At 45.5% G+C, this 57,671-nt stretch carries 41 protein-coding genes and 1 tRNA gene; 19 read left to right on the top strand and 23 right to left on the bottom strand.

Annotated elements, in window-relative coordinates; translation table 11 throughout:
* Positions 1-111: 111 nt before the first annotated feature.
* The 5 genes from infB to BLT07_RS07230 all read right to left on the bottom strand — a co-directional run bounded on the left by infB (position 112) and on the right by BLT07_RS07230 (position 8,777).
* The gene (infB, locus tag BLT07_RS07250) at positions 112-2,853 is read right to left on the bottom strand and encodes a translation initiation factor IF-2 (protein ID WP_091867229.1); all 2,742 of its coding nucleotides are present in this window, start codon (positions 2,851-2,853) and stop codon (positions 112-114) included.
* Positions 2,854-2,894: 41 nt separating this feature from the next.
* The gene (gene nusA / locus BLT07_RS07245; protein WP_091867227.1) at positions 2,895-4,127 is read right to left on the bottom strand and encodes a transcription termination factor NusA; all 1,233 of its coding nucleotides are present in this window, start codon (positions 4,125-4,127) and stop codon (positions 2,895-2,897) included.
* A 13-nt stretch (positions 4,128-4,140) separates the two neighbouring features.
* The gene (rimP, locus tag BLT07_RS07240; RefSeq protein ID WP_091867225.1) at positions 4,141-4,602 is read right to left on the bottom strand and encodes a ribosome assembly cofactor RimP; all 462 of its coding nucleotides are present in this window, start codon (positions 4,600-4,602) and stop codon (positions 4,141-4,143) included.
* 332 nt (positions 4,603-4,934) lie between these two features.
* Positions 4,935-8,423 (bottom strand): VCBS repeat-containing protein, encoded by a 3,489-nt coding sequence (locus tag BLT07_RS07235; RefSeq protein ID WP_139205114.1) that lies wholly within the window; start codon positions 8,421-8,423, stop codon positions 4,935-4,937.
* 30 nt (positions 8,424-8,453) lie between these two features.
* Positions 8,454-8,777 (bottom strand): sulfocyanin-like copper-binding protein, encoded by a 324-nt coding sequence (locus BLT07_RS07230; RefSeq protein ID WP_091867221.1) that lies wholly within the window; start codon positions 8,775-8,777, stop codon positions 8,454-8,456.
* 169 nt (positions 8,778-8,946) lie between these two features.
* On the opposite strand from BLT07_RS07230, the gene BLT07_RS07225 reads away from it, so the two are divergent.
* The 3 genes from BLT07_RS07225 to BLT07_RS20925 all read left to right on the top strand — a co-directional run bounded on the left by BLT07_RS07225 (position 8,947) and on the right by BLT07_RS20925 (position 13,978).
* Positions 8,947-12,069, top strand: coding sequence for a SusC/RagA family TonB-linked outer membrane protein (locus BLT07_RS07225; RefSeq protein ID WP_091867219.1), 3,123 nt, complete (start codon positions 8,947-8,949; stop codon positions 12,067-12,069).
* A gap of 11 nt (positions 12,070-12,080) precedes the next feature.
* On the top strand, positions 12,081-13,628 hold the full coding sequence (locus tag BLT07_RS07220; protein ID WP_091867217.1) for a RagB/SusD family nutrient uptake outer membrane protein: 1,548 nt from the start codon (positions 12,081-12,083) through the stop codon (positions 13,626-13,628).
* A gap of 188 nt (positions 13,629-13,816) precedes the next feature.
* Positions 13,817-13,978 carry a hypothetical protein gene (locus BLT07_RS20925; protein ID WP_175455274.1) on the top strand — a complete coding sequence of 54 codons (162 nt, stop codon included), beginning with the start codon at positions 13,817-13,819 and terminating at the stop codon, positions 13,976-13,978.
* 36 nt (positions 13,979-14,014) lie between these two features.
* On the opposite strand, the gene BLT07_RS07215 is transcribed toward BLT07_RS20925, so the two are convergent.
* A complete protein-coding gene (locus BLT07_RS07215) occupies positions 14,015-14,887 on the bottom strand; it encodes an AraC family transcriptional regulator (protein WP_091867215.1) in 873 nt (290 codons plus the stop codon).
* A gap of 298 nt (positions 14,888-15,185) precedes the next feature.
* On the opposite strand from BLT07_RS07215, the gene BLT07_RS07210 reads away from it, so the two are divergent.
* The 5 genes from BLT07_RS07210 to BLT07_RS07190 all read left to right on the top strand — a co-directional run bounded on the left by BLT07_RS07210 (position 15,186) and on the right by BLT07_RS07190 (position 21,158).
* Entirely contained in the window at positions 15,186-16,226 is a 1,041-nt protein-coding gene (locus BLT07_RS07210) for a glycoside hydrolase family 26 protein (RefSeq protein WP_175455273.1), read from the top strand.
* A 119-nt stretch (positions 16,227-16,345) separates the two neighbouring features.
* A complete protein-coding gene (locus BLT07_RS07205; RefSeq protein WP_091867211.1) occupies positions 16,346-17,740 on the top strand; it encodes an MFS transporter in 1,395 nt (464 codons plus the stop codon).
* 119 nt (positions 17,741-17,859) lie between these two features.
* Positions 17,860-19,050 (top strand): glycoside hydrolase family 130 protein, encoded by a 1,191-nt coding sequence (locus BLT07_RS07200; protein WP_091867209.1) that lies wholly within the window; start codon positions 17,860-17,862, stop codon positions 19,048-19,050.
* 6 nt (positions 19,051-19,056) lie between these two features.
* Entirely contained in the window at positions 19,057-20,238 is a 1,182-nt protein-coding gene (locus BLT07_RS07195; RefSeq protein WP_091867207.1) for an AGE family epimerase/isomerase, read from the top strand.
* Positions 20,239-20,288: 50 nt separating this feature from the next.
* On the top strand, positions 20,289-21,158 hold the full coding sequence (locus BLT07_RS07190) for an SMP-30/gluconolactonase/LRE family protein (protein ID WP_091867205.1): 870 nt from the start codon (positions 20,289-20,291) through the stop codon (positions 21,156-21,158).
* Positions 21,159-21,267: 109 nt separating this feature from the next.
* Here the strand turns inward: BLT07_RS07190 and BLT07_RS07185 are convergent, their stop codons facing one another.
* The 12 genes from BLT07_RS07185 to BLT07_RS07130 all read right to left on the bottom strand — a co-directional run bounded on the left by BLT07_RS07185 (position 21,268) and on the right by BLT07_RS07130 (position 39,055).
* The gene (locus BLT07_RS07185) at positions 21,268-23,013 is read right to left on the bottom strand and encodes an efflux RND transporter periplasmic adaptor subunit (protein ID WP_091867203.1); all 1,746 of its coding nucleotides are present in this window, start codon (positions 23,011-23,013) and stop codon (positions 21,268-21,270) included.
* A 36-nt stretch (positions 23,014-23,049) separates the two neighbouring features.
* Positions 23,050-23,526, bottom strand: a complete 477-nt coding sequence (locus BLT07_RS07180) for a DUF305 domain-containing protein (protein WP_091867202.1) — start codon at positions 23,524-23,526, stop codon at positions 23,050-23,052.
* A 17-nt stretch (positions 23,527-23,543) separates the two neighbouring features.
* Positions 23,544-26,048, bottom strand: coding sequence for a heavy metal translocating P-type ATPase (locus BLT07_RS07175; RefSeq protein WP_091867200.1), 2,505 nt, complete (start codon positions 26,046-26,048; stop codon positions 23,544-23,546).
* 6 nt (positions 26,049-26,054) lie between these two features.
* The gene (locus BLT07_RS07170) at positions 26,055-27,278 is read right to left on the bottom strand and encodes a permease (RefSeq protein WP_091867198.1); all 1,224 of its coding nucleotides are present in this window, start codon (positions 27,276-27,278) and stop codon (positions 26,055-26,057) included.
* 66 nt (positions 27,279-27,344) lie between these two features.
* Complete coding sequence (locus BLT07_RS07165) at positions 27,345-27,935, bottom strand: DUF3347 domain-containing protein (RefSeq protein ID WP_091867196.1); 591 nt, start codon at positions 27,933-27,935, stop codon at positions 27,345-27,347.
* Between the two features lie 38 nt (positions 27,936-27,973).
* Positions 27,974-30,502: a multicopper oxidase domain-containing protein gene (locus tag BLT07_RS07160; protein ID WP_091867194.1), complete on the bottom strand. Its 2,529-nt coding sequence runs from the start codon at positions 30,500-30,502 to the stop codon at positions 27,974-27,976.
* 65 nt (positions 30,503-30,567) lie between these two features.
* Complete coding sequence (locus tag BLT07_RS07155) at positions 30,568-30,861, bottom strand: four-helix bundle copper-binding protein (RefSeq protein WP_317040746.1); 294 nt, start codon at positions 30,859-30,861, stop codon at positions 30,568-30,570.
* Positions 30,862-30,968: 107 nt separating this feature from the next.
* A complete protein-coding gene (locus BLT07_RS07150; protein ID WP_091867192.1) occupies positions 30,969-31,535 on the bottom strand; it encodes a helix-turn-helix domain-containing protein in 567 nt (188 codons plus the stop codon).
* A 2-nt stretch (positions 31,536-31,537) separates the two neighbouring features.
* Entirely contained in the window at positions 31,538-32,938 is a 1,401-nt protein-coding gene (locus BLT07_RS07145; protein WP_245726466.1) for a TolC family protein, read from the bottom strand.
* The gene (locus BLT07_RS07140) at positions 32,935-36,756 is read right to left on the bottom strand and encodes an efflux RND transporter permease subunit (protein WP_091867190.1); all 3,822 of its coding nucleotides are present in this window, start codon (positions 36,754-36,756) and stop codon (positions 32,935-32,937) included. Before BLT07_RS07140 ends, BLT07_RS07145 begins: the two co-directional genes overlap by 4 nt.
* Positions 36,757-36,988: 232 nt before the next feature.
* Positions 36,989-37,408, bottom strand: a complete 420-nt coding sequence (locus tag BLT07_RS07135) for an HYC_CC_PP family protein (RefSeq protein WP_091867188.1) — start codon at positions 37,406-37,408, stop codon at positions 36,989-36,991.
* 132 nt (positions 37,409-37,540) lie between these two features.
* Positions 37,541-39,055, bottom strand: a complete 1,515-nt coding sequence (locus tag BLT07_RS07130; RefSeq protein WP_091867186.1) for a vanadium-dependent haloperoxidase — start codon at positions 39,053-39,055, stop codon at positions 37,541-37,543.
* Positions 39,056-39,104: 49 nt separating this feature from the next.
* Between BLT07_RS07130 and BLT07_RS20710 the strand changes: the two genes are divergently transcribed.
* A complete protein-coding gene (locus BLT07_RS20710; protein WP_139205113.1) occupies positions 39,105-39,368 on the top strand; it encodes a hypothetical protein in 264 nt (87 codons plus the stop codon).
* A 100-nt stretch (positions 39,369-39,468) separates the two neighbouring features.
* Here BLT07_RS20710 and BLT07_RS07125 read toward each other — a convergent pair.
* Positions 39,469-39,540 (bottom strand) — tRNA-Gln (locus BLT07_RS07125).
* 596 nt (positions 39,541-40,136) lie between these two features.
* On the opposite strand from BLT07_RS07125, the gene BLT07_RS07120 reads away from it, so the two are divergent.
* Entirely contained in the window at positions 40,137-43,523 is a 3,387-nt protein-coding gene (locus BLT07_RS07120) for a glycosyltransferase family 117 protein (RefSeq protein ID WP_091867184.1), read from the top strand.
* A 44-nt stretch (positions 43,524-43,567) separates the two neighbouring features.
* Here the strand turns inward: BLT07_RS07120 and BLT07_RS07115 are convergent, their stop codons facing one another.
* The 3 genes from BLT07_RS07115 to BLT07_RS07105 all read right to left on the bottom strand — a co-directional run bounded on the left by BLT07_RS07115 (position 43,568) and on the right by BLT07_RS07105 (position 46,001).
* Positions 43,568-43,864 (bottom strand): thioredoxin family protein, encoded by a 297-nt coding sequence (locus tag BLT07_RS07115; protein ID WP_091867182.1) that lies wholly within the window; start codon positions 43,862-43,864, stop codon positions 43,568-43,570.
* Between the two features lie 142 nt (positions 43,865-44,006).
* Positions 44,007-45,230, bottom strand: a complete 1,224-nt coding sequence (locus BLT07_RS07110; RefSeq protein ID WP_091867180.1) for a metallophosphoesterase — start codon at positions 45,228-45,230, stop codon at positions 44,007-44,009.
* Positions 45,231-45,278: 48 nt separating this feature from the next.
* Positions 45,279-46,001 (bottom strand): copper homeostasis protein CutC, encoded by a 723-nt coding sequence (locus BLT07_RS07105; protein ID WP_091867178.1) that lies wholly within the window; start codon positions 45,999-46,001, stop codon positions 45,279-45,281.
* Positions 46,002-46,142: 141 nt separating this feature from the next.
* On the opposite strand from BLT07_RS07105, the gene BLT07_RS07100 reads away from it, so the two are divergent.
* The 9 genes from BLT07_RS07100 to BLT07_RS07065 all read left to right on the top strand — a co-directional run bounded on the left by BLT07_RS07100 (position 46,143) and on the right by BLT07_RS07065 (position 55,302).
* Entirely contained in the window at positions 46,143-47,138 is a 996-nt protein-coding gene (locus tag BLT07_RS07100; protein WP_091867176.1) for an isoaspartyl peptidase/L-asparaginase family protein, read from the top strand.
* A 51-nt stretch (positions 47,139-47,189) separates the two neighbouring features.
* The gene (polA, locus tag BLT07_RS07095; protein ID WP_091867175.1) at positions 47,190-50,027 is read left to right on the top strand and encodes a DNA polymerase I; all 2,838 of its coding nucleotides are present in this window, start codon (positions 47,190-47,192) and stop codon (positions 50,025-50,027) included.
* Between the two features lie 94 nt (positions 50,028-50,121).
* The gene (locus BLT07_RS07090) at positions 50,122-50,475 is read left to right on the top strand and encodes a T9SS type A sorting domain-containing protein (RefSeq protein ID WP_091867173.1); all 354 of its coding nucleotides are present in this window, start codon (positions 50,122-50,124) and stop codon (positions 50,473-50,475) included.
* Between the two features lie 296 nt (positions 50,476-50,771).
* Positions 50,772-50,903 (top strand): hypothetical protein, encoded by a 132-nt coding sequence (locus tag BLT07_RS21555; protein ID WP_262503238.1) that lies wholly within the window; start codon positions 50,772-50,774, stop codon positions 50,901-50,903.
* A gap of 148 nt (positions 50,904-51,051) precedes the next feature.
* Positions 51,052-51,507, top strand: coding sequence for a 50S ribosomal protein L13 (rplM, locus tag BLT07_RS07085; protein ID WP_091867171.1), 456 nt, complete (start codon positions 51,052-51,054; stop codon positions 51,505-51,507).
* Complete coding sequence (gene rpsI, locus BLT07_RS07080; RefSeq protein ID WP_091867169.1) at positions 51,507-51,893, top strand: 30S ribosomal protein S9; 387 nt, start codon at positions 51,507-51,509, stop codon at positions 51,891-51,893. The genes rplM and rpsI overlap by 1 nt, the downstream gene beginning before the upstream one ends.
* Positions 51,894-52,170: 277 nt before the next feature.
* Positions 52,171-53,448, top strand: a complete 1,278-nt coding sequence (rpsB, locus tag BLT07_RS07075; protein ID WP_091867167.1) for a 30S ribosomal protein S2 — start codon at positions 52,171-52,173, stop codon at positions 53,446-53,448.
* A 73-nt stretch (positions 53,449-53,521) separates the two neighbouring features.
* Positions 53,522-54,346, top strand: a complete 825-nt coding sequence (gene tsf / locus BLT07_RS07070) for a translation elongation factor Ts (RefSeq protein ID WP_091867165.1) — start codon at positions 53,522-53,524, stop codon at positions 54,344-54,346.
* A gap of 134 nt (positions 54,347-54,480) precedes the next feature.
* Positions 54,481-55,302 carry a GIN domain-containing protein gene (locus BLT07_RS07065; RefSeq protein WP_091867163.1) on the top strand — a complete coding sequence of 274 codons (822 nt, stop codon included), beginning with the start codon at positions 54,481-54,483 and terminating at the stop codon, positions 55,300-55,302.
* A gap of 71 nt (positions 55,303-55,373) precedes the next feature.
* Here BLT07_RS07065 and BLT07_RS07060 read toward each other — a convergent pair whose 3' ends face one another.
* Complete coding sequence (locus BLT07_RS07060) at positions 55,374-57,638, bottom strand: acyl-CoA dehydrogenase family protein (protein ID WP_091867161.1); 2,265 nt, start codon at positions 57,636-57,638, stop codon at positions 55,374-55,376.
* Positions 57,639-57,671: the final 33 nt, after the last annotated feature.

The raw sequence follows: 57,671 nt of genomic DNA, 5'->3' as shown, positions 1-57,671 counted from the left end.
CACATAAAAAGTGTGAAAAATCTTGGAGATGGGATATCATAAAATGAAAAAAATCGACCCGTTGAGGTCGATTTTTTTTATCGGATTTCAAAGTTGTAATCTGGAATTTTCCTACTTGGATTTCAATTTCTTTTTGACAGCCACTTCCTGGAACGCTTCTACAATATCGCCTTCCATGATATCATTGTAGTTTTTGATCTGTAGACCACAGTCATAGCCCTTGGCGACTTCCTTAGCGTCATCTTTAAATCGTTTCAGCGATGAAAGTTCACCGGTGTAGACTACCACACCGTCGCGAATAAGCCGTATGTTGGAATTGCGGAAAATCTTCCCGTTGGTTACCATACAGCCCGCAATGGTACCCACCTTGGAAATTTTAAAGGTTTCCCGAATTTCGGCGGTACCGGTAATCTCCTCCTTGATTTCTGGTGAAAGCATACCTTCCATGGCATCTTTCAGGTCATTGATCGCATCATAAATGATGGAATACATGCGGATATCGATTTCTTCTTTTTCGGCCACATCCCTGGCATTGCCCATGGGCCTTACATTAAAGCCGATAATGATGGCGTCGGACGCAGAGGCCAACAATACGTCGGATTCGGTAATCGCGCCGACCCCTTTATGTATGATGTTCACTTGTATCTCTTCGGTAGACAGTTTCTGGAAGGAATCCGTCAAGGCTTCCACCGAACCATCAACATCACCTTTCAAAATGATGTTCAGCTCTTTAAAGTCGCCGAGCGCAATACGTCTTCCGATTTCATCTAGCGTAATATGACGCTGTGTACGTACGGATTGTTCGCGGCGCAGTTGGGATCTTTTCGTAGCGATTTGTTTCGCATCCCTTTCGTCTTCAAGCACGTTGAATTTATCACCTGCCTGTGGGGCGCCGTCAAGTCCTAAAATGGAAATCGGTGTTGCCGGCCCTGCTGTTGGAATGCTATTTCCGCGTTCGTCTTGCATGGCCTTCACTTTACCACTGTGGGTGCCTGCCAAGACGTAATCCCCTATTTTAAGGGTGCCGCCTTGAACCAAAATTGTGGAAACATAACCTCGTCCTTTGTCCAAGAACGCCTCTACGACGGTTCCGTTGGCGATTTTGTCGGGGTTGGCCTTAAGCTCTAAAAGTTCGGCTTCCAATAAAACTTTCTCCAATAGTTCTTCAACACCTTCCCCGGTTTTGGCAGAAATATCTTGGGATTGGATTTTACCGCCCCAGTCTTCGACCAATAGGTTCATTTGTGAAAGCCCTTCCTTGATCTTATCCGGGTTGGCCGCGGACCTATCGATTTTGTTAATGGCAAAAACTATGGGCACGTTTGCTGCCTGGGCATGGCTGATCGCTTCCTTGGTCTGGGGCATGATATCATCGTCTGCTGCGATTACGATAACGGCGATATCGGTTACCTGCGCACCCCGGGCCCGCATGGCCGTAAATGCTTCGTGGCCCGGAGTATCGAGAAACGTAATTTTTTGACCGTCTTTTAAGGTGACGCCATAGGCACCGATGTGCTGGGTAATTCCCCCGCTTTCACCGGCGATTACATTGGCCTCGCGAACATAATCGAGCAACGAGGTCTTACCGTGATCGACATGCCCCATAACGGTAACAATCGGCGCTCGGGGTTTAAGATCTTTTTCGGCATCGGCCGCGATCTTGATAGTTTCCTCGAGGTCGGCGGCTACGAATTCGACTTCATAACCAAATTCATCGGCTACGATGGAAAGGGTTTCTGCATCTAAGCGCTGGTTCATGGTAACCATGATGCCCAGCGACATACAGGCCGATATGATTTCAGTGGTAGAAACGTCCATCATCGTGGCAATCTCACTTGCCGTAACGAATTCGGTCACCTTTAAGGTCTTGTCTTCAAGTTCTTGCTGCTCGAAATCTTTTTCGGTCTGCTGACGGTGCTGGTCACGTTTGTCTCTTCTGTATTTGGCGCCTTTACCTTTTTTCGATTTTCCCTGAAGTTTTTCGAGGGTCTCGCGAATCTGTTTTTGTACGTCCTCTTCGGTGGGCTCCACCTTTGCAGCGGTCGATCTACGGCCTCCCTTTTTGAAGTTCCTGTCAATACCAGGTGTAGTAGTGGTGTTGCCGGCCTTACTTACAATACGTTTTCTACGTTTCTTGCGGCCACTGCTGTCGGAAGATGGGGTGTCGTCTTTCTTTTTCTTGGCTTTTTTGAATTGTGAAAGATCGATTTTAGCGGTTATCGTAGGACCCGATAGCTTTTTGTAGTTCGTTTTGAGAACATCGTCCCCTGGCTTTTCAGCTACGTTTTCCGCTTCGACTTCCGGCTTTTTTTCTTCCTTCTTCTCCTCGGAAGGCTTCTCTTCGGGTTTTTCCTCAGTTTTTTTGGCTTCCTGAACTTGGGGAGTTTCCTCTTTCACAACTGTTTTTGGTTGTGTTTCGGGTTCCGGTTCCGGTTCTGCCGGTTTTTGTTCCTTTACAGGCTCTGCCTTTTTCTTTTTACCGGCATCAAGATCAATTTTTCCTACGGTCTTCGTACCGGCCAGCTCGACCTTGCCCACCATTCTGCTTTCCGCAGAGGTCTCGGCCCGACGTTCCCTAGCTAATCTTCGGTCTTCTTGTTCTTGCTCCAATTGCAAACGAAGCGCTTCTTTTTCCTTACGCTTTTCTTCGCCGACTTCTTTAGAGGCTACCTTCTTGCTCTTATCGGTCTGAAACTCGTCTTGAAGCACCTGATATACCTCATCGGAAATCTTGGTGGTAGGCCGCGAATCGATTTCATGCCCTTTTGAAGCCAGAAAATCTACCGCCCTGTCCAAAGAAATATTGAATTCCTTTAGGACTTTGTTGAGCCTAATTTTTGCAATGTCTGCCATAAATACTATTCTCCTAAATTCTAATAATCGCTAATATATAGCTAATCTTCCAATTCTTCCTTGAGTATACGTACAACCTCTACAACGGTCTCCTCTTCAAGGTCGGTACGTTTGACCAAATCGGCTACATCTTGTTCGATGATACTGCGAGCTGTGTCGAGACCGATTTTCTTGAATTCTTCGATGATCCACGCATCGATTTCGTCCCTAAATTCTGTCAATTCCACATCTTCTTCGACGCCTTCACGGAATACATCGATTTCATAGCCCGTTAGCTGGCCTGCCAAGCGAATGTTATGTCCGCCGCGTCCAATCGCCTTTGAAACTTCCTCGGGCCTTAAATAGACTTGCGCAGTCATGTTTTCATCGTTCAGCTTTACGCTGGTGACCCTTGCCGGGCTCAATGCCCTGGTAACCATTAGTTGTGGATTGGCCGTCCAGTTGATAACATCGATATTTTCGTTGCCCAGTTCGCGCACGATACCGTGAATTCGAGAGCCCTTCATTCCCACGCAGGCACCTACGGGATCGATACGGTCATCATAGGAATCGACGGCAACTTTGGCCTTTTCACCGGGAATACGGACCACCTTTTTGACGGTAATCAGTCCGTCATAGACTTCCGGGATTTCCTGGAAAAATAATTGTTCCAAGAATTTCGGGGATGCCCTTGACATAATAATCGTCGGCTTGGTTCCCTTTAGTTCAACCGTTTCTATGATGCCGCGTACATTGTCTCCTTTTCTGAAAAAATCTGAAGGAATCTGTCTGTCTTTGGGAAGGATGATCTCATTACCCTCGTCATCCAACAAAATAATGGCTTTATGTCTAATATGATGCACCTCGGCGGTGTATATTTCACCTTCAAGATCTTTGAAATGCTTGTATATGGTGGTATTGTCGTGTTCGTGAATTTTTGAGATCAGGTTCTGGCGTAGGGCCAAAATCGCCCTTCTTCCCAAGTTGATCAATTTTACTTCTTCCGATACATCTTCGCCCACTTCGAAATCGGGTTCGATCTTTCGGGCTTCTGTCAAAGATATTTCTTCATTGGGCTCCTCAACTTCCCCGTCGAGTACTACGATCCGGTTTCTCCAGATTTCCAAATCGCCCTTATCGGGATTGATAATTATATCAAAATTATCGTCAGACCCGAATTTCTTTTTGAGGGCGCTACGGAATACATCCTCTAAAATCGCCATCAACGTTACCCTATCTATAAACTTATCGTCCTTGAATTCTGAAAAAGACTCAATGAGTGCAATATTTTCCATTACGCTATTACCGTTAAATTGTTACTATAACTTTTGCCTCCTCAATATCGGAAAAAATGATTTTCGCTTCTTTTTGAACCGTTACTTTTCCTTTTCCGATGGGTTTCGGTTCCCTAGTTTTCCATTCCAGTACAATACCGGTATCGGTGGTTGCGGTCAAATTTCCCTCAAACGTATCCGATGCCGTTTTGACCTTCAGTTTTCGTCCAATGTTCTTGGAATACTGTCGTGCCATTATCAAGGGCGATGCCGCTCCGGCAGAGGTGACTTCCAGGGAAAAATCATATTCCTCGCGATCGAGATTATGCTCGATGGCCCTGCTTATCTTCACACAATCTTCAACGGTAATCCCTGAATCACCATCCAGTATCACTTTAATCGAATTGTCGGCGGATACCGAAAAATCGATTAAAAATAAGGAGGTATCGTCGTTTAAGGCTTCCTCTAAAAGTGTTTTTACCTTATCCTTGAACATAGTATACTATTTTCAACAAACACGGAACGCATCGGGCTTGCCCAAACTTTCCTTGGTTGGATGTTCCGTCCGTTTCAGCGGGAAAGTTCTGTAAATAAAAAAGAGGACTAATTGTCCCCTCATGAATACTTTAGATATTCTTTCAGTGGTGCAAATATACAATTTTTTTGGTTTCCACAATACCCTACTCATATATTTGCTTATACCCTTTTTTGGGCACACCCCCTAAATTGATACCCAATTCGCCACCTTATATCATCCGCTTGTGTATCATTCTTTATGATGGTGGTTTTTGCAATTGCCGGACCGATCTTGAAAAAATTCCGGCATCCTTACTTTTTGTTCAAACCTTGCCTACTGGCGTTCTGCGAGTCAAAGATGATAATTTCCATCGCAGTATCCGGGACCTGCAATTTTCGGGAATTTTGGGTCAAATAGCCCGAACCGAAATAAAACTCTTGTCTATACGAAGTGCCATCGGTGAGCGTAACTTCGGCATACGTATCGTTCTGTTTTAATAAGATGGTTTTTTTTGGACTCTTCTTTGTGAAACATTGCATGACCCCGTCATTGTTCGCCACCAAAAAATCTACTCCTTCGTTGGTTACAAGTTGGGCCGTGCCCCGGGCGTCGCCAAGGGTGTAAAATCCGCTTACGTCAACCGTGGTATTTTGAAAATTTCCTTTGCCATTGCCCAATAGCACTATGCCTTTCGAACTGTTCATAGAGCCGCCCAAGGTTTCGGTATCGGTTCTGTTGCCGGTAAGCAGTACATCTAAATGTCCATCATCATCAAGATCTTCGATCGAAATACCGTAAACCGGGGCCATCTGTGCCACAAGCGGTAATGCTTTGTGGACAAATTTGCCATCACCCTTGTTTTCTAAATAAGTTGTTTTGAGCGAGGTGACCTCTTTGCGTATCGCCCCCTGCAGTTCTTTTTTGGTAAAGACCTCATCAAAGGTGGCTTTACCGTAGTCTTTATAAAAACGAAATCGCCCCTTCATGGAAGATATCTGTGAGATCAATGCATCCCGGCTGGGAACCGGATAGTTGACGCCGTTGACATAACAACCCAGAATGGGATCTATCTTTCCGTTATTGTCAAAGTCTTTGGCCACGATGGTCAAAGGCTCTTCTTCAGAGGCTGTCAGGTCTGTGTTTTCTCCAAAGTTCCCGACGATGTAATCGATGTCTCCGTCCCCGTCAAAGTCGGCACCGTTAATACTGTTCCAGAACCCGCTCAGGCCGGGCATTCCACTTTCGGAGGTTACATTCTTTAATAGGCCGTTCTGGTTTTCAAAAAATGTTATTTCCATCCATTCACCGACCACGATAAGATCAGGGGCGTTGTCGTTGTTGAAATCGGTCCATAAGGCGGAGGTCACCATACCGATATCCGCAATTTCAGGGGCTACTGCGGCCGTGACATCTTTAAAACTGCCGTTTATATTTTGTAGGATGTAGCTTTGATCGACTACGGGATAGCTGTTCGGTTTAAGCCGTGACCCGACGAAAAGGTCCAGGTCGCCGTCACCGTCATAATCGGAGGCGTTTACCGTTGCCGTACTGGAATTTATCTGCGGAAGCCCACCGGAAACCTCAAAAGATCCGTCCGGTTGTTGCATGTACAATTGATCTTGATAGTTTCCGGATTCATAGGGGAGCTCATTGCCACCGCTGGCCACGTAAAGATCGGGCCTTCCGTCGGCGTTGAAATCGGCAAGGATGCTGCCCTGCTGTTCGTACTTCCAGGATTGCGGCAGGGCAGGGCCTTTCTTAAAAGTTCCATCCTTTGCCCGGTTCCAGATATAGGATGTGTCTTTAAGCGCGGTGGACATAAAAAGGTCTTCCCGGCCGTCCCCATCAACATCGCCTACCGCAAGTCCCGGTCCTTCTCGGGATAGCATTTTGAGCAGTAGGGGCTGGTCCATAAAATCGACATAGGCATTTTCTTTGTGTACCATCCGGGAAACTGTTCCGTCGGCTTTTTGCAAAAGGGTGGGTTTTTTAGGGATGCGCTCGTCCGCTATGGTTTTGGCATCGTCATAAGAAAGCTCGATTCGCGTATTGGTGCTAATGTTCCGCTGTATTTGTGTCTTTCCATCGGGCCAAGTCACCCGTAGGCTGTCCACGGAATTTCTTTTTCCCAGGCCGAAATGGAGTACGGGATCTACCGAGGAAACATAACCGCGCACCGGATATTCATGGGTTTTTTGGATAGTGTTCCCATAAAATAAGGTGACTTCTGCCCCTATACCACCGGGATTTAGTTCGGGCCCTTTCAGTTTTACGGCCAGATAACGGGTGTTCTGTTGCTTATTTTCCATCGTCAAGTTCTTATAGACGAATGCTTCGCTATTGATATTATTCGATACCAGGTCCAGATCGCCGTCCAAATCCAAATCTGCATAAATGGCCCCGTTGGAAATACTATTTGGCCCTTGGCTCCAAGTTTTGGTAACATTTTTAAAGGATAGGTCACCTTCGTTTTTGTAGAAATAATTCGCCAAGCTTATGGTAGGCAATTTCTTTACGTTATCATAAATCCTTGCCTTTCGTACGGAATCGTTGCCAAAGGGATTGTTCATCCCCACGGCATAATTGGAAAAATCGAGATCGGTAATATCCTTTCCATAACCGTTGGTCAGGAAAAGGTCTTTGAGACCATCATTGTCAAGATCGGCGATTAGGGGTGCCCAGCTCCAGTCCGTTTTATGGATTCCCGCCAGGCGTCCCATTTCCGAAAAGGAAGCATCCTTGTTCCTCAATTGAAGCGTATTTCGCACATATTGGGGCATATATCCCTTGTCGTAACGCAAGGTCTGGCCATTGTAGTTCATGACCGGGGTCATGGTTTTATTATGCAGGTTTGATTCGGGCAGCATGTCCATCTGCACGATATCCTCGAGACCATCATTGTTGTAATCCGCAATGTCCATTCCCATGCCATTGCTGGAGGTCTGGGTGATATATTTTTCTATCCCATCGGTAAACGTGCCGTCACCGTTATTGATCCACAATAGGTCGTTCGTGATAAAATCGTTGGAACAGTAGACATCAGGCCAGCCATCATTGTTAACATCTAGAATGCCGATGCCCAGGCCGTAGCCTTCAATGGTGATACCCGCTTCTTCTGAGACATTGGTAAAGGTATTATTACCATTGTTTTTGTAGAGTCTGTCCGTACTTATTCCTTGATTGTTCTTTTTGATCGGTCGCAGGTTGTTGTGATTAAAACTTTCCATGCCATTGGTCAGCACGTACGCATCAAGATCACCGTCTTTATCATAATCAAAAAAAGCCACCTGCGTACTATAACCGGAATCGTTGAGGCCGTAGGCTTTCGCCTCTTCCTTGAACGTAGTATTACCCTGGTTGATATAGAGTTTGTTTTCCGCCTTTGCAGCCTCTTTGCTGGCAATGCAGACATAGATATCCATTAGGCCGTCTGTGTTGATATCGACAAAACTGATGCCGGTGGCCCAGCCCTCTTTGGATATCCCGGCACTTTCGGTGATATCTTCAAAAGTCATCCCGCCCTTGTTCAAATACAAACGTGAAGGGACTTCATTTCCGCCAAAAAAAAGATCGGGAAGTCCATCGTTGTTGATGTCCCCCGTGCCTACCCCGGCCCCATTATAAATGTAGAGGTAATTTAAAGGATTGAAATCTATAGTTTCTTTGATATCGTTGCTGAAGGTGATCCCGGTCTCCGAAGAGGGAAGCAGCTCAAATTTTGAGGTGGGTCGATCGGGTCGGCAGCCCACGACCGCAATCAGCATCATAAACAGTACAGACGGTAAACGAAGATTTTTCAAGAATGTCTATTTAAGTCAAAAAATGGGTGCTCACGAACTCCCCGTTACTATTAGTTTGATCCGCATGGAAGCCGCATGCCCGGGAAAAGTACAAACAATCCAGTAAATACCCGCGTCGGTCGGCACCTCAAAATATAATTTTTGGGAGGACCTTGGCTCTAAAATGCCGGTATGTGCGATGACCAGGTCGGTTTCGGGAACGTAATTATAATCGGCGCCATCGAGTCCCATATGTAATGCCATGTCGGCTACTTTGTCTACAGAGGGCACGGCCAAATCAAAATCCATAACCAAAGTAAGCACTTTTTTGGTTACCGGAAGTATCCCTGAAAAAATCGTATCGGTAACTGACAATATCCCGTTAACATAATCTTAATCTTAGCTTTATTTTTGGAATGTCTTAAATAGCACAAGTTATTCTGGATATTCCATAATTATAATGAGGTTAAACTATCATATTTCCAATCGCAAAAAATTAGCACTTCAAACTCAAACACGAATAACTAACACGTAAACTCAAATTATGAAAAACCGATTATTTCAAAATTCCCTTTTTTTAGGGCTTTTTATGTTTTGCGGCTTTATACAGGCGCAAAGTGTGTCTGGAACGGTGTCCGATGAAACGGGACCGCTGCCAGGTGCTAGCGTAGTGGTTAAAGGATCGACTACCGGTACGCAGACCGATTTTGACGGAAATTTTACTTTGGACAATATCGGAGAAGATGCCGTTCTGTCCATTTCGTATGTAGGCTATTTGTCACAGGAGATTCCCGTTAACGGCCAAGCGACCCTTGCAGTTACCTTACAGGAAGATGCACAGGCCTTGGAAGAGGTCGTGGTAGTCGCTTATGGCACCTCTACGAAAAAAGACCTGACCGGTGCGGTGGGTATCATAAAATCCGATGCTATCACTAGTTTTCCAAATACCAGTGTCGATCAGGCCATTCAGGGCAAGACGGCCGGGGTCAACGTAACCCAGGATTCAGGAGCGCCTGGTGCTTCGGTATCCGTGAACATTCGCGGGGTTGGCTCGTTTGGGAACACCACTCCGTTATATGTAATCGACGGATTTCCAACGCAAGATATTTCCTTTTTGAATCCGAACGACATTGCATCGATTTCTGTTTTAAAGGATGCCTCTGCGGGTGCTCTTTATGGCGTAAGGGCGAGTAACGGGGTAGTCATCATCGAGACCAAGGGCGGTACTCGCGACAAACTGGTCGTTTCCGTCGATTCTTGGACCGGCGTTCGATTGGCTCCGAATAACATCGACGTTCTCGATGCCCAACAGTTTGCTACTCTGGCCCAGGACCTAGGTACGGCCCAAGAAAAAGCGGTCTTGCCTGAATGGAGCAACCCCGGCGCGTTGCGGAATATCGATTGGCAAGATTATGCTTTTAATACCGCTTTTAGAACCGGGCACAATATCAGTGTCAGGGGCGGGGGCGAAAAACTCAGGGCCGCCTTTACTGCCGGTGTCCTTGATGAAGATGGGGTAGTGCTTGCCTCCTCGTTCAAAAGATATAACGTGGGCCTGAATCTTGATGCCGACCTTTCGGACAAGCTTAGGTTGAAGACCGATATAAAATATGCCTACAGTGAAAACTTCCAGAATTTGGGAGCGGGATACTATAACCTTTTAAAGGTATTCGCGAACGTACCGTATTTGGACAACCGTACGGGAACGAACCTGCCCTATGACGGAAACGGTAATTATGGGGCCTTTACGGATTCGGAACTGGTCTCTACAAGTTCCAACGTGCTGGCTGGTGCCTTGCGGCCCGATAACGACAATGGCAGAAATGTAGTGCTCGGTAATTTTAGTCTGGAGTACAACTTTCTGCCCCATTTAACTGCCAAGGGAAACTTCGGCTTTAACTCACAAAATTATGCGGGATGGGGCTTTACTCCCACATACAACAATGGTGGCCTGGATAACAATCCGAATGCTTCCTATAACATTTCACAGAACACCTCGAACGAATATATTGCGGAAGGAATTCTTCAATATACGAATGAATTCGGAAAACATAAGGTAGACCTATTGGCGGGCCTATCGGCGCAACGATCGAAATATAAGAATATTTATGTCAACAGTCAGGGATTTTTGAATAACGAAATCCGCGATCTTGCGCAAGCGGCAGAAATTACCGATCGTAGAGGCACTTGGGGCACCAGTACCCTGGCAAGTACCTTTGCGCGGTTGGAGTATAATTACAATAGCAAGTATTACCTGACCGCGACCGTACGTAGGGACGGTAACGGCGACCACTTTGGCGCCAATAACCTTTACGGAGTATTCCCTTCCTTCGCGTTGAGTTGGAACCTTGATGAGGAAGCTTTTATGCAAGACAGCTTCTTCGACGTTTTAAAATTGCGCGGCAGCTGGGGCCAAACGGGCAGCTTTTTGGGTATCGGTGCCTTTCAGTACCTGGCCAATTATAATAATGGTCAAACTAGTGATGATGCAGGCTATGTATTCGGAGGGTCACCCGTTCAAGGCTTGCAACCGGTATCTCTGGCAAACCCTGACCTTAAATGGGAAACGCAGATCCAGACCGATATCGGTATTGAGGCCGAATTTTTGGACAACCGCCTCTATCTTACCGCGGACTGGTTCAATAAGGAATCTTCGGACTTTCTCTTCCAACAAGCCATACCCTCTCAAACAGGATTCACGACCAAATCGGTAAACGGCGGAAACGTGACCAACAAAGGTTTCGAGATTTTGGTAGGATACCGGAAATTCGACGGGGATTTTACGTGGGACGTATCCGCTAATTTTACCACCATTAAAAATAATATCACCGAATTGGTCGGCGCAAATGACTACGTTATCTTCGACACCGAATTCGCGCCAGGTTTTGTGGATAACTGGCAAGGGGTCACAAGATCGTATACAGGCAACAACGTCGGTACCTTTTTCGGCTATCGTGCCGACGGTATTTTCCAGACCCAAGGGGAAATCGATGCTTTGAACGCAGCGGCCCCTGAAGACATCGGGGCTTATCAATCGGCTGCCACCGCCCCTGGAGACCGTAAATTCAAAGACCTTAACAATGACGGGTTTATCACCGGAGAAGACCGAGAAGTCATCGGTAGTCCGTTCCCCGACTTTTATGGGGGCTTAAATCTCAACGCGGGGTACAAGGGTTTTGACCTCCAGGTCGATATCTATGGTACCTACGGAAACGAAATTTTGAATTTTTCCCGTGTAGAACTGGAAACCTTTGGAGGCTATGGGCTTGACAATGCCTATTCGAACATCAGCACCAATTATTACAATAACCGCTGGACGCCGAGCAACCCCTCTAATACCTATTCACGAGCCGTAATCTCTGATCCCAATAAAAACAATAGAGTCTCGGATCATTATGTAGAAGACGGCTCTTTTCTTCGCCTACGTAACTTACGATTGGGATATAGCCTGCCGAACAAATTGATAGAAAACTTAGGTATGGCTTCCGCAAAAATATATGTGAGCGGGCAAAATTTAATTACTTTAACAGGCTACAGCGGATGGGATCCCGAAATCGGTCAAGTTCGCGACAACAACGGTAATTCTGGAGTGCAATCCCGAGGCATCGACACAGGAGCTTATCCTATTACCCGTTCTTTTACCTTAGGTGTTAATCTACAATTTTAAAAAAAATCACTATGAAAATACATATAAAAAACAGAAGATGGACCAAGGTGATTACCTCCTTTGTCGTGATAGGTATGTTCGGTTGTTCGGACAGCTTTTTACAAGATGAAAAATTTGACGGACTTACCGATGAGGTCGTTTTTAGCTCGCAAGAAACCATAGTCGCCGCAGTAACGGGGGTATACGACACCTTTCAGGCAAGCCCCGCCGAATATATGACCAAAGCGGTCTTTTATCCGGCCAACTTTTTGACCCAGGATTATTTGAACATCGGGGCCGATACTTTTTTCCAGACCTTTGAGATCCCACCGACCTTTGGCGCTTTTAATAATTTTTGGATCATTAATTACAGGGGTATCGGTAGGGCCAACTCCGTTCTTAAAGACCTTGAACCCGCCATCGAAAACGGTACGGTAGATACGGAACTAGGAAATCGTTTAAAAGGGGAATGTCTTGCCTTGCGTGGGGTATTGTACTCCCTACTGGCCTCCAACTTTGGTGGTGTGCCCTTGGTACTTGAACCTGCCGGTGGAAGCGCAGACGCCTTTGCCCCACGAAACACCCAAGACGAAGTTTTTCAACAAGTAGCCTTGGATATGGAGGAAGCCGCAAAATCACTTCCCTGGGAATATGACGATGCGAACAAGGGTCGATTGACCCGGGGAACCGCCTATGCTTATATGGGCGGAGCCTACATGTGGCTTGGGGAATATGAAAAAGCGATAACCGCTTTTGAAGCCTTGGAAGGTCATTATGAACTGGAAGCAAATTTTTCCGACATCCATGCGGAGGTCAACAAAAACGGAAAGGAATCCATTTTTGAAGTCCAGCTCTATGACAACGCGGGCGATCTTAGCTGGGGACGTAGCGATAACGTAACCTTTATCCAATCGTTTTCCATGCCCAATGAAGTGGGCAATGGCGGAGGTTATTCTGCGGCCGCTAAACCACTTTACGACTCCTTTGAAACGGGTGATATAAGAAAGACCTGGTCGGTTATAGGGCCTGGGGAAGAACATCCAGATCCATTGATAAACATCTCAGACTATCCCAATGTACAGGAAAGCTATGGGGGCATCAATACCAACGGTACGGTTGAAGATCCTTGGCTTGGCGCAGATGGTCTACCGGGCCGACAGGGCTACTACAATGTTAAAATGTGGCGAAACCCGAAAGTGGACGGCTGGAACGGTCCGAACATCTTCGGGGGGCAGAATTTGATTGTCCTAAGATACGGTGAGACCCGTTTAAGCTTGGCAGAAGCGTATCACAGAACGGGTAACGATGCCAAAGCCATGGAGCTTATCATGGAAATCCGAAACCGGGCGGGTCTGACCACAACGCCTACCGGTGATATGATAGATGTCCTTATTTCCGAATACCGTCATGAACTGGCCGGGGAGTTTTCGCTATGGTGGTTGCTTCGCCGAACCGGTGAGCATGTCCGGTACCTCCAAGAAGAGTTTGGCGTCACGGTCCCAAACGGCAGAGACCTTATGCCCATACCCCAAGAGCAGGTTGATGTCAATCCGAACCTCACCCAGAATCCAGGGTATTAAAACAGTTGAGTTAGTTTAGTTTTAAAAGAGCCTTTGTTTGATCAAAGGCTCTTTTTACCTTATAAACTAAAATACCCCGCAGCAATGAAACGAAGAAACGTTCTAAAATCAAGTTCAATTCTAATAGCCCCGTTCATGATGGATTTCGAATAGCCCAATGCCCCGAAACAAACATTGGCCCTTTCACAATGGGCACTGCATCGCCAACAATTGGGAACAGTAAAAAAGAGTACGGGCAATGGCAAAAAGGGTTGGCGACCGGGCCGGAAAAGGTGTTGCAAGACCCCTTGAATCCGTTAGATTTTCCAAAAGTCGCCAAAGAACGCTTTGGTCAGCCCGGAAGGTATTAAAGCCACTAAAAATTTGCTGTATAAAGTGATGTAAAATCAAAGTACTCGCTTTATTCCTGAAAAATCCTGACGATATTGCGATGGGGTGCTTCCCTTATTTTTTTTAAAAATACGGTTAAAATGGGCGATATTGTTGAACCCGCATTTATAGGCGATTTCCGATATTCCCAAATCTTTTTCAACCAACATTTGCGAAGCATATCCGATCCTGACCGCGTTTAAATAATCAACAAAAGTTTTGCCCGTTCGTTTTTTGATGAACCGGTTAAACGACACGCCGCTCATGTTCAACAAATCGGATATTTCCGCCAGCGGGATTTTAGAGGCATAATTTTCTTGAATATAATCGTAAAGTGATTTTAGTTTCCCGCTATTTTCAAAATCTTCCAGCTGCACCGTAGAGGTTGATAGCAAACGCTGGTTTCGCGATATGGCCAAATCGTAAAAAATGGACTGGAGTTCAAGGAAATAATCCATGCCGGTCAACTTTGATACCTTCTTTATCCTGGGGGCCATGTTTTGAGTGACCGTATCGGAAAACAGGATGCCATGCGCCGCCCGGTCGAACATATCTTTGACAGGCTTCATAATACTCCTTCCCAAAAATGCATTATCGAAAAGATCGTTGTGGAACTGTATGGTCACTTCCCGAATATTTTTTGATTTGCAGTGATGTTGTTCCCACCCATGAACAAGTCCGGGACCTACGAGCACAAGTTCCAAGGCTCCGATATTTTCCAAGCTGTCGCCAACTATCCGACGTAAATTTTTACCATTGGCGATGAAATTTAGTTCCATTTCTGGATGAAAATGAATCGGGAAAGTAAAAACTTCCTTGGTCCGATCGAAGACCAGAAAACAGTCTTGGGAGGTTAGCGGGGTTATTTCACGATATACATTGGCTTCCATCGGCAGAAAATGACAAATTAGTATGCAAATTGATAAAATAGGATTAATGCGAACAACAGGCAATAATTATCTTTGGAATCCATGAAACTCCAAAAAATTACGGATTCGGTAACTTCATGGCTCGCTTTTTAATAGGCTTGCATTGTTATGCAATTATTTCCAAGGTAATAAAAATCCACTTATGTCAAGGTACTTCCACAAAGTTGCTCCTATTTTTCCATATAAATTTTATTCCCGTCTGTCGATGCTATTTTTGATTTTAGTGTCCGTACAATCTTGTAAATCGACCACTGCCCTTATGAAAAAAGAGGCCTCCTTAACCGATACGCAGGCCACCCGTGAAACCAAGTATCTTTTTAATAAGATCAAGGAAATCGCCAAACAAGGTTACGGTTTCGGACATCAAGATGCAACGGCCTATGGTATGGGATGGAAGAACAAGGCTAAGGAATATCGCAGCGACGTTAACGATGTTGCCGGGGACTATCCGGCGGTTTACGGTTTTGACATCGGCCATGTGGAACTGGGGAATATCCAAAATCTGGATACGGTCAATTTCGGGCAGATGAAAAAACTCATTCAAAAGGCAGATAACGCCGGGGGTATTATAAGCCTAAGTTGGCATGCCCATAACCTGATTTCCGGTGGTAGTACCTGGGATACCACGGCCTTTGTAAAACATATCATCAAAGGCGGTTCTTTGCATACCCCATACCGCGCCTGGTTGTTAAGGGTGGCGGATTTTTTAAATGATTTAAAGGATAAAAGGGGAAACGCCATTCCAGTTGTCTTTCGCCCTTACCACGAAATGAACGGAGCCTGGTTCTGGTGGGGCGCAGGAAATTGCACACCAGAAGAATACAAGACCCTTTGGCGCGAAACCGTGGATATTTTATCCAGGGAATTCGGGGTCCATAACGTAATTTACGCCTATTCGCCCAACGGCCTGAACCACCCTGAGGATTTTCTACGCTATTATCCGGGCGACGATTATGTAGATATGCTCGGCCTCGACATTTATCAACACGGCACAACCGAGGAGTTCGTGGAACAGCTGAGACGGGACATCCCCCTACTTAAAAAAATAGCCACCGAAAAAGATATGCCCTATGCCCTGACGGAAGTTGGCCTTAATACGATTCCAGTGCCCGATTGGTGGACCCAGGTTTTTGATAAGGAAATGGCCAATTCTGGTATCGCTTGGGCATTGTTTTGGCGAAATGCCTGGCCCGATCACTATTTTGCACCTTTTACCGGCCAAGGAAGCAGCGAAGATTTTGTACGTTTTAAAAAGCTGCCACATGTTCTTTTTTTGAAGGAAGTGAAGAGAATTAAATAACGGGTATAAATTTCAAGCACCAAATTCCAAATCCTAAAAAAAATTAATTCGTATCCATTAGCGAAATACGTGTCTGACCGACCTGAGCGCATCAGACCCTAAGAGATTTAAACCTGACCATGGAAAAACTAAAGTTAAATGAAAAAATGGGCTACGGCTTTGGCGATTTTGCCTCGTCGATGTTCTGGAAAATGTTTTCGGTTTATCTGCTTTTTTTCTATACAGATGTCTTTGGGATTACCGCCGCCGCCGTGGGCACCATGTTCTTGGTGACGCGGATATTCGACGCCGCCAACGACCCCGTTATGGGCATCATTGCAGATAGAACCAGCACCAAATGGGGCAAATTCCGGCCCTATCTTCTGTGGATGGCCATCCCATTTGGTATCATTGGAGTGCTGCTATTTACTACTCCTGATTTTGATACCCCTGCCAAATTGGTCTATGCCTACGTCACCTATTGCATTATGATGATGATCTATACGGCAGTCAACGTACCGTATGCTTCCCTTTTGGGAGTGATCACTTCGAACCTAAAAGACCGTACCGCGCTGGCGAGCTACCGTTTTATCTTTGCTTTTGCGGGCAGCATTCTGGTGCTGGCGACCGCAGAGCCCTTGGTCGATTATTTTACCAATTTCAAAGGGGGCGCGCCCAATCCGGAACAGGGCTGGCAATACACGATGATTATCTATGCCTTTATCGCCGCCCTGTTCTTTTATGGCACTTTTTATTTTACAAAGGAAAGGATTCCATTGCCAAAGGAGCAAAAGACCTCTTTGAAGGCGGATCTCAAAAACCTGGCCGGCAACGGTCCTTGGTTCATTCTCTTGGGAGCGGGCGTTTTTTCGTTGATTTTTAATTCCCTTCGGGACGGGTCCACTATTTATTATTTTAAATATTATTTTGAAAACCAGGACGCCTTTCTATTGCCTATCCTTGAGATTTCAATCACTTTCAGTACGCTATACCTTGTATTGGGGCAAGCGGCCAATATCGTGGGGGTGGTCATGGCTAAAACGGTATCCGATAGGTTCGGGAAGAAAAAGACCTTTTTTTGGGCCATGATTATTGCCGCTATATTGAGCTGTATATTTTTCTGGTTCAAGGAGGATAACCTTGCGTTAATCTTTGTCTTTCAATTTTTGATCAGTATCTGTGCCGGTATTATATTTCCCCTGTTATGGTCGATGTATGCCGATATCGCCGATTATTCGGAATGGCAGACGGGTCGAAGGGCAACGGGACTTATTTTTTCTTCCTCATCAATGTCCCAAAAAATGGGGTGGACCTTAGGAGGTGCCGTTACCGGATGGATGCTCGCCAACTATGGTTTCGAGGCCAACGTTGTACAGTCCGAAGAAGCAAAAACAGGCATACGGATGATGCTCAGTTTTATGCCCGCTATTGGGGCTTTTTTATCCGCTGTGTTTATCTTTTTTTACAAGTTGGACGATCCGCTGATGCTGAAGGTCAACCAGGAATTAACGGAAAGAAGGGTCAACGAAGATTAGAAATGTCATCCTAGGTACTTCGACTGCGCTCAGCATGCACTAAAGTCGAAGGGCCAACACTACTAAAAATGTCACCCTGAGCACCGTCGAAGGGCCAAAAAAATAAATTGCAATTTCAAATGAATAAAAAAATGACCCTGCCCAGAACCACAAACACGTTTATCCATTTGTTTCAAGAACATAGAAACCTGCTAGAAAGAACGAACGCTCCCTTACCGAGTTCCAACGGTATATTCCAACGCTACGAACATCCTATACTTACGGCTGCGCACACACCCTTATATTGGCGGTACGACCTTAATCCGGAAACTAATCCGCATGGGCTGGAGCGAATAGGTATCAATGCGGCCTTTAATGCGGGAGCTATTAAATGGGAAGGCAATTACGTTTTGGCCGTACGTGTGGAAGGTAGTGATAGAAAGTCCTTTTTCGCTTTGGCCGAAAGTCCCAATGGCGTGGATAATTTTAAATTTCGGGAACGGCCGATGCTCCTTCCGCAAAACAAGGAAAAGGACATCAATGCTTATGATATGCGCTTGATACGGCATGAAGACGGTTATGTCTACGGTATCTTCTGCTCCGAAAAAAAAGATCCTGATGCCCCGAACGGAGATACGTCCGCCGCCATCGCCAACGCGGGTATCATCCGATCCAAAGACCTTGAAAATTGGGAACGGCTTCCCGACCTGATCTCCAACTCACAGCAGCAGCGCAATGTCACCTTGCATCCGGAATTTTTCAATGGTAAATATGCCGTTTATACCCGGCCCCAAGACGGATTCATAGAGACCGGTGTCGGAGGTGGTATCGGACTCGGTTTTATCGATAGTATGGCCCACCCCGAGGTTATGGACGAGGTCATCATCAATCCCAAAAAATACCATACCGTTTATGAGCTTAAAAATGGCCAAGGCCCATCCCCCTTACAAACAAAGGAAGGCTGGTTACACCTTGCGCATGGCGTGAGAAATACGGCAGCGGGACTGCGGTATGTACTGTATATGTTCATGACCGATCTGAACGACATCCAAAAAGTCATTCATCAGCCTGGCGGCTATGTGTTGGCGCCCAACGATTCCGAGATAATCGGTGATGTGGGCAACGTCTTGTTTTCCAATGGATGGATCGCCGACGGCGACGGCAAAGTATTTGTCTATTATGCCTCCTCCGATACGCGCATGCATGTCGCAACTTCTACTATCGACATCTTGATCGATTATTGCAAGCATACGCCCGAAGACAAGCTGTATTCCAATGGGTCTGTCGAGACCATTTTGAAATTGATCGAGAAGAACAAGGGCTTATATTAAAGTGCTATGCAAGAGGAATTCGTAACGAAGGTCAAAGCTGAACTGAACAATATCCTAGACTATTGGCAGAAAAATGCCCCCGATACCGAACATGGCGGTTTTTTGGGGCGTATCGACCATTTTGGTAAGACCATTCCCGAATCTCCGAAAGGCATCATCCTAAACACCCGTATTTTATGGGCGTTTTCTGCGGCCTCCAATTATTTTGCGGACGACCGCTATAAAAGCGAATGTGAAAGGGCCTATTCCTATGTAATGAACCACTTTAAGGATACCTCGCAGGGAGGTGTTTTTTGGGAACTGGATTATTTGGGGAATCCCGTTAATCGCAGAAAACAGGTGTATGCCCAAGCATTTACCATTTATGCCCTTGCGGAGTATTATAAATATGGCGGACAACAGGAAGTACTGAGCTGGGCTATGGAACTTTTCCAGTTGGTGGAAACCCATGCGCTCGACCTGAATTTAGAGGGATACATTGAAGCTTTCGCCGAAAACTGGGATGCCATCGAGGATATGCGCCTTAGTGAAAAAGACCTCAACGCCCCCAAGACCATGAACACCCATTTGCATATTTTGGAGGCCTATACCACACTTTACGAGGTGAAGTCGGATATTGAGGTCGGGAAAGCCCTTGAAAATCTGATCCATTTGTTTTTGGAAAAGTTCGCTTCGAAAAATAATCATTTTAAACTATTTCTTTCAAACGATTGGAAGAACCTATCTTCCGAGGCGTCTTACGGGCACGATATCGAAGCCGTCTGGCTGTTGGTAATTGCGGCAAGAACCCTAAAAAATGTCAACCTTACACAGAAGACGGAAGCCTTGGCCGTAAAGGTCGCCGATATCTTTATAAAAGAGGCGCTGGACGATGACTTTGGTGTTTTCAACGCCATCGATTTAAAAACGGGAAAGTTGGATGCGGACAAACATTGGTGGCCACCGGCGGAAGCCATCGTAGGGCTGCTTTATGTCTCTAAAATTACCAAGGATAAAAGATATACATCCTTTGCCAAAAAGCTTTGGCGGTTCATCGATGATACAATTATTGACCACGACAAGGGGGAATGGTTTTTTCGCGTGAATCGCCAGGGGGTGCCCTATACCGATGAAAACAAGTTGGGGCCTTGGAAATGTCCTTACCATAATAGTCGGGCTTGCATGGAAATTATTAAATTGCTGGATTAAATAAGGTATTCGATTGCCGCAGTTTAAAAGCTGTTGATAAATAGGATGAAATGAAGGCAACACCCATATTCGACATCAAACCCGTTCACGGCGAAGGACCGCTTTGGTGTCCGATCCAAAAAACGTTCTATTGCGTCGACCTTATAAAGGGGTCTTATTTTAAGGTGGATTGGATGACCGGTACATCACAGGAATTCAACGTAGGCCAAGAACTGGGGGTAATCGGTCTTTGTGAGAACGGAAAAACAGTGGTAGGTGTCAGGGATGGTTTCGGGTTTTATGATGAGACTACCAATAGGTTGGAATTGGTCGCCGATTCTCCCGAGCTCGATGTGCCCGAAAGACGTATGAACGATGGAGCCATCGACCCCAAAGGCCGCTTTTTTGCCGGTACCATGGAATATGACGGCACCAACGATACGGGAAATCTCTATCGCTTGGATGCCGATCACAGCGTTCATCATTTGGAAAGCGATATCTTTATTACCAATGGGATGGGTTGGTCTCCGGATGGGAAAACCTATTATATGATCGATACGAACCGCAATGTGCTGTATGGCTACGATTACGATATCGAGACCGGAAATATTTCCAATAGAAGAAATCATATTAAATGGCCCAAAAACGAATTTCCGGATGGAATGACCGTTGATAGTGAAGGCGGGTTTTGGGTGGCCATATGGGATGGATATAAGGTCAGTCATTTTAGTGCAGAGGGGCAATGGATCGAAGATATTGCTGTACCGGTGCGACATGTTACCAGTTGTTGCTTTGGGGGCGAAGATTTGAAAACACTTTTGATTACCACTTCCCGTATCAATTTATCCGAGAAGGAACAGAAAGAGAATCCTCTTGCGGGAAGATGCTTTGTCGTGGAAACGGACACGGTAGGACAAGTTGAACCTAGATTTAAAGGATAATACAAACTGATCATAACTGGAGTGGAAAAGGCCATCGGTAAGGCCTGCAGCGATTTATTGTGGGTTGAAAGAGGCAGGAAAGAATCATCAAGCCAAAAAAAATAACTTTTTAATTTGGGTGATCGACAGAATCAATGATGCTCCCGCACGTCATCATCTGTACGCCATAATAGGGGTTGCGTATTTCCTCATCGGCACTTATCCAGAAGGCTCCCCGGTTATTATTGGCCATCGGGCATTTTTGGATGAATACTTTGGGATCCATGTCATCAATGTTCATAACAATAGGCACCATATTCTCGTTCAAGACCACAAAGTTGTCGCGTTGGTTTTCAATAGCATCGTTTTCGGCAATGGCGGCCAACCTCTTTTTTATTTTAGAGAAATGGGATTTTTCCATTTTGCCCAATTCCGTTTCAGGTACGGCCTCTATTTTCTCTAATGTCGCTTTGGCGAAACGTGATACTTTTTTGGAATCGCCATCGACAAAAGCATCTTTCATGTCCAGATAAGAGGGAACACTTTTTTTAAACACATCTTGGGTATTTTTAGACAGTTCCATTCGCATCTCTGACATCGTTTTATCATCTTCGTCGCTACCTGGGTTCATCATCGATTTTTTGCCCTGCAATTGTGCCGCGGCATCTACTGTAAACGTGCCATTGGTAACAATCTCATCACCATCTTGCAAGCCGGATGCAACAACAAAAGTATCCCCGTTTCGAGCGCCGAGGGTGACTTCGCGCATTTCAAAAATGGGTTCGTTGGGATTCGTCTTTAGGTAAACCAAAGAACGTTCCCCCGTCCATAGCACCGCGCTCGCTGGAATATTGAGTTGTTTGGAAGAATCTTCGGACTTGCTTTCGATTTTTCCGGTTACGAACATGCCGGGCTTGAAAATGCCTTCTTTATTATTCAGGAGCGCGCGTATTGTAACCGTTCGGGTCTGCGTATTTAAAACCGGATCGATAAAAGAAACGGTAGCATCAAATGCCGCGTTGGGATAGGCATTAGAAACAATCTTGATCCTTTGCCCTTTTTTGAGTTCTGCGATTTGATTTTCGTAGGCATCGAACTCCGCCCAGACGGAATTCAGGTTGCTGACCTTAAAGATGGGCGCGCCATCCATGATATGTGCACCTTCGCTGACGGTAATGTCGGTCACCACGCCGGATACATGTGAGTAAATGGGAAATTGCTCCAAGACCTTTCCTGTCCGTTCGATGTTATCCAGAACTTCCCCGTGTATTCTCCAATTCTTGAATTTGTTCCGTACGGCGGTATACAGTTGGGGCTGTGATTCCTTGATGCGGTAGGCGGTAATCAGTTCTTGCTGGGCGGCCACTAGGGAAGGGGAGTACACCGTGGCCACACGTTGGCCCATACTTACCTTTTCACCGAGGGATTTCACAAATAAATTCTCGACACGGCCGTCAAAATGGGCGGGCTGAGTAGCTGCTTCATCCTTGTTTTCGGTGATTTTTCCCGAAAGCCAAATCATGCCATCTGCTTCAGGAGTAGAACTTCCCACCACCGTAGTCTGGATATTGGCCAAAGCCATGGCATTTTTAGTCATTTTGATTTCGTTCATCGCCATACCTTCGCCACCCGACTCGACAGGAATCAATTCCATTCCGCATATAGGGCAGTCGCCAGGTTCGGACCGCATGATTTGTGGATGCATGGAGCAGGTCCACATTTCTTCTGCGGTCTCGCCAGAATGATCATGGATGTCGGACCTATTCGGACTGTCTTTGTCGGCCATGGAATCATTGCCAGAACTGCCGAAAATAAAATAGCCGGCCAGTAGGCCTACTACGACTGCAATACCGATATATAGTATGTTCTTGTTCATGATATTTCTTTTAAATAATCGATTTATAGTAGGTACCTAATCATTTTCCAACCTCTCGATCATCGCCTTCATCTCACCAATTTCCCTTCTTTGGGCTTCAATGATATCCTCGGCCAACATTTTGACTTCCGGGTCTTCGATATTGGCCCGTTCGCTGGTTAATATAGCGATGGAGTGATGGGGAATCATCGCTTTCATCCACAGAACATCGCCTATGATTGGCTTTTGCGCCCGTACCAGAACCAAGGCTCCCACAAAGAGCACCAAGCTACCTACATAAATGCCGATATTCTTCTTTTTATTTTTATACATTTTCAACATCAAAGACAACATAATTACGGCCATTGCGGCTATCCCCAAACACGTCATATAAAAACGGGTAAGGCTAAAATAGACGTGGTCGATCTGATACGTATTTAAATACATCGTAATGTACATGGCCACAAATGACCCCCCCAGCATCAAGAAAAATCGCGTGTAATTGCTTAATTCCTTTTTCTTTTCTTGTTCCATAATTTAAGAATTTATTGTTATCCAATTGACTTTGTTCGTAATCTTAGCGCATTCGCGATGACCGAAACCGAGCTGAAGCTCATGGCCAGGGCGGCAATCATGGGCGATAGCAGTATCCCGAAAAATGGGAACAGTACGCCTGCGGCAATGGGGATGCCAAGCGTATTGTATATCAGGGCAAAGAATAGGTTCTGCTTTATATTTTTCATCACTGCGTCGCTCAGGTTCCTCGCTTTTACGATGCCGTGCAAATCTCCTTTTACCAAGGTGATCATTGCGCTTTCAATGGCAACATCCGTTCCCGTGCCCATGGCGATGCCCACGTCGCTTTTTGCCAAGGCCGGGGCATCGTTGATGCCGTCGCCGGCCATGGCCACGATGTGGCCTTGCCCTTGTAATTTCTTGACCTCTTCGAGTTTGTTCTCGGGGAGCATACCGGCCTTGAAATCGCCGAGGTCTAGTTCGCCGGCCACCGCTTGCGCCGTGTCGTGGTTGTCGCCGGTCAGCATGATCACATTTATACCCTTGTCCTGCAGTTCCCTGATGGCCTTGGCACTAGATTTCTTGATCTTATCGCCTATCACTACATAACCGGCCACCTCGCCATCCACGGATAGAAAGGAAACTGTTTTTCCCTGTTTTTGAAAGGCTTGTGCTTCTTTCTCCATATCCGAGGAAATGTCTGGCTTGGCATAGGCCATCATTTTGGCATTTCCCAGGGCCAACTTTTTCCCATCTACTTTTCCTTCGACCCCTTTTCCGGTAACCGCACTAAAATCTACCACTTTTAAGATTTCGGCTTTTTGTTCTTTTCCATATTTGACGGTCGCTTCGGCCAGTGGATGTTCGCTAGAACTGTTTAGGGAAGCGATAAGCTGCGTAATATCCCTTTCAGAAAAGGAATCCGTGAACGAACCCATTTTTTCTACCGTAGGTTTTCCTTCGGTAATGGTTCCCGTCTTATCGACGATCAAGGTATCTACCTTGTCCATTTTCTCTAGGGCTTCTGCATTTTTTATCAGTACGCCATTCTGGGCGCCCTTGCCAACGCCCACCATGATTGACATTGGCGTCGCCAGCCCTAGCGCACAGGGACAGGCGATGATCAATACGGCAATAGCATTTACAAGTGCGTAGACGTAGACCGGTTCCGGCCCCCAAATGGCCCAGACCACAAAGGTGATCACGGCAATAAGAACCACGAGAGGCACAAAATAGCCGGAGACCGTATCGGCCAGCTTTTGGATAGGTGCACGGCTGCGGCTGGCCTCGTTTACCATATGTATGATTTGGGAAAGTAGCGTATCGCTTCCTACTTTTTCCGCTTGCATCAAGAACGACTGGTTGCCGTTAATCGTTCCACTGTTCACTTTATCGTCTTCGGATTTGTCAACGGGAATAGGCTCGCCCGAGATCATCGATTCATCTACGGTGGTATGTCCTTCGGTTATCACGCCATCCACAGGAATTTTATCGCCAGGTTTTACGCGAAGGATATCTCCCTTTTGGATTTGGTCGATGGAAACCTCCTCTTCATTTCCATCAACGACACGTACCGCTTTGTTGGGTGCCAATTTCAATAGTTCCTTTACTGCCGAGTTTGTTTTACTGTGCGCCCTTGCTTCTAGAACCTGGCCCATCAAAACTAAGGTGAGAATTACCGTTGCCGCCTCGAAATAAACGTGTACCGCACCGGATCCGGTCTTGAACTGCTCTGGAAAAAAATCAGGGAACAACATCCCGAACACACTGAACGTCCAGGCCACCCCGGCACCGATACCGATTAGGGTGAACATGTTCAGGTTCCACGTTTTAATGCTGCGGTAGGCCCGTTCAAAGAACATCCAAGTTGCATAGAATACCACTGGAATAGATAAACCGAACTGTATCCAGTTCCACCATTTTTGTTCCATGATTTCATACAATGGATTGTTGGGTATCATCTCGCTCATGGCAATCAAGAAAACCGGCAATGTAAAACCTAGCGCTATCCAGAACTTTTTCAATAGTTTTTTATAGGTCTTCTCTTCCGCGGAAAGGTCTGGCTCCAGTGGCACCAAATCCATTCCACAAATGGGACAAGAGCCAGATTCATCCTTTATGATTTCGGGATGCATAGGGCAGGTCCATTGCTCGGATGATGTTTCGGAAAGGTTTTGTTCTTCCACGAGACCCATGCCGCATACGGGGCAGTCACCGGGTTTGTCATAGGTCTTGTCGCCCTCGCAGTGCATGGGGCAGTAGAAAGTGCCGGTTCCTTTGCCTTTTGGCCTGGCTTCCTCTTTTGATTCGGAGGTATGGCTATGACTACCAGGTGTATGTATCGTGTAGCTTCCGCCATCCTGTTTTAGAGCATCTTGAAACTTATCGATGGGAATATGGGAATCCATTTCGATGGTGGCTTCCTCCTTTTCCAAATTCACGGAAGTCTGAGTCACGCCTTCCACCTTGGAAAGTGTTTGTTCTACGTGGTTACGACAACCATTGCAGGTCATCCCTTGTATGTGATAGGTGTGTTTCATGGTTTACTATATTAAAAATTTCACTATCAATCCTCCTGCAAGCCAGATGTAACAGACAAACGCGATATATTTTAAAACACGTTCCAACAGTGGACTTTTTGGCGCCATCTCGCTCATACCGTGTTCTACATCCTTCTTTTTAAAAAATCCTAGATAGACCAAATATCCTGAAATCACTAGGAAGGACATGTTCAAATAGAACGTGTAGTCTATCTTGAAGAATTCGCTATCCTTAATCTTGACCTGAGATGGATCGGGTAAAATTGCGAGCAGGTCAAATCCGTAGTGCAGGGTCAATGCCGTTCCGATCAACGCCGTAAACAATAGGAACAAAATAAAAAGGGACATTTTCCACCCATAATATTTGGCATTGATCCGCAATACCGGAAAAACTACCAAATCGCTAAAAATAAACGCCATCACGCCAGCGAAACTCACTCCCTTGCCAAACAACAGAGCAGCTAACGGAATATTCCCCATAGAACCTATAAACGTTAAGAAAGCCGCGACAGGTCCCACCAAAATATGCTCTAAAATCTCGAAAAAGGTAAAATCTGTATTGCCCTGACCGCTGTTGATAAAAAGGGTCTCAAAAAACGAATCGGGCACAAAGACCGCAACGATACCGGCAATGGTAAAGCCGACGGTGACGTCTTTCCAGACCATTTGCCATTCCATTTTATACTTTTTGGCGACCCTTGCCCAACTGTTCTCTTTTTGAATCTGTTTCTTCCAGTCTTGGGAGTCGTCCATCTCGTCATCATCTTCGCTTTCCAAATTTTTTCGGGCATTTTCGATCAGTTTTTTAGGATTGATGATACGTATCAGCAGCCAACATATCAAAATCAGAAGAACGCCTCCCACATATTCACCCACTACGAATTGCCATCCCAAGAATATAGAGATGATAATCCCCAGTTCAATGACCAGATTTGTCGATGCCAACAAGAAAGCGATGGAGGAAACAAAACTTGCCCCTTTTTTAAAGATGGATTTTGTGCCCGCCAATGCCGCAAAGCTGCACGAGCTGCTTATAAAACCGAAAAATGTACCCAAGAGCATGCTCTTCCCTTCATTTTCGCCCATGGCTTTCTGCATCCGTTTTTCGGTCACAAAAATCTGTATCATACTGCTTATGATGTAGCCTAGGACAAACGCCCATAGTGCCATCCAGAAAAATCCCGTTGTAGTATAGGCAGCTTCGCCCCATTGTTTTAGAAAGTCGTTCATCTTTTAGATTTGTAGTACAAGGTTTTATTTCAGATCTTTTAGATATTCCCTAGCTCCAGCGTCCCATTAATTAATTTCTTGCTGAATTTTACCGCAATCCACCATTTTACTCCCGTAATACGGATTCTTGACCTCGTTGCTCGCACTTAACCACGTGCTTCCGTTTTCGTACATAGGGCAGAACTGCTCGTAAAGCTTTTTGTCCGTTCCGATGATGGCCACCATATCGGTAACGTCTGTGCTCAGCGTCTTAAGATGCTCACGCTGATGTTCCATCGGGCTCTCCGAAATATGTTCGGCCTGTTCCTTGGCATCGACAATAATATCCTTGAGTTGTGTTTGCTCGGAACTTGAATAGGCGGACACATCAAAGTTGTCCAATGCGGCAACTAGTTTGCCGCCTGCTTCGGCAGCCTCGTCGGTATTGTCGGCCACAAGGGCATTTTTGATGGAGAGATATCCATCTAGGATAGCCGTTGTTCTTGAATCTCGTGCATCATTGTTTGCCGGATTCCCCATATCGTTTCTATCTTCATGATGCATTTCGTTGCCCATCGGCACAGCCGCAACTTTTTTGGTACCGTCCTTACAGGAAATGCAAATTAGAGCCGTTAATACGATCGCGCTGGTATATATTACTGTTTTAACTGTTGTCATCGTTATCTGATTTTTAAGGTTACTAATTTCTTCAAGTTTTAAAATCTAACGGAAAGGCCCCCACCGGCTCCAAAACGGTTGTCATAGCTTCCCATGAGGGAAAAATTCCTTCCCAGCACATACTCCAGTCCCACTTGCCAAGTGGATTCACTCTCAAAATCGGTACCAGCCTCCAAATCATTGACCCAACCGAAATCCATTTGGTATTCATATTGTCCAAAAACCCCCAGTCGAGGTAAAACCATAAACCCTGTACTTAAACGTACTTGCGGTCGTAATTTACTATCTATTCTAAAGTCCGAATTTATGAGTAGTGGCATTAACCAACGTACTCCCGCAATCGCGGTGGTGTTTATTTCTTCAAGACTGTTTTTTATACCGTTCTCAACATTTACACCTCCAAACACCCTGAAATAGTCATTGAGATAACGTTCATAACTGAATTCGGCTTCCAGATTTTTGTTCCAGCCATATTCCCCCATAAGGGTAAACTGATTTCTGATGTTTGTGGCAGTGGCGTACAGTTCTGTCATGTGACTGGCAGCGGTCAACTCGCCCCAAGTGAACATGTGGTCTGCCTCATTTGTCAGATTGGTTAGTGGATAGCCTTTCAATCTTTCATCTCTTGGGGTTTCAGAGTAGCTGAATACTCTTGCCATTCCGGCATTCATATGATAGAGCACGTGGCAATGGAAAAACCAGTCCCCATATTCCTTCGCATCGAATTCGATGACCACCTTCTGCATCGGTGCCACATTCACGGTGTGCTTCAAGGGAGAGTATTCACCATTTTCGTTCAACACCCTGAAGAAGTGGCCATGCAAATGCATCGGGTGGTGCATCATCGTCAAGTTATTGAGTGTGATGCGTACCACTTCACCTTGATTGATTTTTATCTTATCTGTTTCGGATAGGGGCACCCCGTTGATCGACCAGACGTAGCGGTTCATATTTCCGGTAAGGTTGAATAGCATCTGCTTCACGGGTTTGTCATTGTCAAAAACAGTCTTTTCGGGCGAACGCAGGTAGTTGTAGTTGAATTCTGGGTTACCGCCCGTCTTCATATTGTCACCTACAACCTTGTCTTTGGGAACCATATAACCCATTTTCATACCATCATCCATTTTCCTCGTATCATCCATCATCATATTGGCCTTTCCCTTTTTCATATTCATCTCAGATTTCGACATCTTCATCTTTCCCTCCTTCATATTCATTTTGGAGCGGTCCATCTTAGTGTGCGCCATTTTGGTGGAATCCATTTTTTTCATCCCGTCCATCTTCATCTTATCGTCTTTCATATTCATTTTGGAATGGTCCATCTTATCGTGGTTCATTTTGGTGGAATCCATTTTCATCCCGTCCATCTCCATCTTGCCCCCCTTCATATTCATTTTATGGCCGCCCATCTGCATTCCGCCCATGTCCATCTTATATTTTTTCATTACCTGAATGGAATCGTTTTTCGAAGGATTGAATTTTGAGGCCGGAGCGCCCATTTTCATTCCCATGGACATCATTTGCTTCATGCTTTTTATCAAATCCGGTTCAGCGACCATAGGGGCTTTTAGGGTTTCGCCTTTGCCGACATAGGCCGATGCCTCTCCGGAACCGTCCTGAGCGGTCGCAAGGATTTGAAGTTTTCCGCTTTGTGGGATCGTTACGATATAATCGTAGGTTTCCGCCACCCCGATTAAGGTCTTATTATGTTCTACGGGAACAACGTCAATACCGTCGGCCGATATTAGCAAGGGGTCTTCGCCGCCGAAAGTCAACCAATAGTAGGTTGCTGCGGAAGCATTCACAAAGCGTAAACGTACTTTTTCTCCTGGCTCAAAATCAGGATAATTCTGTTCGGCCTTTCCGTTGATGAAGAATTTATCGTAATAGTTATCGGAAATGGCCATATCCGGCATTCGCTGCCAAGCCATTTTTAGCTTTGCGCCTACCGCATTTTTCTTGATGAGTTTATCAAGGCTCTGTACCTGACCTTTTTTTATCAAGTACCACTCGTTGCCACGTTTCAAGTTTTTTAATTGGGATCGTGGCTTTTCGTCCATCCAGTCCGATACCACTAGTACCAAATCTTTATCATATTCCAAATCGGTTTCTTTGGGATTGATTTGAATGGAACCATAAACGCCCCGTTGTTCCTGTAATCCCGTATGCGAATGATACCAATACGTGCCGGATTGTTTTATGGCAAACTTGTACTGTAATGTTTTGCCTGGCCGGATCGGCGGAGTGCTCAGATAGGGAACACCGTCATAAAAATTCGGCAATATCATCCCATGCCAATGTACCGACGTTTCCACGTCCATTTTATTGGTCACATTGATGATAGCAAATTCGCCTTCTTCAAATTGCAGATTAGGGCCGGGAATGCCTCCATTTATGGTCATGGCTTTTACATCCTTGCCAGTGAAATTGACCGTCCCATAGTCTATGGTCAGATTATAAACGTGTTCCGGCCAGTTGTCCTTATTTTCTTCATAGGTATTGGATATTTGTGCCTTTAAACTAGAAACGCAGAATCCTGAAATCAAAAGTATAAGTAGTATTCTCATTTATAATTGTTTAAGAAGCCCTTTCCTTACGGAAAGGGTGGTATTCAATTTTACCAAGTATTCAATTATGCCAGGTTTTCTGCACAGGCATCAGCACATTTTCTACAGGCATCCGCACAATCTTTACACTGTTGATGGTCATGCTTGCCGCATTCATCGGCACATTTTTTACAGACACTATGGCAATATTCTACCATACCTTTTGCCTCTTCATAATTTGCGGCAAGCAATTTAGCAGTCGTGCTGCATACTTCTGCGCAAGCCCTATCGGTTCTGATACAATCAACCATAATCTTGATGTCTTCGGTATCTAAACAGGCATCCGCACAATAATTACAATGTGCAACGCAGTTGTTCAAGGCTTCAATTAATTTTCAATTTTTCATATTATATAGAGTTTTAATTCATAATTTGATTAAAGATACCACTGAAATACAGTCATTTGTATCATAATTATGGCTGTTATCTACATAATTTGGTCTAAAGAGTTCCTAAAGTTCTTTTGTTGCGATTTATAGGCTGATAAACTCATTCCCGTCTCGCTTTTAAATTGTCGGCTAAGGTGGTTTACATTGCTGTAATCAAGCAATTGCCCCATTTCCGTAAAATTGATTTCTTTCGCCTGGATCAGTTCCTTTACCTTTTCGGTTTTCAGTTTGATAAAATACCTTTCGATGGTTATGCCCTCGGTAAACGAGAAAACCTTGCTGATTTTTGAATATTCGACTCCCAAAGTATTGGCCAAGTGCGTGGATAGTTTCGTTTTGATTTGCAGCGGCAATTCTTTCAAGGTCTTGATAAGTTCTATCTTAATCTGCTCCGTAAGTTTTTCATCGGCACGATCGATTAGAGAGAAGCCATTTTTTTCGAGCAATGTTTCCAATTTTTCGATTTCCCCATCGCCCTCAATATCCAAGCGCACGCGACCCAGTTCGATTTGCTTTAAGACGATGTTATTATGGTGCAACTCATCCTTTAAAACCTTAATGCATCTATCGCACACCATATTTTTTATAAAGAAATCCTGTATCATACTCAATTTATCAAGTAGTTGATAATGGCCGATTGCGCAAAATACTCTTGCACCGACTCGATTTGCTCTGTTTGGAATTTTAACTGTAGCTCTTGAATGTCAAGCACTTCGTTAAAATCGATGGTTCCCGTTTCGTAGTTTGTCGTAAGGATTTCTTCGGCATCCCTAGCTTGTTCGAGATTTTTAGTCTGTGTATCGAAACTGATACGCGCTTGATTTCTTTGGGATATCGCTCGGGAGAATTTGCTTTGCAATACGTTTAGCCGCTCGTTTTTCTGGGCTTCCAATTCCTTTTGACGCAGTTCATTTTGTTTGGATAGGGATGAATAGACTTTGTTGAAGATAGGGATGGAAAGGGTGACCATGGGCATGATAATGTCCTTCCCGTTATCGGTAAGCATCATATCGGTACGCTCCGCTACGGGCACATAATCAAGGCCGACCCCGACGCTCGGCGCACGTTCTTTTTGGTTCAGTAATTCGGATTGTACGACCGATTCGAACAGCCGATCATATCTGAGCAATTCCGGATTTTCGGAAATGGAATCATAGCTATATTCTAAATCGGCATCCGGAATCTCTAGCTCGGTGACCACCTGTACAAGATGGTCATACTGCCGGTCTAGCTTACTGTTAAGGCCGGCTAGAATACCTTTCGCCTGTTGAAACAGCATCTCTTTTTGCTGCTGCAGCTCGTTCTGCCGGATCTGTAGCCGAAGTACATCGACTGCGGAGGCTTTACCGACTTCTACGGAGGTCAGTGCCAAGCGCTCGTAGGTTTTTAGCAGTTGGATATTTTCGTCAAGCACCTTTTGCTTTGCCCCGATGGCGTAGAATTGATAATACAACTGGGCAACCTCCAATGCCAGCTTTCGTTTGGCAATGACGATTTCGACATATTCCGCTTCGGCCATGGAACTGGCGTAGTTTTCCCTTGCCGTTATCGTGCCAAACCACGGTAGCATTTGGGAGACTGAAAATTTTGCGCGTTGTGCACCGGTTCGGGTTTCGGGCTCGCTAACAAAATAGCCCGCGCTTATTGTGGTATTGGGTAATGTATTGACCTCGTTTACCTTTTCTTGGGCAATCTCGTGGCGCAACTCGTAGGCTTGAATATCAGGATTATGGGCCTCTGCTTCCTGAATATAGGATTGCAGGCTCTGCGCATGCGCACTGAAAATACCAAGACCGAATGCGCCAATAAGCGACAGGAACAATACACAGGCGTTCAAGTGAGCTTTTGCACTTCGACAGCTTTTATCTTGGGACTGCCCGGCTACTGGGCCAAGAATGAAGATGGGAAAGACCATGGCGTTCAGGACGTCTTTTGTGAATCGGCCACGTTCAAAATAAAGCGCGGTGGAAACACCTAAAAGTTCGATGATGACAGCTCTATTTTTCATTTGTTCGCTCTTTTTAATTGAAATTCCTTTTTCCAGCTATATAATACGGGGACGATAAAATAAGAGGTAATGTCGATAATCATTCCCCCAAAAATGGGGATGGCCATCGGAATCATGATATCGCTTCCCTTACCAGTCGAGGTCAGTATCGGTAAAAGGGCCAGAATTGTAGTGACGGTAGTCATCAAGCAGGGTCTGATCCGTTTGCCGGCGGCTTCCAACGTGGCGGCCCGAACTCCCGTTTGGTCCGTCGGACTTTCGCGGTCGAAAGTCTGTGTTAGATAGGTGGCCATGATCACGCCATCATCGGTCGCAATACCAAAAAGGGCGATAAAACCGACCCAGACCGCTACACTCAGGTTGATGGTCCTCATATGAAAAAGCTCCCGAAGGTTTTCGCCAAAAAAGCTGAAATTAAAAAACCAATCCTGACCGTAGAGCCATATCATGATAAACCCGCCCGCAAAGGCCACAGCAATTCCAGTGAACACCATTAAGGAGGTGGCTACCGAACGGAACTGGAAATAGAGGATCAGAAAAATGATAATGAGGGCCAAAGGCACGACGACGGATAGTGTTTTTTCCGCCCGAAGCTGGTTCTCGTACGTACCCGTGAATTTATAGCTGATGCCTTTGGGCACTATCAATTGCCCGTTGTCGATTTTTTGCTGGATCAGGGTTTGGGCATTTTCCACTACGTTGACTTCGGCAAACCCGTCGAGTTTGTCGAACAAGACATAGCCCACTAAAAAAGTGTCCTCGCTCTTAATGACCTGAGGGCCTTGCTCGTATCGGATATCCACCAGCTCCCCCAAAGGAACGGGACTTCCTTTTTCTACCGGAACGTAAATGGTTGCAAGGTCGGTCGGATTTGCCCGAAGTTCCCGGGGATAGCGCACTCGGATGGCATACCGTTCGCGGCCTTCCACGGTTTGGGTAAGGGGCATCCCGCCGATGGCCACCTGTAATATTTCCTGCACATCCATGATAGAGATGCCGTATCGGGCCAGTTGGTCGCGCTTGATGTCGATCAGCAAATAGGGCTTCCCTACAATTCGATCCGCAAAAACAGCCTGTGGTTTGACTCCTTCGGCCTGTTTTAGGAGGGTTTCCAGTTGAAGTCCGAAGGCTTCGATTTTCCTTAGATCCTGACCTTTAACCTTGATGCCCATCGGCGCGCGCATTCCCGTTTGCAACATGACCAACCGGGTTTCTATGGGTTGTAGTTTGGGGGCTGAGGTCACTCCGGGGAATTGTGTAGCGGCGGTGATGGCGTTCCAGATATCATCGGGGGATTGGATTTCCGGCCGCCAGTTTCTGAAGTATTCGCCGTTGTCGTCCGGGATCAGGTCTTGCCGTGTCACGTTGATTGCAGTCGAGATGCTTCCCTTGTTACCCGCAATCGAATCGCTCGACGATTCTTTGGATGACACGCTCGAACTGACATCAATATTCTTGTTATGAAATATTTTACCATCCTTTAAAACAAAAAGTCCATCGTCATTTACCTTGTAGCGTTGACGTTCGCCTTTCTCGTTGCGCATGTATTCCGACTTATACTGGATCATGTTTTCGTACATGGAGAGCGGTGCGGGGTCCAGCGCGGATTCCGTCCTCCCTGCCTTTCCCACAACGGTTTCTATTTCCGGGATACTGGCCACTGCCATATCGAGCTGTTGTAGTACCCGTTTGTTTTCCTCGACCCCGGCGTGTGGTAAAGAAGTGGGCATCAAAAGAAATGAACCTTCATTGAGCGCAGGCATAAACTCCTTGCCCGTGTTTCTCATAATGATGATTCCCAAGGTCAGAACGGTAGCCGGAATAATCAGGAAAAGCACTTTATTCTGCAATGCCCAGCTTAAGATACGCGAGTAGTACGTTCTAAAAAGGGAGAACACGCCCAGCAATCCAAAACAGATGATCGAAACGAATATCAGATTCATTATGATGCTTCGATCGAAACCGAGCGGGCGCCAGTAGTCGGCCAATAAGAAAATAAGGGCTATAGCTGAGATAAAAATGTTAACAAGGTTCTGGGAAAGTGAAAAATGAAAAGTGAAAAGTGAAAAATTTTCTTGTTTTTCATTCTTTTTTATAAACCAAACTCCATTTAGTCCAAACGCCAATAGCACGAGACCAAGCCAACCCACAGAAAAAATAGTAGCTACGCCCAATACGACTAAAATACCGTTCAATACGTATTTTGAACGCTCTCGAATGTTGCTTTTTTTGAAAAGGAACGCGGCAAATGGAGGTATCAGGAAAAGTGCAATGACCAATGATGCCGATAGCGCCATGGTCTTTGTAAATGCTAATGGCCGAAATAGTTTGCCTTCGGCGCCGACCATCGTAAACACGGGAATAAAACTGATAATCGTGGTGAGTACGGCGGTAAGGATGGCCCCGGAAACCTCGGCGGTTGCATTATAGATGATTTCGTTCGTGGTATATTCAATGCCGTTTTCCCGATAGCGCAATTTTTTATCCTCCAAGTGCCGTATCATATTTTCGGCGAGGATTACGCCCACATCCACCATAGTGCCAATGGCAATGGCAATACCGGATAGGGCTACGATATTGGCATCTACATCAAATAGTTTCATCGTAATGAATACCATCAGGACCGCTACGGGAAGCAAGCCCGAAATAAGGATGGATGCCCGAAGATTGAACACCATTACAATAATGACCAAAATAGTAATCAAGATTTCAAGGGTCAGGGCCTCGTTGAGCGTTCCCAAAGTTTCCTGAATGAGTTCGGTACGGTCGTAAAAGGGAACGATGGTCACTTGTGAGGTACGGCCATCGGCCAATTCTTTTGAAGGTAATCCGGCACTTAGTTCGTTGATCTGCGCTTTGACATTGTTGATGACTTCTAAGGGATTGGCGCCATATCGGGCTACCACCACGCCGCCTACGACCTCGGCACCTTCCTTATCGAGAATGCCACGTCGGGCGGCGGGTCCCAAATGAACATTGCCCACATCTTTGATACGGATAGATGTAAAATTTTCGGAGGTGACGACCGCATTTTCGATATCCGCGATCGACTTCACATAGCCCAGGCCGCGGACAAGATACTCGGCCTGGTTCATTTCCAAGGTCTGCGCGCCTATATCTTGATTGCTCTGTTTTACGGCGCTTACGATATCGATCAACCCGATATTGTACTGCCGCATTTTTTCGGGATCGACATCCACTTGATATTCCTGAACATATCCCCCGATCGAGGCGACTTCCGAAACCCCACTGGCAGATGACAATCCATATTTGACATAGTAATCCTGAATACTGCGGAGTTCCTGCAGATCCCATCCCCCTGTCACATTTCCCTCTTCATCACGGCCTTCCAAAGTGTACCAAAAAATCTGCCCCAGACCTGTTGCATCCGGACCCAAGGCAGGGTTCACGCCTTCCGGCAATAATCCGCTTTGTAACGAATTCAGTTTTTCAAGGATACGGCTGCGTGACCAATAGAATTCCACATCTTCCTCAAAAATGATATAGATGCTCGAAAACCCGAACATCGAAGAACTTCGGATGGTCTTCACACCCGAAATTCCCAATAAAGAAGTGGTCAACGGATAGGTGATCTGGTCTTCAATGTCTTGCGGGGAACGACCTTCCCACTTGGTAAAAACAATTTGTTGGTTCTCACCAATATCCGGAATGGCATCAACGGCAACGGGGTCGGAAGGCAAGATACCGGTATCCCAATTGAAAGGCGCATTGACGACACCCCAGCCCACGAACAGGACCAGCATAAGTACCGCGACCAATTTGTTCTCTATGAGGAATTTTATGCTTTTGTTTAGCATTTTAAAGCGTTTAGATGTGCTAATTGGCAGGCTGCCTATGACTTGTCAGGTCTGTAGGAGGCCATGAAGTGCCCGTTCGGTAGAAGTGCATGGGATTGTGAGGTGCGTAAAACCCCTAAAAATTAAGGGATTGGCGATGCCTAAATGGAGCCCGACAAAATTTGTTCGGGAAATCAATGCACGACAAGATTTCGCAACAAATGGTTTTGACGCGAAAAAATCCGGATCTAAATCAAATTAAAAATACTTGGTTGAGAACAAGCACGTCCTGCTCCAAGAAGGGAGGGTGGTAGTCTTTAAAGGGAACGGTATTTTCGTCAAACCCTTCAAAACGGTTTATAAAAGTGTAGAAAAAAGAAGCAACAAAAATCTGTTGTCCAAAAGAAATGGTATCAAATGAAGTTTTAAGGTCCTGATTGGCTTCCCTAACGATTTGTTGATCAGAGCAGCACGATTTTTCGACCATAGAAGGTGTTTCACAATTTAAAGCTTCGGTAGCTTTTTCCATGCCACAGTCATCCGCTTTTTGGAACAATGAAAAATCGACCAAAGTATCACCACAATAGTGCATGTCGACCGTAAAAGACAGGGTAGTGAACAGCACCACAAACGCCATTAAAACCGATATTGCATTGTGAAAAAACTTTTTCATAAATACAAAGTTAACGAAATTCCACAATTTTAACAGGATTAATAAAATTTTAAAAAGTCATCCCTCATCATCTGCGGCCGAATGGCCATGAAAACCGTGTTCGGCCAAGATGGTAATTGCATCGTCGGTAATTTATCTATGGTTCTTAGCGATCGAACTCCCGTTTTCGCCCAGAAGCTCCTGATATTTTGCGTAGTTGTAGCGAGCTATCTTACGGCCCAGCTCCAATCCTTCGATATTATCCGCCTGAATATGGTAGCCTCCCATCACTCTTGACATACCGGCCATTTCAGCAGCTTCGGTAAATGTTGGAAACTCTATGGTAACCGGGTCTCCCAAATTATCGGGTTCCGTAAGGGCCCCAGGGATTAATTCTACCTTGACCCCGAACTTTTCATTCCCGGTAAACAGCCGCAACGCCTCGGCACATCCACCGCTAATGGTACTATGGCCCGAAACGTAACTGGGAAAAGCAGGGCATAAGAACGAATCCGGGGAATAGGGCCGCCATTCCTGTCCCTTCATTTGAATCATCCCTTTTTCAGGACCTCCCCATGCCTTAATGATCTGATCTTGGTAGTATTCGTGTACCAAGGCATAAGGGCGAGCAAAATCGTAGTGCATTTTAGCATCCCAACAAGCTATAAATGCGTCCATGGCAACGGCTTCCACCAAAAAGTACATTTTTACATCTTGGTCTAACGTATGGTTATCTCTCAGGGATACATCTTGGGCGAATTTCAGCCAGTGTCCTGCCTGTTGCACCGATTTTGGCCCGTCTCTCATAAATTCTACCAAGGCCTTTTCCTTAGGAGTTAGATTGGCCTGAAGATCGATAACTTCCTTTACGTCCTTTTCCAATCGCTCCGAACCGATCATCGGGGGAGGTCCGGGTCGGAACTGTTCGGCCGTTTCCAATAAAAGGGGTTCTACCTCTTGCCAGTAAGGTGTCAGGCAACCGGGATCATATTTATTACCGTTCTCGTCGATAAAATACTTGCCTTGCCATCTATTGATAGCCACATTGTGGTCTATGTCATTGACTGGCTTATACCCGCTATAGTCAAAATACGGCTCCCCATGGGATCCCGCTACTTCCCCGTATTGGTTGGCGCCGTCGCTCTTTCGCATCTCAACGACCCTTTTGGCCGCCAAGCTTCCAATACCCTCAGGTGTATTAGGGTCTGTAGAGGTATTATCGGGATTAAGGCCCAGTTCCATCATTTTGTTCCTGAACATCGTACTGTCCGAATAATAATACTCGCTCAGGGCCCCATAGGCGGCATAACTGATGGCTATTTCCTTGTTGTTCAGGGTTCTTTCGTTTTTTGGGCGACGTTCCACATCCTTTAGATAAACAGGTTTGGCCTTTTCATCGAAACGCGTCCAGGCATCGAACATCGAAGTAAAGATCAACCCAAGGTACCTGGACGTTATCGTCGGTCTTGGCTTGAACCTATCGGTGTCGTTCGCAGTACCCTCAAGCGCCATATAGCCCCATTGGTAGGCCACGTTGTCTTTGCCCATAGGTTCTTTTTCAGCTTCATTTTTTACGGCCGGTTCAGTATTTTTTTGGAGTTCTTTGCCATTTATAGAGGTTAAGAACAACCAGGAAACAAGGGAAAACAGAACTATTTTTGGACTCATAATTATTGATGTTTACAACAGCGCCAATATTACACATTTACTTCCCCGTTTGAAAATACCGACCCAAATAAATCGCATATTTATACTACTCTTATTCTCGATTCTCTTTGTAAACTATCGCCGGGCACAAGGATTGCTCGATGGTTTTATGAGGGAGAGGGGAAACCTTGAGCAACAGTTTATAGAAGCGGGCGATTCGCGCGTATATGGAGGCATCCACTACCAATTCGATAATCTGGAAGGTAGGAAATCTGGGGTCGCCGTTGGGAAACTGCTCATTTCGGAAGCCCAAAATGAGGGTATCGAACATTGAGGGGATATAGATTACATTTATAAAATCCCATTTTTGTACCTATGTTGTACCCAAGAAATAGAAAAGCCCCTGACTTCAATGAAGTTAGGGGCTTTTGTTGTTGGCCTACTAGGACTCGAACCTAGAACGACTGGACCAAAACCAGCTGTGTTGCCAATTACACCATAGGCCACTATGGTACTTAATACTAAAACTTGTTCAGCATTAGAGCGTGCAAATTTAAAACAAAGTTTGGTTTGTACAAATATTTTGGGTTACAATAATATTAAAAGTAATATTGAGTAGGCACATGTTTGTAAACAATTTAAACTGATAATCAGGAGTTTGAGGTTCTGGCTATACATTAAATCTCCGGATTGACATACGAGACTTATTTAATTTGACGCCATGATTCCCAAAACACCGGTTTGAAGTAAGTAGGGCTTTAAAACATGCTCTTAAACATCCGCAACCCTTTTTTATCCTATCCATATTAGCATATCATGCATATAATTCGACGCCCAAAATAGAAATGCCAAAATTGTTGGAGTGCTAGTCCTATATGAACTGAGTACTAGTACTATCTAAAAAATTTATGGGTTATGGCCATTTGTAGGCAATTTGGCCGATACAAGGCGATTCCCCTGTTAAACCTTTATCAAAAATCCGACGGCATATCTATTAAAATTAGTAATTTCGCCGCATTGTGTCGAGCCAAAGCCGTTTCAGTTTCCACTCAGCACTATTAAATAGGTTGCCCCGCTAATCGGGAAAACACAACACGGATACATGTTTTCAAAGAACTTCGAAAAATGGGATACCCTCGCCGGATGGGGTGTTTTTTTCATCGCCCTTATCGTTTATGCCATCACCGTAGAACCGACCAATAGTTTTTGGGATGCCGGTGAATACATTGCCACTTCCGCCAAACTGCAGGTAGGCCACCCTCCGGGCGCACCGCTATTGCAGATGTTGGGGGCCTTTTTTGCCATGTTCGCCATTGACAGCACCGAAGTGGCCCGTATGGTGAATTACGTGTCGGGGGTGTCGAGCGCTTTCACCATACTTTTTCTGTTCTGGACGATTACCAATCTGGCGCAAAAACTGGTTTATAAAAAAGATGAGGTACTGACCAACAGCAAAGCCATCGCGGTTTTGGGCAGCGGCCTTGTCGGGTCTTTGGCGTTCACATTTTCCGACAGTTTTTGGTTTAATGCCGTTGAAACAGAGGTGTATGCCAGTGCCAGTATGATCATGGCCTTGTTGCTTTGGCTGGGTCTTAAATGGACCGACGACCTCGATGACCCACGCAGTAATCGATGGATCGTGCTGATTTCTTATGTGGTGGGTCTTACCTTCGGTATTCAGTTTATGGGCTTTTTGGCTATTCCATCCATCGGCCTGCTCTACTATTTTCAAACGTATAAAACGACGACGGTCAAGAATTTTTTGATTGCCAATGTGGCGGTCATTGCCATACTGATGCTGGTCTATAAATTTTCGCTGACCTATGTGCTCGAGCTTTTGGGGTGGAGCGAGGTTTTCTTTATCAACAGCATCGGGCTGCCCTTCAATTCCGGAACGATCATCATGCTGCTTGTTTTTGCCGCCGCCTTTTATTTCGGGCTACATTACACCCGAAAGAACAATTACAAAACGGCGAATACCATCGTGCTTTGTATAATGTTCGTTTTCCTCGGCTTTTCATCCTGGCTTATGTTGCCTATTCGTGCGAACGCCCAAACGGTTATCAACGAGAATAATCCCGAAGATGCGCGCGCCCTTTTGGCGTATTACAACAGGGAGCAGTATCCCGGTGTCGACAGTCCCGTTTACGGCGCCTATTACTCCAGTACTTTTGGTAGTGGGGGAGAGGATAAAGACGAGGCTCCCAAATATGAAAAAGACGAAAAGACCGGTAAATACGTCATCGTCAATTATTATAAGGATGCTGTGCCTGGCGACGACCCTAAACATATGGGCCTTTTGCCCCGAATGTGGAGTACCCAGCACGCCGAGAACTATATGCGTTATTTCGGTCCGCTCGATTTTAAGATGAAGCAGACCAACGAAGAACTGCGCGCTGCCGTTAAACAAGTAAAGGAAGGCTACGCCAAAGGCGAAATTGATGCCGAGCAGTATATTGGCTTCTTAAGGCGTTTTAGTGAATACCTCGAGGTTGAGCCGCCCTCGATTTGGCAGAATATCGTGTATATGACCCAATTTCAGTTCGGCTATATGTACTGGCGGTATTTTATGTGGAATTTCTCGGGAAAGAATAATGACGTTCAAGGTAGGTACAACGGTAATGGGGAATGGATTAGCGGGTTGAATTTCGTGGATAGCATGCGGCTCGGCAGCCAAAGTAACCTCCCTGATGCAGTGGAGAACGATAAAGCGCGGAATACCTATTTTTTCCTGCCTTTGATCTTGGGCATCATAGGTATCCTCTTTCAGGTATCGAAAAATCCCAAACAGTTTTGGGTGCTGTTGGTGTTTTTCTTGTTTACGGGGCTTGCCATCCAATTTTATACGAATCCTTATATTTTTCAGCCCCGTGAGCGCGATTATTCCCTTGTGGGGTCTTTCTATGTCTTTGCCCTTTGGATAGGCCTCGGTGTCTATGGACTGTTCGACGAATTCAGAAAATTGCTTTCTCCAAAAATATTGGCACCGGCCGTCACTATAATCTGCTTTTTGGCTGTGCCGACCGTAATGGCCGTACAAAACTGGGATGACCACGATCGTTCGAACCGCTTTACGGCGAATGCATCCGCAAAAGCCTATCTCGATTCGACCCAAGAGGATGTCGGCGCGATACTTTTTACGATTGGTGACAACGATACCTTTCCGCTGTGGTACGCCCAAGAGATCGAGGGCTACCGTACCGATGTGCGCATCGTTTGTACCAGCCTTTTTGAAACGGACTGGTATATCGACCAAATGAAGCGCAAGGCCTACGAAAGCGAAGCGATACCTTCGCAGCTGACGCATGAAAAGTACCGCTTTGGTTCACGTGATGTACTGTACCATTATAATGTAGACGACCTGTTTAACAAAAAGCTTTCCGAGAACCGATGGTCGGTACAGGATTTTATCAAGTGGGTCGACAGTGACGAACCCCAGACCAAGTTGAAGTTCATTCTTGAAAAACGGGGAGCGGATCTTGATGCCTATTCCGAAAATAGCCTGAATATGGTCTATTATCCTACCACCCACCTGCGAATACCGGTTAACAAGAAAAATGTTTTGGAAAGTGGATTGGTCAAGGCAAAGGATTCAGCCGAAATCGTGGAGTATATCGACATTGATATCCCCAAATCAGCAATCACCAAAAAGAGTATGATGATGTTGGATATGCTAGCCAACAACGACTGGGAACGCCCCCTTTATTTTTCAGGAGGAAGTTTTGACGATGCCGAATTTATTTGGATGAAAGATTATCTGCAGCTCGATGGGATGGCTTACAAATTGGTGCCCATCAAAACGCCACGGACAAAATCATCCTTTGAAATGGGAAGAATAGACACCGACCTGATGTACGATATTGTCACGAACTGGTACTGGGGCAATTCGGGAAGTCCGGATATCTACCACGACCCACAGACGCGCATACAAGGTCTATCCTATCGAAGCAACCTCGCGCGCCTTACGGAACAGCTGATCAAGGAAGACAAAATCGACAGGGCCAAAGAGATCATCGATATGACCATGGAGAACCTTCCCGTGGAATATTACGAATATTATGCCTTCGTAGAGCCTTTTGTCGATGGCTACTATAAGGTCGGAGAAACCGATAAGGCGCGGGCGCTTTTCGAAAAGCTGAAGAAAATTTATCAAGATCGGTTAGAATATTACGAAAGCATTCCTTTGGATGAACAATATGATAAAATCGATGATATTATTGGAGATATGGAAGGCTACCGTAGAAATATCGATATTCTGATTACGAACAACGACCGTGAAAAGGCCGAAAAGGAAACCTTGATATTCAATGAATATATCGATAAGTTCGAGCACTTCTACAAGAACAATATTCCAGGGGAAGCACCGCAGGTACCGGGTCAAGATACGGATATGATCGATACAATGCCCGTATCCGATACCGCGAGTGTAGATGCTACCACAACCGACGAAGAATTACTTGAAAAGGTTGTGGTACCCGATGAGAATTAAAAAAGAATTTATTTTACTATCTAACCGCGAAGCTGTCTTGACGCTTAAACATACTCCTTCAAAATCCCGATAAGGGTCTTGGCGTCCTGTTCGCCGCTTTGGCGCCATACCATTTCCCCGTTTTTATAGATCATCAGGGTAGGAAGGCCCTTGACACGAAGGGCATTAGAAAGTTCCTTGTTTTTATCGACGTCAATTTTGATGACCTTGCCCTTATCGCCCAAAGCGGCGGCAACATCGCGAAGCACGGTATGCATTGCGGTGGATTGTTCGTTCCAATCCGCATAAAAATCCAACAGAACGGGGACTTTCAAATCTATTAGTTCACCAAACTTTGACATAAATACTGCTTTGGGTTATCCGCCAAAAGTAACAAAAATTGTGAAATCAGTATCCGAAGCCCGAGATTTCTGGTTTGTTGTGCGCGTTAAAGTCATGTTAAGAGTGAATTTGGAAGGGTAAGAGGTGAATAAAAACGAGCTCTTAAGCTTTCTTTTTAAGGGTAATTACACTGATTTCTGGCCAAATGCCAACGCGCCCTGGATACCCTAAGAATCCCAAACCACGGTTCACATTGATAAACTGTCCTTTTTCTTTATACACACCCGCCCAATATTTGTAGCGCCATCTTGCAGGGCTCCATTTGACCCATCCGGGAATTTCGATGCCGAACTGCATGCCGTGGGTGTGTCCACTAAGGGTCAGATGGTAGTGTAGGTCATCGAAAAGCACTACATCTTCCCAGTGGGAGGGGTCGTGGCTCATCAATATCTTAAAATCGTCTTTATCGATTGTGGCGGTCGCTTTACCCAGGTCACCCGCCTTTTTAAAGCCGCCGCGACCCCAATTTTCAACACCTACCAAGGCTATTTTATCGTTACCTTTTTTCAGGTATCGGTTTTCGTTTAACATCAGGTCAAAACCGATCTCGCGTTGAATTACTTTTAAATCCTCTAGGTTTTGGCGTTTTAGGTCTTCGGTTTCCCAATCGACATAATCGCCGTAATCGTGGTTACCCAGAATGGAAAACTTTCCGTCCTTGGCTTCGAGGGTCGAGAAAAGTTCCATCCACGGTTTCATTTCCGTGGCCATATTGTTAACAAGATCGCCCGTAAACAAGATGACATCGCCCTTTTGTTTGTTGATCAGATCAACGGCATATTCAATTTTTTTCCGGTTATCGAAACTACCACTGTGGATGTCGGAAATTTGGGTAATCCGATACCCGTCAAAGGCATCCGGCAGATCCTCGAATTCAAGGGCATATTTGAATACCTTGAAGTTGTATTTGCCCTTATACATCCCATAAAGAAGTGCGCCGAAGGGTAGTGCAGCAATACCCAGGCCCAAGATGCTCAAAAATCTGCGGCGTTCGGGCAGGGAGAATTCTTTAGTGTTTCCCGTAAACTTTTGGTACACGCCCGAAACCACGCGAAAAATATCCTCCGAAAAAAGAAACAGAATGGTTATTAGCTGAAACGTGAACACCGTAATCATAAAGCCGAAAGCATAGCTTTTAGGGCGGCTCAATACCCTACCTTCCGCCGCACCCCACGTAAACTGATAAATAAAATTACCCAGTACCAGTACCGATATGATGATAAAAAGATAGTGCACCCAAGGATATCGGATGGCGGTTTTCAGGGCCTGGAGCGTATACAGACCCAAAACAGCATAGATTATGGCAAAAACGATCCATCGTAACATGGGTGCAAAGATATTTTTAAATACGCGTTCGGTGACGCCTTTTAGATTTTATTTAACCGCATTTACGATTTTTTGCAGGGTTTCGAGCTTTGAAACCGAAATTTCGTCATCCTTGAGAAATGAAGGGGAATTCATGGAGATTTTAGGGTGTATGGGTAGGGTCTTGACAAATTTACTTCCGGAGAGATGGGCGGCACCGAATCCTTTATCCTTAAAAATAGTGATATTTTCAGGTTTTATACCTCCGCCCGGCATAATAGTAATTACCGCCGCTTTTTGATGGAGTTCCGTTAATAATGCAATGCCTTCCTCGGCGGAGTTTTGTTGCCCCGAGGTCAAGATACAGTCCACACCCAAGCTTTCCAATTTCGCCAAAGCCTCAAGTGGGTGTTGCACCCAATCGAACGCCCGGTGAAAAGTGAAAGATAAGTCTCCGGATGCCTCGATCAAAATTTTGGTCCGTTCGACATCCAACGTAAAATCCTTTTTTAAAACCCCTGAAACGATGCCTTTGAAGCCCATGTTAATACAGGTTTCGATATCGGTTTTCATGATTTCGAACTCCCCGTTCGAATAGGTGAAATCACCGCTCCGAGGTCGTATCAGCACATGCACGGGGATAGTTATTTTTTCTCGAATGGCTTTCAAGAGTCCGTAAGAAGGGGTAATTCCCCCTACGGCAAGCTCCGAACAGAGCTCGATACGATGGGCGCCCGCTTTTTCGGCATTTATTGCGGATTGCAATGAATTGGCACAAACTTCTATCAACATAATCAAGGTTCAAGTTCACGTACAAGCTCCAGTTCATCGACCAACTATCCCTTAAAAGAATATGATAAAGGTTGTCATTGAACAGTTAGTCAGCTTGCACAATATCCCGTATATTTAGCGGTCTAAAAGTAAACAGGAATTATGGAACGAAGAAAATTTTTGAAAAATTCCACTGCGGTTACTGCCAGTCTGATTTCGGTTCCGTTGATGGCATCTTCCCTAGAGAATGCAAAAAGGGAGACTTCGAATAACGGGGAATCCAAAGCTGTTCGCCCGATCGTGATATGTACTTGGGATTTTCACAAGGCATCGGCAAAAGCCTGGGATGTTTTAAAGGATGGGGGAAATTCTTTGGATGCTGTAGAAGAGGGCGTCAAAATCGAAGAGGCCGATGTCGATAATCAGACCGTAGGGGTTGGCGGCCGCCCCGACCGGGATGGTAACGTTACCTTGGATGCCTGTATCATGGACAAGAACGGTAACTGTGGGGCAGTACTGGCGATGCAAAACATTGCACACTCAATCTCGGTGGCACGCAAAGTCATGGAGAGAACTCCGCACGTCATGTTGGCCGGTAAAGGCGCGGAACAGTTCGCCTATGAGATGGGATTCGAAAAGACCGATCTGCTGACAGAAAAATCAAAACAGGAATGGTTGGAGTGGAAAAAAACGTCAAAGTACGAACCCATTATCAATATAGAAAACCACGATACCATCGGGATGCTCGCCATTGATAAAGACGGCGATATCTCCGGGGCCTGTACCACCAGCGGTATGGCTTATAAAATGGCCGGAAGGGTGGGCGATTCCCCCATTATCGGTGCCGGACTTTTCGTCGACAACGAAATCGGCGGGGCCACGGCCACCGGAGTAGGGGAGGAAGTTGTACGTACCGTAGGCAGTTTCTTGATCGTAGAACTGATGCGACAAGGTAAATCGCCCCAAGCCGCGTGTGAAGAAGGCGTAAAACGGATTATTGCCAAGAATAAAGACAAACAGGACTTTCAGATCGGCTTCATCGCCATCAACAAAAAAGGGGAGACGGGCGGCTATTGTATCCATCCCGGTTTTACCTATCGGACCTATTCGGAGGAGGGACATGTGAACAACCCTTCCGAATCCTATCTCCATTCATAAGCCTTTTACCCCTAAATTCGTGATTTAAATTTCGTACCCTAACTAGTAACTATGTCAGCACAAAAACGCCTTTTCCTTCTCGACGCCTACGCCTTGATTTTCCGAGGATATTACGCCCTGATCAAAAATCCGAGAATCAATTCAAAAGGGATGGATACCTCTGCCATTATGGGGTTTATGAACTCCCTTTTCGATGTCATTAAACGGGAGAAGCCCGACCATCTGGCCGTATGTTTCGATAAGGATGGTAGTGCCGAACGTGTCGAAATGTTCGCCGACTACAAGGCCAATCGCGACGAGACCCCCGATGCCATCAGAACGGCAATTCCTTGGATTCAGAATATTTTAAAGGCGATGCATATACCTTGTATCGAATTATCGGGATTGGAAGCCGACGATATTATTGGCACCTTGGCCAAACAGGCCGAAAAGGAAGATTATAAAATCTTTATGGTCACTCCCGATAAGGACTTTGCGCAGTTGGTCTCCGAAAATATCTTCATGTATCGACCGGCGCGTATGGGCAACGGTATCGAAATATGGGGAATTCCCGAGGTGCAAAAACGTTTTGGGGTAGAGCGGCCGGAACAGGTAATCGATTATTTGGGCATGATGGGCGATGCCAGTGATAATATTCCCGGGCTTCCGGGTGTCGGTGATAAAACGGCCAAAAAGTTTATCAAGCAATTTGATTCGATGGAAGGCTTGTTGGAGAACACCCACAAATTGAAGGGCAAGATGAAGGAAAAGGTAGAGGAAAGTGCGGAACTGGGAAGGCTATCCAAAAAACTGGCCACTATAATTATCGATTGTGACGTCACCTTCGATGCCGAAGACTACGAACTTTCACAGCCGGATAGCGAAAAAGTTCAGGAACTATTTGAGGAACTGGAGTTCCGTAGGCTAAAAGATCAATTCATCAAAATATTTTCCGGGGAAGATGACACCACCCAAGCACAGGTCAGCAGTACCCCTACGGCAAAGGCCCAAGCCAAAGAAGCCGGGGGCGGACAGTTTTCTTTGTTCGATGCCGATTCCAGTAATTCGGGAGAAACCATAAAAGACTTCAACAGCAGAAAGACCATCAAGGAGGTAGCGCACTCCTATCAAAGTGTCGCGCCGGGCATGGCAATGGAACTATTTCTAAAAAATCTGATGAAGCAAACCTCCGTTTGTTTCGATACCGAGACGACGGGCTTGGATCCGTTATCCGCCGAATTGGTCGGTATCGCCTTTTCATGGGAAGCCACGAAAGGTTTTTATATTCCGTTTCCTGAAAAGAAAGAGGAGGCCCAAAAGCTTATCGAGCAGCTCCGTCCGTTTTTTGAATCGGGGAACATCGAGAAAGTTGGCCAAAACCTCAAGTATGACATCAAAGTACTGGATAAGTATAACATTAAGGTAAAGGGACGATTTTTCGATACGATGATCGCGCACTATCTCATCAATCCCGATATGCGGCATAATATGGATGTCCTAGCCGAAACCTATCTCAATTATACCCCTGTTTCCATCACCGAACTCATCGGCAAGAAAGGAAAGAACCAGCTCAATATGCGAGATGTTCCTTTGGAAAAACAAACGGAGTATGCCGTCGAGGATGCCGATATTACCTTTCAGTTGGCGCAACATTTCAGTCCCGAGTTGGCCGAAGCCAAGACTGATAAACTCTTCAACGACATCGAAATCCCGCTGCTTCACGTGCTGGCCTCTATGGAATTGGAAGGCATTAATTTGGATAAAAAATTCCTGAACTCCCTTTCCGAAGATTTGGACAACGATATCAAAAATCTGGAAAAAAGTATCTACAAGGAAGCCGGGGAAGAATTTAACATCGGTTCTCCCAAGCAGCTGGGGGAAATTCTTTTCGATAAAATGAAACTGGTAGACAAGCCCAAGAAAACCCGTACCGGACAGTACTCCACCGCCGAGGATACGCTTTCCTATTTGGCCAAAGACCACGAGATCATTCAACAGGTTTTGGAGTATCGCGGGTTAAGCAAACTGAAAAGCACGTACATCGATGCCCTTCCTGAACAGATTGAGCCTTCGACCGGGCGTGTACATACCGATTATATGCAAACGGTTGCGGCCACTGGAAGGTTAAGCAGCAACAATCCCAACCTACAGAATATTCCCATCCGTACCGAACGTGGGCGGCAGGTACGCAAGGCCTTTATCCCGCGAAACGAAAACTATATCCTTTTGGCCGCGGATTATTCCCAGATCGAACTACGGATCATCGCCGCCCTGAGCGAGGAGACCACCATGATCGAAGCGTTCAAGAATGGGGAAGATATTCATGCATCAACGGCATCCAAAGTATTCGATGTACCCATCGATGCCGTTACCAGAGAGCAGCGCAGCAACGCCAAAACGGTCAACTTCGGTATCATATATGGCGTATCGGCATTCGGACTCAGTAACCAGACCGATCTGACCCGTACGGAAGCTAAAGAATTGATCGATACCTATTATAAGACCTATCCCAAACTGCGGAATTATATGAGCGAGCAGATCGATTTTGCCCGCGAGCATGGCTACGTACAGACCGTTTTGGGAAGACGCCGATATTTAAAGGATATCAACGGCAGCAACCAAGTGGTACGGGGCGCGGCGGAACGTAATGCCGTTAACGCCCCGATTCAAGGTAGTGCGGCCGATATCATCAAAATTGCGATGATCAACATCCATAAAAAACTATCCGAAGGAAACTATAAAAGTAAAATGCTCTTGCAAGTACATGATGAACTGGTGTTCGATATCCACAAATCCGAATTGGAAGAACTCAAGCCGCTGATCAAATCCGAGATGGAGAACGCCTATAAATTATCGGTGCCCTTGGATGTAGAATTGGGTATCGGTGATAATTGGTTAGAGGCGCATTGACCTACAAAAATCCCCATTTCACAACATTTATTTTCCAATAGTCTAAGAACGTTCTACTTTTATTCCAAAATTCTGCTGTAAGCGGAACCAGGTTATGAAAAAGTATTTCAGTCTCATTGTTTTATTGATGGCTAGCTTTATAGGTAAGGCTCAATCGGGTAATTCGGAAGGTGAGCCGGCGGTAAAAACCCAACAGCCGGTATCGCAAGTCAAGATTAAGGTTTTCCCGAACCCGGCTACTAATGTGGTCACTATTCTCGGTCTAAAAAATACCTCGAAGGCTGATATTGCCATTATGGATATTTCTGGCAATACCGTCTTAGCCCATCAATGGACCATTCGTCGCAATGTACTGAACATTCCTATTTCCACACTTGAACCAGGGGCGTATATCATCCGAATACACTCTGATGAGCAACAGGTACGGACGAAATTCTACAAGCAGTAAGACAACCCGAAAGCATACCGCCCGACAACCGGAAAAAATAATCGAAATAATTCATAACACGCTCTCAAGTTCCCCCTTCATTTCTAAAGGCCGCATCCTAATTCGATGCGGCTTTTTTTATGGACCCATTCTGTAGGGAAATGGGTAATGCGTACCTAAAATCCAAAATGGAATCGAAAATAGTTTGAAACTATCCAAAGTCCGACCCATCTTTAAGAGGCCCTAAAATTAGGAGGATACTAAAAATTCCTATAGATATTTCGTAAAGGTATACTTCGCTATCGGGCGTTGAAAGCATGGGTCCGGGCTTTGCCGGTAATTTTCCAGAGGCCATTGTCAATTACTCTAGGGTAGGTATGAAAGTCTATGTGCCCTTCACGTCTTTCATTGGGGCCAGTGTCGGAATCGGTACGGTATTGGATAGTTGAAATCTCGGATTGACCACATAGTATTCCGGTGGAATCACGCTAAATCTTTAAAGAAAATATTCGGAAACAAGGGTTTGTATTTTAAGTTTATTAGTGTACATTTGCAGCCCGTTTTCGGGAGAGTAAAACTAATTTTAAAGTTACCATAGTGGATACATTAAGTTATAAGACCGTTTCGGCCAACAGGAAGACTGTTGACAAACAATGGGTTTTGGTAGATGCAGAAGGGGAGACGTTGGGTCGTATGGCCTCTAAGGTCGCCAAAATGCTCAGAGGAAAGCACAAGCCGAATTTTACGCCCCACGTCGATTGTGGTGATAACGTTATCGTGATAAATTCAGAGAAAGTAACGATGACCGGCAATAAGTGGGAAGACAAGGTCTATCAGCGCTATACGGGCTATCCCGGTGGACAGCGATCGAAAACGGCATCAGAAGTGTTGGCCAAGCACCCTGAACGAATCGTTGAAAAAGCGATCAAGGGTATGCTTCCCAAAAATAAATTGGGAGCGGAACTTTTCAGAAATCTCAAGGTAGTGGTGGGTTCCGAGCACAACCATGAAGCCCAAAAACCAACACTCATCAACTTAAAAGAATTCAAATAATGGAGACCATTCACAAGATCGGAAGAAGAAAAACGGCGGTCGCCCGTGTCTATGTTTCGGAAGGCAAAGGAAACATTACTGTAAATCAAAGGGACCTTGCTGACTATTTCTCTACGGCGACCCTACAATATAAGGTGAAACAGCCTTTTTCATTGACCGGTAGCGAAGACATCTACGATGTAAATGTAAATGTATATGGCGGCGGAATCACCGGCCAGGCCGAAGCTATCCGTTTGGCACTTTCTAGGGTCATGTGCGAGGTAGACGCTGAGAATAGAACAGTGCTTAAGCCCGAAGGTCTTTTGACCCGGGATCCAAGAATGGTGGAACGTAAGAAATTCGGTCAGAAAAAAGCCCGAAAGAAATTCCAGTTCTCCAAGCGTTAATTGCGAAACTACAATCGTCCATCTTCCGATGCTTTTGGAGGATGGATGTTTATTCAACTATTTTTTAACCTAGTTCATTGAAAGTCCTGTTCCTAAAGTATTCTTTAGGAAACGGATAAATTAAAGACCGTCTTTTTGTTAGGAGGGTTTTTCGGTAGACGCCAACTTTTATAGCGGGCTCACCGTTAGTTTAGCATCCAAATGCTAGAGGCTTCACGTCTACTGCGTGATACCACTCCAGCATTGCCTATTCAAAGGAACGTAAACTCAAGTAAACATGGCGAAAGTCGAAGTAAAACAATTATTGGAAGCAGGTGTGCATTTTGGCCACCTCACACGTAAGTGGAATCCCAACATGGCTCCTTATATCTACATGGAGCGTAACGGTATCCACGTTATCAATCTCTACAAAACAGTTGCAAAGTTGGACGAGGCGAACGAAGCCTTGAAGAAAATTGCCGCATCCGGACGAAAAATCCTTTTCGTTGCCACCAAAAAACAGGCGAAAGACATCGTAGCCGAGTTAGTGGCTAATGTGAACATGCCCTATATCACCGAAAGATGGCCTGGTGGCATGTTGACCAATTTCGTGACCATTCGTAAAGCGGTCAAGAAAATGGCACATATCGATCGGATGAAAAAGGATGGTACCTTCAACACCCTATCTAAAAAGGAGCGCTTGCAAGTTGATCGTCTCCGTGCCAAATTGGAGAAGAACTTAGGTTCCATTTCCGAAATGAGCCGATTGCCAGGAGCACTTTTCGTGGTAGATACCATGCGCGAGCATATCGCCGTGAAGGAAGCCCAGAAATTGAACATCCCTATTTTCGCTATGATCGATACCAATTGCGATCCCAGGGACGTAGATTATTTGATTCCATCGAATGACGATGCCTCTAAATCCATAAGCATTATCATGACCGAAGTGACCAATGCCGTTGCCGAAGGTCTGGCGGAAAGAAAATCCGAAAAACATGCGGACAACGAAGGTGGCGACGATGCAAATGGCGAACCGAAAAAGAAGAAGAAGAAAGATCGTATTGTAGAGAAGGCTACCGATGTTACTCCAAAGGCTAAGAAATCAAAGCCCGAAGGTAAGGATAGTACCACGGAAATCGAGGAAGCTCCCGTAGTGGCCGAAGGCAAGGATACCCCAAAACCGACTCCTGAAACAGCGGAGACCAAAGCCCCTCCCGTAGTGGCTAAAACGCCCAAGCCAGAAGTAGATGTAGAAGCGACCAAAGAGGCCGTGGCCGAAGAAAAGGAAGCTCCAAAAAAAGAGGCTAAAGAGACCAAGTCAACAACAGATGACCTTACCAAAATTGAGGGTGTAGGACCAAAGGCTGCCGAAGCTATGGTTGCAGCTGGAATTGACACGTATGCTAACGTGGCAAAGGCTGATGCGGACAAGATCAAGGAAATATTGACCGAATCCAGTTCGAGAATGGCACATTTAGACCCAAGCTCATGGCCCAAGCAAGCGCAAATGGCGGCCGATGGAAAATGGGACGAGCTGCAGGAATGGCAAGATAAGGCTAAAGGCGGCGTTGAGTAGGCCTCACCTGCATTTACAATCTAATTTTTAGAATCGGAATACAATTTTATATTCTACAAAAGCACATAAAACTATGGCAAATATTACAGCCGCAGAAGTAAATAAATTAAGGAAGACCACAGGTGCAGGTATGATGGACTGCAAAAAAGCCTTGGTCGAAGCCGATGGCGATTTCGAGAAAGCAATTGAATTCCTTCGGAAACAAGGACAGAAAGTAGCCGCAAAAAGAGCCGACCGAGATTCTTCGGAAGGCGCCGCTATTGCAAAGGTAAATTCCGACGATACCAAAGGCGTCGTTATTTCCCTGAACTGTGAAACGGATTTTGTCGCCAAGAACGAGGACTTTGTAAAATTGGCGAACGAACTTGCCGATTTGGCGATGGGTTTTGAAAGTAAGGATGCCTTTCTTGCCGCTGATTTCAAGGGAATGACCGTTCAGGATAAACTGACGGAGCAGACCGGGGTGATCGGGGAAAAAATCGAAATTGGTGGTTTCGAAAGATTAAACGCTCCCTTTGTAGGAAGCTACATTCACGCCGGAAACAAAATTGCTACATTGGTAGGACTTTCCGCAGTAGTCAATGGCTCCGAGACGGTCGCTAAAGATGTCGCGATGCAAGCCGCAGCAATGAATCCGGTAGCCTTGAACGAAGAAGGCGTGGATCAATCCGTTATTGATAAGGAAATCGAGATTGCCAAAGATCAATTACGCCAAGAAGGCAAACCTGAGGAAATGCTGGACAATATTGCCAAAGGCAAACTGAAGCGTTTCTTTAAGGACAATACTTTGGTCAACCAAGATTTTATTAAAGACAGTAAGCAAAGTGTCGCCCAATACGTAAAATCAGTGGATTCCGACCTTAAAGTAACCGGATTTAAAAGAGTAGCTCTCGGGTAATCCGTTCCTTTAAATAATTTAAGTGAAAACCACCTTGCCGAGAAGCAAGGTGTTTTTTTTGTTTACTTTTGTGCCATCGAAAGGGTCTTTCCACCGATTGAAATAGATCTTAACTACTATCAACAAATTAATACATGAAGAATACACTTCTCATTGCGACATTGCTATTTTGTTTTCAACTGTCGGCCCAGCGAAAACCCAAGATCAAAGGGAGTAGGATTGTCACCGATGTGCAAGAAAACTTACCCCCTTTTAAGGCCATCGAACTGAACGATGATTTAGAGGTAAGACTCCGAAAGGCACCCCAAGAGGGTTATGCCATTACGGCCGATGACAATCTTATCGATGTGCTTAAATTTAAGGTTGAGGATAGTGTTTTAACCATTAGTTCGTTCTATGATATCACCGCTAAAAAGAAATTGGACATTACGGTAAACTACAGCGATATCGATGTGCTAACGCTCCATGATGGCGATACGCGTATGGACGGTGCCATTATTACCGATGAACTTAAAGTATATGTTTTAGAATCTGCCAAACTGCAACTCAATGCGGAAGCATCCCGAATGGACATACACATGGAAGGCAACAGTTCCGGTGATTTTACCTTGAAAGGGAAAGCACTTAATTTGGTTTTAAATGATCGTGCCGATGCACGTATTTTTGCGGTAAGCGATACGAGTAACCTAAAAATGCATAAAAATACCTCGGCGAAGCTGGAAGGTACCGTGGGGGACGTTACCATAAATCTTTTCGAAAATTCCAGTCTTAAAGCTAAAGATTTTGAATCTGAAAAGGTTGTCGCGGATTTGCAAGGTTCCTCTTCTGCGGAGGTCCATGCGAAATCCACCGTTGAACTTACTTCTAGTGGCTCTTCTAAAACCTATGTGTATGGGGATGGCAAAATAGAGCTTATCGAGTTTTTGGATACCTCGGAATTGCATAGGGAGAAATAATTTTGCTATACGCTATACGCTATAAGCTCTGCGTTATTCTTTTTTGCGCTTAGCGACAAGCGCATAGCGTTTCACCTTGCAATCGGTGCCGTCATCAAATGCTCCGGTATCCCGAACCCATCGACCAAAACCCCAATATGCGGTCGCAATTCGGTGCAAAGGCGTTCCAGACGCTGGCGAATGGCCTTTGATTTCGTACTACCGAAATAGTCCTGTTCCAGATACCACTCGGCGTCCTTACGAATTTCATGCAGGGCGTAGAGCGTTCCCAATTTTTCAAATAAGGCCTTGTTTTTGTCTTCGGTCAATTGTTCCGTAAACTCTACAAATGTCTTATAGGCCAGTTCGATACTGTACGCCTTCCCCAAGGCCAATAAATGCGTCTGCACTTTTAAAAAGGCTTGATATGAAGGCATTCCCTGTTTGATATAATCCCGAATACGCATCGCCAAAGTGTAGGTCAAACGACGGGTACGATAGTCAAAAGCGTGTTTATGGAATTTCGGATTATACAGATGTTCTGCGTCCACTTTATTGCTATACCTCGGGTCGATTGTAGTCAGCTTGTCACTGATCTGTATCCCCAAAATTTTAAGAACCGCGGCAAATCCGGCACTATTGAATTCCGATTTAAAATCTGAAAGTACTCCTTTTGCAGCCAATAACGAGAGCACGGTATTATCCCCTTCGAAAGTCGTGAAAATATCAACATCGCCCTTCAGATCGGCTATTCGGTTTTCTAAAAGATAGCCTTTGCCGCCGCAGGCTTCGCGACATTCTTGAATAGTAGTGTTGGCGTACCAAGTTATAATAGCTTTTAGACCCGCCACCTGCGTTTCGATGACCCGTTTATCGGTTTGGGACTCATCGCAATAGGTCGCCATGAGCTTGTCGAGTGTTACATGGTAAATGTAGGCACTGGCTACCAAAGGGGTCAGTCGCAATTGATGGGTGGGGTAGTCCATCAAAAGATCTTCCTGTATTTTGACGCTGTCGTTGAACTGACGTCTTTTTAAGGCATGTTTTACGGCAACTGCCAAGGCGAATTTAGCGCCGCCCAGTCCCGCACGGGCTACGCAGATACGCCCGCCGACCAAGGTGCCCAACATGGTAAAAAAGCGCTTGCTGGGGTTTTTAATGTCCGAATGGTAATTGCCATCCTGGGAAATATCGCCGTATTTGTTGAGCAGATTTTCGCGAGGCACGGAAACTTGGTTAAACCATATCTTACCATTGTCCACGCCATTAAGTCCCAATTTATACCCATTGTCCTCGATGGTAACTCCGGGTAGTAGTTCGTGTTTTTCATTTCTAACGGGCACTAAAATGGCATGTACGCCTTCATTCTTTCCGTTTACGATCAATTGGGCGAATACCGAGGCCATTGTCGAGTCCAAGGCATTGCCGATGTATTCTTTGTTGTCATTTTTCCCGGGGGTATGAATGATGAGGTTGTCGGTATCCTTATCATAGGTAGCGGTGGTCTTTATGCCGCGAACGTTCGACCCGTGTCCGGTTTCCGTCATCGCAAAACAGCCCAATAGTGATGCGGTGCCTGCATCCCTAAGATAGGCATCATGGTGTTTTTTCGTGCCCAGTTTTTGGATGCTACCCCCAAAAAGGCCGAATTGCACCCCGAATTTTATGGTGAGGCTGCCATCCACATACATCATATTTTCGAAGATATGCGCGTAGCCTTCCATATCATCCTTTCCGCCAACAGCTTCCGGATAGGCGGTAACCCCATATCCATTATCCGCTAAAAATTTTACTTGATCCAATACATGGCTTCGGAATTTTTCCTTGTTTCTATAAATGTCCCACTCAAAAATAGGATGGTCCAAAACCGAGCGGAAACCATCGACAAGATCAGCGTGCTTCCCCTTTAAAATGGTATCGATTTCCGAAGCATTATAATATCCCGAGGTAGCGTTGTGCTCGATATCGACATCGAAAAGATGGCTATAATGGTTGGGTTGAATGCCTAAATTCACCTCGATATGCTTGAGCTGGTCGTTAAAGGGACAAGCTTCATGGTAGTGGCAGACCAAGTTCTGGCTGAACGTGGATAGGGGATAGGTGTCCCTTTCAACCAATTTTACGCCCGTGCCGGATAAGGTGTGCTTCCATTCCTTCAACGTGGCGTTTTCCGGTGGATGTTCGGGGTTTAGCCACGAGAGCAGCAGCTGACGATTTTCCGCAGTAAGGGTTTTATCTTTTCCGATAGCGCGGTCGACCACATTGATTTCGGATACCGTAATCAGGTCATCCGACCAAATCACATAAAAAAATGGGATGTATTGTAAAATTTCGGGGGTATAGGATTTCTTTTTCATAGGATGAAATTACGAATTTAACCCTAATAAAAT

Source organism: Pricia antarctica (assembly GCF_900101815.1).
In the GTDB taxonomy this organism is placed as follows: Bacteria; Bacteroidota; Bacteroidia; order Flavobacteriales; family Flavobacteriaceae; genus Pricia; species Pricia antarctica.
This window is presented reverse-complemented; position numbering and strand designations above follow the sequence as displayed.

Excerpts from the sequence above, each read along its gene's own strand:
- BLT07_RS07120 (WP_091867184.1), top strand. The coding sequence starts at position 40,137 with ATGTTTTCAAAGAACTTCGAAAAATGGGATACCCTCGCCGGATGGGGT.
- BLT07_RS07210 (WP_175455273.1), top strand. The coding sequence starts at position 15,186 with ATGAAAAAAGAGGCCTCCTTAACCGATACGCAGGCCACCCGTGAAACC.
- BLT07_RS07195 (WP_091867207.1), top strand. The coding sequence starts at position 19,057 with ATGCAAGAGGAATTCGTAACGAAGGTCAAAGCTGAACTGAACAATATC.
- infB (WP_091867229.1), bottom strand. The coding sequence starts at position 2,853 with ATGGCAGACATTGCAAAAATTAGGCTCAACAAAGTCCTAAAGGAATTC.
- BLT07_RS07220 (WP_091867217.1), top strand. The coding sequence starts at position 12,081 with ATGAAAATACATATAAAAAACAGAAGATGGACCAAGGTGATTACCTCC.
- BLT07_RS07065 (WP_091867163.1), top strand. The coding sequence starts at position 54,481 with ATGAAGAATACACTTCTCATTGCGACATTGCTATTTTGTTTTCAACTG.
- rimP (WP_091867225.1), bottom strand. The coding sequence starts at position 4,602 with ATGTTCAAGGATAAGGTAAAAACACTTTTAGAGGAAGCCTTAAACGAC.
- BLT07_RS07090 (WP_091867173.1), top strand. The coding sequence starts at position 50,122 with ATGAAAAAGTATTTCAGTCTCATTGTTTTATTGATGGCTAGCTTTATA.
- BLT07_RS07175 (WP_091867200.1), bottom strand. The coding sequence starts at position 26,048 with ATGAAACACACCTATCACATACAAGGGATGACCTGCAATGGTTGTCGT.
- BLT07_RS07170 (WP_091867198.1), bottom strand. The coding sequence starts at position 27,278 with ATGAACGACTTTCTAAAACAATGGGGCGAAGCTGCCTATACTACAACG.
- polA (WP_091867175.1), top strand. The coding sequence starts at position 47,190 with ATGTCAGCACAAAAACGCCTTTTCCTTCTCGACGCCTACGCCTTGATT.
- BLT07_RS21555 (WP_262503238.1), top strand. The coding sequence starts at position 50,772 with ATGGGTCCGGGCTTTGCCGGTAATTTTCCAGAGGCCATTGTCAATTAC.
- BLT07_RS07160 (WP_091867194.1), bottom strand. The coding sequence starts at position 30,502 with ATGAGAATACTACTTATACTTTTGATTTCAGGATTCTGCGTTTCTAGT.
- BLT07_RS07165 (WP_091867196.1), bottom strand. The coding sequence starts at position 27,935 with ATGACAACAGTTAAAACAGTAATATATACCAGCGCGATCGTATTAACG.
- BLT07_RS07190 (WP_091867205.1), top strand. The coding sequence starts at position 20,289 with ATGAAGGCAACACCCATATTCGACATCAAACCCGTTCACGGCGAAGGA.
- BLT07_RS07105 (WP_091867178.1), bottom strand. The coding sequence starts at position 46,001 with ATGTTGATAGAAGTTTGTGCCAATTCATTGCAATCCGCAATAAATGCC.
- BLT07_RS07130 (WP_091867186.1), bottom strand. The coding sequence starts at position 39,055 with ATGAGTCCAAAAATAGTTCTGTTTTCCCTTGTTTCCTGGTTGTTCTTA.
- BLT07_RS07180 (WP_091867202.1), bottom strand. The coding sequence starts at position 23,526 with ATGGAACAAGAAAAGAAAAAGGAATTAAGCAATTACACGCGATTTTTC.
- BLT07_RS07150 (WP_091867192.1), bottom strand. The coding sequence starts at position 31,535 with ATGATACAGGATTTCTTTATAAAAAATATGGTGTGCGATAGATGCATT.
- BLT07_RS07225 (WP_091867219.1), top strand. The coding sequence starts at position 8,947 with ATGAAAAACCGATTATTTCAAAATTCCCTTTTTTTAGGGCTTTTTATG.
- rpsI (WP_091867169.1), top strand. The coding sequence starts at position 51,507 with ATGGAGACCATTCACAAGATCGGAAGAAGAAAAACGGCGGTCGCCCGT.
- BLT07_RS20925 (WP_175455274.1), top strand. The coding sequence starts at position 13,817 with ATGGGCACTGCATCGCCAACAATTGGGAACAGTAAAAAAGAGTACGGG.
- BLT07_RS07205 (WP_091867211.1), top strand. The coding sequence starts at position 16,346 with ATGGAAAAACTAAAGTTAAATGAAAAAATGGGCTACGGCTTTGGCGAT.
- BLT07_RS07060 (WP_091867161.1), bottom strand. The coding sequence starts at position 57,638 with ATGAAAAAGAAATCCTATACCCCCGAAATTTTACAATACATCCCATTT.
- BLT07_RS07115 (WP_091867182.1), bottom strand. The coding sequence starts at position 43,864 with ATGTCAAAGTTTGGTGAACTAATAGATTTGAAAGTCCCCGTTCTGTTG.
- BLT07_RS07185 (WP_091867203.1), bottom strand. The coding sequence starts at position 23,013 with ATGAACAAGAACATACTATATATCGGTATTGCAGTCGTAGTAGGCCTA.
- nusA (WP_091867227.1), bottom strand. The coding sequence starts at position 4,127 with ATGGAAAATATTGCACTCATTGAGTCTTTTTCAGAATTCAAGGACGAT.
- rpsB (WP_091867167.1), top strand. The coding sequence starts at position 52,171 with ATGGCGAAAGTCGAAGTAAAACAATTATTGGAAGCAGGTGTGCATTTT.
- BLT07_RS07215 (WP_091867215.1), bottom strand. The coding sequence starts at position 14,887 with ATGGAAGCCAATGTATATCGTGAAATAACCCCGCTAACCTCCCAAGAC.
- BLT07_RS07200 (WP_091867209.1), top strand. The coding sequence starts at position 17,860 with ATGAATAAAAAAATGACCCTGCCCAGAACCACAAACACGTTTATCCAT.
- BLT07_RS07135 (WP_091867188.1), bottom strand. The coding sequence starts at position 37,408 with ATGAAAAAGTTTTTTCACAATGCAATATCGGTTTTAATGGCGTTTGTG.
- BLT07_RS07110 (WP_091867180.1), bottom strand. The coding sequence starts at position 45,230 with ATGTTACGATGGATCGTTTTTGCCATAATCTATGCTGTTTTGGGTCTG.
- BLT07_RS07140 (WP_091867190.1), bottom strand. The coding sequence starts at position 36,756 with ATGCTAAACAAAAGCATAAAATTCCTCATAGAGAACAAATTGGTCGCG.
- BLT07_RS07145 (WP_245726466.1), bottom strand. The coding sequence starts at position 32,938 with ATGAAAAATAGAGCTGTCATCATCGAACTTTTAGGTGTTTCCACCGCG.
- tsf (WP_091867165.1), top strand. The coding sequence starts at position 53,522 with ATGGCAAATATTACAGCCGCAGAAGTAAATAAATTAAGGAAGACCACA.
- BLT07_RS07100 (WP_091867176.1), top strand. The coding sequence starts at position 46,143 with ATGGAACGAAGAAAATTTTTGAAAAATTCCACTGCGGTTACTGCCAGT.